The sequence below is a fragment of the Brevibacillus sp. MS2.2 genome (genome assembly GCF_013284345.1).
GTDB classification, from domain to species: Bacteria; Bacillota; Bacilli; order Brevibacillales; family Brevibacillaceae; genus Brevibacillus; species Brevibacillus brevis_C.
This window is the reverse complement of sequence record NZ_JABSUZ010000016.1, coordinates 57,672-115,342: the sequence shown is the minus strand read 5'-3', so window position 1 is coordinate 115,342 and position 57,671 is coordinate 57,672. Positions and strand designations below refer to the sequence as shown.

53 protein-coding genes (2 of these 53 cut by a window edge) are annotated in these 57,671 nt (G+C 48.6%); 40 read left to right on the top strand and 13 right to left on the bottom strand.

Annotated features, from left to right (window positions below; all coding sequences use genetic code 11):
- The 13 genes in view from HP568_RS16260 to HP568_RS16200 are tightly spaced (at most 22 nt apart) and all read left to right on the top strand, a layout consistent with a single transcriptional unit that may run on beyond the window.
- On the top strand, nt 1-672 hold the 3' portion of the coding sequence (locus HP568_RS16260; protein ID WP_173629627.1) for a sirohydrochlorin chelatase. The gene continues 297 nt to the left of window position 1, outside the view; the window shows 672 of its 969 coding nt (coding positions 298-969); its start codon lies beyond the left edge, outside the window; it ends in the stop codon at nt 670-672.
- A gap of 12 nt (nt 673-684) precedes the next feature.
- Nucleotides 685-1,458 carry a precorrin-6A reductase gene (cobK, locus tag HP568_RS16255; protein ID WP_048031596.1) on the top strand — a complete coding sequence of 258 codons (774 nt, stop codon included), beginning with the start codon at nt 685-687 and terminating at the stop codon, nt 1,456-1,458.
- A 2-nt stretch (nt 1,459-1,460) separates the two neighbouring features.
- Nucleotides 1,461-2,111 (top strand): precorrin-8X methylmutase, encoded by a 651-nt coding sequence (locus tag HP568_RS16250; RefSeq protein WP_048031597.1) that lies wholly within the window; start codon nt 1,461-1,463, stop codon nt 2,109-2,111.
- 4 nt (nt 2,112-2,115) lie between these two features.
- Nucleotides 2,116-3,252, top strand: a complete 1,137-nt coding sequence (locus HP568_RS16245) for a cobalt-precorrin-5B (C(1))-methyltransferase (protein ID WP_173629643.1) — start codon at nt 2,116-2,118, stop codon at nt 3,250-3,252.
- A complete protein-coding gene (gene cbiE, locus HP568_RS16240) occupies nt 3,215-4,444 on the top strand; it encodes a precorrin-6y C5,15-methyltransferase (decarboxylating) subunit CbiE (RefSeq protein WP_173629626.1) in 1,230 nt (409 codons plus the stop codon). The genes HP568_RS16245 and cbiE overlap by 38 nt, the downstream gene beginning before the upstream one ends.
- Nucleotides 4,441-5,151 carry a precorrin-2 C(20)-methyltransferase gene (cobI, locus tag HP568_RS16235; protein WP_047070510.1) on the top strand — a complete coding sequence of 237 codons (711 nt, stop codon included), beginning with the start codon at nt 4,441-4,443 and terminating at the stop codon, nt 5,149-5,151. The genes cbiE and cobI overlap by 4 nt, the downstream gene beginning before the upstream one ends.
- Nucleotides 5,151-5,930 carry a precorrin-4 C(11)-methyltransferase gene (cobM, locus tag HP568_RS16230; protein WP_048031600.1) on the top strand — a complete coding sequence of 260 codons (780 nt, stop codon included), beginning with the start codon at nt 5,151-5,153 and terminating at the stop codon, nt 5,928-5,930. Before cobI ends, cobM begins: the two co-directional genes overlap by 1 nt.
- Complete coding sequence (locus HP568_RS16225; protein WP_048031601.1) at nt 5,930-7,075, top strand: cobalt-precorrin 5A hydrolase; 1,146 nt, start codon at nt 5,930-5,932, stop codon at nt 7,073-7,075. The genes cobM and HP568_RS16225 overlap by 1 nt, the downstream gene beginning before the upstream one ends.
- On the top strand, nt 7,072-8,448 hold the full coding sequence (locus tag HP568_RS16220) for a cobyrinic acid a,c-diamide synthase CobB (protein ID WP_048031602.1): 1,377 nt from the start codon (nt 7,072-7,074) through the stop codon (nt 8,446-8,448). The genes HP568_RS16225 and HP568_RS16220 overlap by 4 nt, the downstream gene beginning before the upstream one ends.
- The gene (locus HP568_RS16215; protein ID WP_173629625.1) at nt 8,441-9,982 is read left to right on the top strand and encodes a cobyric acid synthase; all 1,542 of its coding nucleotides are present in this window, start codon (nt 8,441-8,443) and stop codon (nt 9,980-9,982) included. Before HP568_RS16220 ends, HP568_RS16215 begins: the two co-directional genes overlap by 8 nt.
- The gene (cobT, locus tag HP568_RS16210) at nt 9,957-10,997 is read left to right on the top strand and encodes a nicotinate-nucleotide--dimethylbenzimidazole phosphoribosyltransferase (protein ID WP_173629624.1); all 1,041 of its coding nucleotides are present in this window, start codon (nt 9,957-9,959) and stop codon (nt 10,995-10,997) included. The genes HP568_RS16215 and cobT overlap by 26 nt, the downstream gene beginning before the upstream one ends.
- Complete coding sequence (cobA, locus tag HP568_RS16205) at nt 10,994-11,782, top strand: uroporphyrinogen-III C-methyltransferase (protein WP_056496977.1); 789 nt, start codon at nt 10,994-10,996, stop codon at nt 11,780-11,782. The genes cobT and cobA overlap by 4 nt, the downstream gene beginning before the upstream one ends.
- A 22-nt stretch (nt 11,783-11,804) precedes the next feature.
- On the top strand, nt 11,805-12,452 hold the full coding sequence (locus HP568_RS16200) for a precorrin-2 dehydrogenase/sirohydrochlorin ferrochelatase family protein (protein ID WP_173629623.1): 648 nt from the start codon (nt 11,805-11,807) through the stop codon (nt 12,450-12,452).
- A 37-nt stretch (nt 12,453-12,489) separates the two neighbouring features.
- Here the strand turns inward: HP568_RS16200 and HP568_RS16195 are convergent, their stop codons facing one another.
- Nucleotides 12,490-13,284, bottom strand: coding sequence for a GNAT family N-acetyltransferase (locus HP568_RS16195; protein WP_254551273.1), 795 nt, complete (start codon nt 13,282-13,284; stop codon nt 12,490-12,492).
- A 74-nt stretch (nt 13,285-13,358) separates the two neighbouring features.
- Here HP568_RS16195 and HP568_RS16190 point away from each other — a divergent pair, with 74 nt between their 5' ends.
- Both HP568_RS16190 and HP568_RS16185 read left to right on the top strand, forming a co-directional pair.
- Nucleotides 13,359-14,054, top strand: coding sequence for a hypothetical protein (locus HP568_RS16190; protein WP_173629622.1), 696 nt, complete (start codon nt 13,359-13,361; stop codon nt 14,052-14,054).
- The gene (locus tag HP568_RS16185) at nt 14,038-14,598 is read left to right on the top strand and encodes a peroxiredoxin family protein (protein WP_173629621.1); all 561 of its coding nucleotides are present in this window, start codon (nt 14,038-14,040) and stop codon (nt 14,596-14,598) included. Before HP568_RS16190 ends, HP568_RS16185 begins: the two co-directional genes overlap by 17 nt.
- A 49-nt stretch (nt 14,599-14,647) precedes the next feature.
- Here the strand turns inward: HP568_RS16185 and HP568_RS16180 are convergent, their stop codons facing one another.
- Both HP568_RS16180 and HP568_RS16175 read right to left on the bottom strand, forming a co-directional pair.
- A complete protein-coding gene (locus HP568_RS16180) occupies nt 14,648-15,880 on the bottom strand; it encodes a cation:proton antiporter (RefSeq protein WP_048031609.1) in 1,233 nt (410 codons plus the stop codon).
- Between the two features lie 2 nt (nt 15,881-15,882).
- Nucleotides 15,883-16,380, bottom strand: a complete 498-nt coding sequence (locus HP568_RS16175) for a cation:proton antiporter regulatory subunit (RefSeq protein ID WP_048031610.1) — start codon at nt 16,378-16,380, stop codon at nt 15,883-15,885.
- Between the two features lie 326 nt (nt 16,381-16,706).
- Here HP568_RS16175 and HP568_RS16170 point away from each other — a divergent pair, with 326 nt between their 5' ends.
- On the top strand, nt 16,707-16,961 hold the full coding sequence (locus HP568_RS16170) for a hypothetical protein (protein ID WP_048031611.1): 255 nt from the start codon (nt 16,707-16,709) through the stop codon (nt 16,959-16,961).
- A 47-nt stretch (nt 16,962-17,008) separates the two neighbouring features.
- Here HP568_RS16170 and HP568_RS16165 read toward each other — a convergent pair whose 3' ends face one another.
- A complete protein-coding gene (locus HP568_RS16165) occupies nt 17,009-18,301 on the bottom strand; it encodes a dicarboxylate/amino acid:cation symporter (RefSeq protein WP_173629620.1) in 1,293 nt (430 codons plus the stop codon).
- A gap of 247 nt (nt 18,302-18,548) precedes the next feature.
- Here HP568_RS16165 and HP568_RS16160 point away from each other — a divergent pair, with 247 nt between their 5' ends.
- From HP568_RS16160 to HP568_RS16150, 3 genes are all read left to right on the top strand, one after another.
- Nucleotides 18,549-19,286, top strand: a complete 738-nt coding sequence (locus HP568_RS16160) for a stalk domain-containing protein (RefSeq protein ID WP_173629619.1) — start codon at nt 18,549-18,551, stop codon at nt 19,284-19,286.
- Nucleotides 19,287-19,501: 215 nt separating this feature from the next.
- Nucleotides 19,502-20,191 carry a response regulator transcription factor gene (locus tag HP568_RS16155; protein WP_173629618.1) on the top strand — a complete coding sequence of 230 codons (690 nt, stop codon included), beginning with the start codon at nt 19,502-19,504 and terminating at the stop codon, nt 20,189-20,191.
- Complete coding sequence (locus HP568_RS16150; RefSeq protein ID WP_173629641.1) at nt 20,157-21,611, top strand: HAMP domain-containing sensor histidine kinase; 1,455 nt, start codon at nt 20,157-20,159, stop codon at nt 21,609-21,611. The genes HP568_RS16155 and HP568_RS16150 overlap by 35 nt, the downstream gene beginning before the upstream one ends.
- 5 nt (nt 21,612-21,616) lie before the next feature.
- On the opposite strand, the gene HP568_RS16145 is transcribed toward HP568_RS16150, so the two are convergent.
- Entirely contained in the window at nt 21,617-22,666 is a 1,050-nt protein-coding gene (locus tag HP568_RS16145) for a DctP family TRAP transporter solute-binding subunit (protein ID WP_048031616.1), read from the bottom strand.
- 23 nt (nt 22,667-22,689) lie between these two features.
- Here HP568_RS16145 and HP568_RS16140 point away from each other — a divergent pair, with 23 nt between their 5' ends.
- The 4 genes from HP568_RS16140 to HP568_RS16125 are packed head-to-tail and all read left to right on the top strand — an operon-like array spanning nt 22,690 to nt 27,417.
- A complete protein-coding gene (locus HP568_RS16140) occupies nt 22,690-24,336 on the top strand; it encodes an ATP-binding protein (RefSeq protein WP_483862130.1) in 1,647 nt (548 codons plus the stop codon).
- Nucleotides 24,323-25,084, top strand: a complete 762-nt coding sequence (locus HP568_RS16135) for a response regulator (protein WP_173629617.1) — start codon at nt 24,323-24,325, stop codon at nt 25,082-25,084. Before HP568_RS16140 ends, HP568_RS16135 begins: the two co-directional genes overlap by 14 nt.
- On the top strand, nt 25,071-26,438 hold the full coding sequence (locus HP568_RS16130; RefSeq protein WP_173629616.1) for a sigma-54 interaction domain-containing protein: 1,368 nt from the start codon (nt 25,071-25,073) through the stop codon (nt 26,436-26,438). Before HP568_RS16135 ends, HP568_RS16130 begins: the two co-directional genes overlap by 14 nt.
- Nucleotides 26,439-26,487: 49 nt before the next feature.
- Nucleotides 26,488-27,417, top strand: coding sequence for a S66 peptidase family protein (locus HP568_RS16125; RefSeq protein WP_173629615.1), 930 nt, complete (start codon nt 26,488-26,490; stop codon nt 27,415-27,417).
- A gap of 125 nt (nt 27,418-27,542) precedes the next feature.
- Here HP568_RS16125 and HP568_RS16120 read toward each other — a convergent pair whose 3' ends face one another.
- A complete protein-coding gene (locus HP568_RS16120; protein ID WP_173629614.1) occupies nt 27,543-27,695 on the bottom strand; it encodes a hypothetical protein in 153 nt (50 codons plus the stop codon).
- Between the two features lie 74 nt (nt 27,696-27,769).
- Complete coding sequence (locus HP568_RS16115; protein ID WP_173629613.1) at nt 27,770-29,758, bottom strand: serine hydrolase domain-containing protein; 1,989 nt, start codon at nt 29,756-29,758, stop codon at nt 27,770-27,772.
- 272 nt (nt 29,759-30,030) lie between these two features.
- Here HP568_RS16115 and HP568_RS16110 point away from each other — a divergent pair, with 272 nt between their 5' ends.
- The 8 genes from HP568_RS16110 (at nt 30,031) to HP568_RS16075 (ending at nt 40,225) form a co-directional block, all read left to right on the top strand.
- Nucleotides 30,031-30,618 (top strand): sensor domain-containing protein, encoded by a 588-nt coding sequence (locus tag HP568_RS16110; protein ID WP_048031622.1) that lies wholly within the window; start codon nt 30,031-30,033, stop codon nt 30,616-30,618.
- A 4-nt stretch (nt 30,619-30,622) separates the two neighbouring features.
- Entirely contained in the window at nt 30,623-32,431 is a 1,809-nt protein-coding gene (locus HP568_RS16105) for a helix-turn-helix transcriptional regulator (protein WP_173629612.1), read from the top strand.
- 150 nt (nt 32,432-32,581) lie between these two features.
- A complete protein-coding gene (locus HP568_RS16100; RefSeq protein ID WP_173629611.1) occupies nt 32,582-35,299 on the top strand; it encodes an S-layer homology domain-containing protein in 2,718 nt (905 codons plus the stop codon).
- A gap of 99 nt (nt 35,300-35,398) precedes the next feature.
- Nucleotides 35,399-35,563 carry a hypothetical protein gene (locus tag HP568_RS29825; RefSeq protein WP_254551271.1) on the top strand — a complete coding sequence of 55 codons (165 nt, stop codon included), beginning with the start codon at nt 35,399-35,401 and terminating at the stop codon, nt 35,561-35,563.
- Nucleotides 35,564-35,905: 342 nt separating this feature from the next.
- A complete protein-coding gene (locus tag HP568_RS16090) occupies nt 35,906-36,529 on the top strand; it encodes a hypothetical protein (protein ID WP_048031627.1) in 624 nt (207 codons plus the stop codon).
- Nucleotides 36,530-36,932: 403 nt separating this feature from the next.
- Nucleotides 36,933-37,517 (top strand): hypothetical protein, encoded by a 585-nt coding sequence (locus HP568_RS16085; protein ID WP_173629610.1) that lies wholly within the window; start codon nt 36,933-36,935, stop codon nt 37,515-37,517.
- A gap of 19 nt (nt 37,518-37,536) precedes the next feature.
- Nucleotides 37,537-38,427 carry a nucleotidyl transferase AbiEii/AbiGii toxin family protein gene (locus HP568_RS16080; RefSeq protein ID WP_173629609.1) on the top strand — a complete coding sequence of 297 codons (891 nt, stop codon included), beginning with the start codon at nt 37,537-37,539 and terminating at the stop codon, nt 38,425-38,427.
- Between the two features lie 181 nt (nt 38,428-38,608).
- Nucleotides 38,609-40,225 carry a GMC family oxidoreductase gene (locus HP568_RS16075; protein WP_173629608.1) on the top strand — a complete coding sequence of 539 codons (1,617 nt, stop codon included), beginning with the start codon at nt 38,609-38,611 and terminating at the stop codon, nt 40,223-40,225.
- Nucleotides 40,226-40,364: 139 nt separating this feature from the next.
- On the opposite strand, the gene HP568_RS16070 is transcribed toward HP568_RS16075, so the two are convergent.
- On the bottom strand, nt 40,365-40,796 hold the full coding sequence (locus HP568_RS16070) for a DUF1259 domain-containing protein (RefSeq protein WP_173629607.1): 432 nt from the start codon (nt 40,794-40,796) through the stop codon (nt 40,365-40,367).
- A gap of 52 nt (nt 40,797-40,848) precedes the next feature.
- On the bottom strand, nt 40,849-41,274 hold the full coding sequence (locus HP568_RS16065) for a DUF1259 domain-containing protein (RefSeq protein WP_173629606.1): 426 nt from the start codon (nt 41,272-41,274) through the stop codon (nt 40,849-40,851).
- Between the two features lie 239 nt (nt 41,275-41,513).
- Between HP568_RS16065 and HP568_RS16060 the strand changes: the two genes are divergently transcribed.
- From HP568_RS16060 to HP568_RS16050, 3 genes are all read left to right on the top strand, one after another.
- Complete coding sequence (locus HP568_RS16060) at nt 41,514-41,966, top strand: Dps family protein (protein ID WP_007726053.1); 453 nt, start codon at nt 41,514-41,516, stop codon at nt 41,964-41,966.
- Between the two features lie 191 nt (nt 41,967-42,157).
- Nucleotides 42,158-43,096, top strand: a complete 939-nt coding sequence (gene coaA / locus HP568_RS16055) for a type I pantothenate kinase (RefSeq protein ID WP_235617632.1) — start codon at nt 42,158-42,160, stop codon at nt 43,094-43,096.
- 24 nt (nt 43,097-43,120) lie between these two features.
- Nucleotides 43,121-43,573: a 2-thiouracil desulfurase family protein gene (locus HP568_RS16050; protein WP_173629605.1), complete on the top strand. Its 453-nt coding sequence runs from the start codon at nt 43,121-43,123 to the stop codon at nt 43,571-43,573.
- A 33-nt stretch (nt 43,574-43,606) separates the two neighbouring features.
- Here the strand turns inward: HP568_RS16050 and HP568_RS16045 are convergent, their stop codons facing one another.
- Both HP568_RS16045 and HP568_RS16040 read right to left on the bottom strand, forming a co-directional pair.
- Nucleotides 43,607-45,130 carry a glycine betaine uptake BCCT transporter gene (locus HP568_RS16045; RefSeq protein ID WP_173629604.1) on the bottom strand — a complete coding sequence of 508 codons (1,524 nt, stop codon included), beginning with the start codon at nt 45,128-45,130 and terminating at the stop codon, nt 43,607-43,609.
- A gap of 94 nt (nt 45,131-45,224) precedes the next feature.
- Nucleotides 45,225-46,097, bottom strand: a complete 873-nt coding sequence (locus tag HP568_RS16040) for a LysR family transcriptional regulator (RefSeq protein WP_048031637.1) — start codon at nt 46,095-46,097, stop codon at nt 45,225-45,227.
- Nucleotides 46,098-46,264: 167 nt separating this feature from the next.
- Between HP568_RS16040 and HP568_RS16035 the strand changes: the two genes are divergently transcribed.
- Complete coding sequence (locus HP568_RS16035) at nt 46,265-47,545, top strand: NCS2 family permease (protein ID WP_217366623.1); 1,281 nt, start codon at nt 46,265-46,267, stop codon at nt 47,543-47,545.
- A gap of 110 nt (nt 47,546-47,655) precedes the next feature.
- On the top strand, nt 47,656-48,045 hold the full coding sequence (locus HP568_RS16030; protein WP_173629603.1) for a VOC family protein: 390 nt from the start codon (nt 47,656-47,658) through the stop codon (nt 48,043-48,045).
- 83 nt (nt 48,046-48,128) lie between these two features.
- Here the strand turns inward: HP568_RS16030 and HP568_RS16025 are convergent, their stop codons facing one another.
- Together HP568_RS16025 and HP568_RS16020 are read right to left on the bottom strand one after the other, a co-directional pair.
- On the bottom strand, nt 48,129-49,199 hold the full coding sequence (locus HP568_RS16025) for a hypothetical protein (protein WP_048031640.1): 1,071 nt from the start codon (nt 49,197-49,199) through the stop codon (nt 48,129-48,131).
- 161 nt (nt 49,200-49,360) lie between these two features.
- On the bottom strand, nt 49,361-50,317 hold the full coding sequence (locus HP568_RS16020) for a GntR family transcriptional regulator (RefSeq protein WP_173629602.1): 957 nt from the start codon (nt 50,315-50,317) through the stop codon (nt 49,361-49,363).
- A 138-nt stretch (nt 50,318-50,455) separates the two neighbouring features.
- Here HP568_RS16020 and HP568_RS16015 point away from each other — a divergent pair, with 138 nt between their 5' ends.
- The 4 genes from HP568_RS16015 to HP568_RS16000 all read left to right on the top strand — a co-directional run.
- Complete coding sequence (locus HP568_RS16015; protein WP_173629601.1) at nt 50,456-50,983, top strand: HPP family protein; 528 nt, start codon at nt 50,456-50,458, stop codon at nt 50,981-50,983.
- A 141-nt stretch (nt 50,984-51,124) separates the two neighbouring features.
- Nucleotides 51,125-51,760, top strand: coding sequence for a Crp/Fnr family transcriptional regulator (locus tag HP568_RS16010; RefSeq protein ID WP_235617633.1), 636 nt, complete (start codon nt 51,125-51,127; stop codon nt 51,758-51,760).
- Nucleotides 51,761-51,829: 69 nt separating this feature from the next.
- Nucleotides 51,830-52,510, top strand: coding sequence for a queuosine precursor transporter (locus tag HP568_RS16005; RefSeq protein WP_048031643.1), 681 nt, complete (start codon nt 51,830-51,832; stop codon nt 52,508-52,510).
- 171 nt (nt 52,511-52,681) lie between these two features.
- A protein-coding gene (locus HP568_RS16000) for a chitobiase/beta-hexosaminidase C-terminal domain-containing protein (RefSeq protein ID WP_173629600.1) crosses the window boundary here: on the top strand, nt 52,682-57,671 show its 5' portion. It continues 494 nt past the right edge of the window; the window shows 4,990 of its 5,484 coding nt (coding positions 1-4,990); its start codon is at nt 52,682-52,684; the stop codon falls past the right edge of the window.

Sequence of the window (57,671 nt, the reverse complement as noted above, 5' to 3'; positions counted from 1 at the left end):
CGGCCGATCGGCATTCACGACGAAGTCATCAATATCTTGTCCGCACGCATGGAAGAGGCAGGCTTTGCCTCCGGAGAAGAGCATGATGACCTGGCAGTACTCGTTATTGGACGCGGCAGCAGCGATGCAGATGCCAATAGCGATATTTACAAAATGTCCCGACTGTTCTGGGAGCGTTACAAAGCCAAGTGGGTAGAGACTGCCTTTATGGGCGTGACGTACCCCTTGTACGACGAGGGCGTTGAACGTTGCCTGAAGCTGGGTGCGAAGCGCATCGTTCTCTTGCCGTACTTCCTGTTCACGGGTGTGCTGATCAAACGGATGAGCGACCAGCTGGAGAAATTCCGCGAGCAATATCCAGAAGCCCAGTTCGAAATGGCCGAGTATTTTGGCTTCCATCCGTTGTTGAAAGAAGTGCTCAAGGATCGTGTGGTGGAAGCGTTGCACGGTGAAGTGAAGTTGAACTGTGATACCTGTCAGTACAGACTGGCAGCGATGGAGCACATCGACCATCACCATCACCACCATGATGACGAGCATGGACATCACCACCACCATGGTCACCACCATCATCATCATCACGACCACGACCATGATCACGAACATGACCATGACCACGAACATAACCATGACCACAAAAATGATCACAAGCACGACCACGTTACCAAGTAGGAGGAAGACTGCATGATTCTGGTACTGGCTGGAACGAGCGACGCGCGCGAGTTGGCTTTGCAAATCAAGGACAAGGGCTACGAGCTGTTGACGACGGTCGTCACTGACAATGCTGCGAAAAGTATGGAGGAGGAGGGCGTGCCTGTCCAGGTCGGACGCCTGACCGCCGAAGATATTCAGCAGCTGATCCAAGAGAGAGCCGTGCAATGCGTGGTCGACGCGAGTCACCCCTTCGCAGAGGAAGCCTCCAAAAATGCCATGGCAGGTGCACAGGGCGCGGGAGTCCCCTACATTCGCTACGAGCGGGAAAGCCTCTCCTCACCTGGCAGCGAGAAGCTGATTGTAGTAGAAGACTATGTCCAGGCGGCTGAGCTGGCGGCAGATAAGCGCGGCGTCATCATGCTAACGACAGGAAGCAAGACGCTGAAAACCTTCACGGATCGGCTGTTGGGCCTGCCGGAGACGACCCTGGTAGCGCGCATGCTACCGCGTCTTGACAATATGCAGAAATGCGAAGAGCTCGGTGTCGAGCAAAAAAACATCGTCGCGATGCAAGGTCCCTTTTCCAAGGAGCTGAACAAAGCGCTCTACGCTCATTATGGTGTCACGCTGATGATTACCAAGGAGAGCGGCAAGGTAGGTGCTTTTGACGAAAAGGTGGAAGCGGCACTGGAAATGGGCATCGAAACCATCGTCATCGGTCGTCCAAAGATCGATTATGGAACGAAGTTTTCGGATTACGCCAGCGTGCTGGGCGAACTCAAACAAGTGACTGGAGGAAATTAACCATGGATTTCAAAACAGAATTTAAACCGATGACTGTACAACCGCAAGAGATTGAGGATTTGAGCTTTCAAATCATTACAGATGAGCTGGGCGAGCATTCTTTTACAGAAGAACAATATCCGGTAGTACAACGTGTCATCCACGCATCCGCAGACTTTGATCTTGGACGAAGCCTTGTTTTCCACCCGGACGCAGTAAAGGCGGGAATCGAAGCAATCCGCAGCGGCAAAATCGTCGTAGCAGATGTACAGATGGTGCAAGTCGGCATCAGCAAAAACCGCATTGAAAAATTCGGTGGAGAAGTAAAGGTGTACATCTCTGACCGCGATGTGATGGAAGAGGCGAAGCGTCTGAATACGACCCGCGCGATCATTTCCATGCGCAAAGCAATCAAGGAAGCGGATGGCGGTATCTTTTGCATCGGAAACGCACCTACAGCACTCCTGGAGCTGATCCGCATGGTGAAGGAAGGCGAAGCAAAGCCAGGTCTGGTGATCGGGATGCCAGTTGGCTTCGTATCTGCGGCAGAATCCAAGGAAGAGCTGGCGAAGCTCGATATCCCATTCATCACGAACATGGGACGTAAAGGCGGAAGCCCAGTAACCGTAGCAGCATTGAATGCGATTTCGATCATGGCGGAACGGTTGGGTTAAGCAGATGGCAGCCAAAGCAGCAACGGACGAAAAAGAGGCAAAGCCCCTCCGCCACGGATATACGACTGGATCATGTGCAACGGCGACGACTAAGGCTGCTTTGATCTCGCTGATTACTCAGGAAGAGCAAAGCCAAGCGACGATTCGCCTGCCAATTGGCGAGGACGTCTCCTTTCAGATGGAGAGCTGTGAGTTTTCATTGGAGAAGGCGACCGCAAGCACGATCAAAGATGGGGGAGACGACCCAGACGCGACACACGGTGCCCTTATTCTCTCTACCGTGGAATGGTCGGATGAGCCCGGCATTATTTTGGATGGCGGACTCGGTGTGGGACGGGTGACCAAGCCAGGGTTGCCCGTTCCGATTGGCGAGGCTGCGATCAATCCCGTCCCGCGCAAAATGATCAGGGAAACGGCGCAGGCTGTTCTGGATGAGTACGGGACGCAGCGCGGGATCAAAATCGTCATTTCCGTGCCTGCTGGCGAGGAAATCGCCAAAAAAACATTGAATGGACGACTCGGCATACTCGGTGGTATCTCCATTTTGGGGACGCGTGGAATCGTGGTGCCGTTTTCCACTTCTGCCTACAAGGCAAGTGTGGCACAAGCGGTCAATGTCGCCAAGGAAGCCGGCTGCGATCATATTGTGCTGTCGACGGGCGGAAAGAGTGAATCCTACGGGGTCGCTACTTATCCAGAGCTGTCGGAAGAAGCGTTCGTGGAAATGGGCGATTTCGTCGGCTTTTCCCTCAAGCAGTGCAAGAACAAGGGTATGCGCAAAGTGACCTTGGTCGGGATGATGGGCAAGTTTTCCAAGGTTGCGCAGGGTGTCATGATGGTTCATTCCAAAAGTGCACCCGTCGATTTCGCCTTCCTCGCCCAAATGGCAGCAGATGCAGGAGCTTCTCAGGAGCGTATTGACGAAATTTTGGGAGCCAACACCGCTTCGCAGGTAGGCGATATGATGGTGGACACGCCCGCCTTTTTCGAGATCATGTGCGAAAACTGCTGTCGCGCTGCGCTAAAGGAAGTGGGCGGCGGCATCGAGGTCGAAACCATCATCATCACAATGAAAGGGTCCCTGTTGGGAAGGGTGACGATCAATGACACAGGCGATGAAAGTAATTGGAATCGGGGATGATGGACAGCAGAGCCTGCTGCCGTTGTACCGGACGTGGATAGAGGAAAGTGAGCTGTTGGTTGGAGGAGAGCGACACCTCAGTTTCTTCCCGGAGTATTCAGGGGAAAAGCGTGTACTGAAGGGCGGTCTGACTGCCATGGTGGAGGAGCTGCGTACGGAGACGCGCAAGACGGTCATTCTGGCGTCAGGCGATCCGCTCTTTTACGGGATCGGCAGCTTGCTTGCAAAAAAATTGAACGTGGAGATTTACCCGCACCTGAGCTCCATCCAGCTCGCTTTTGCCAAAATGGGGGAAGCATGGCAGGATGCGACACTGGCGAGTGTGCACGGACGCAGTATCAAAGGTCTGGCACAGCGGATCGACGGGAAGGATAAGGTCGCACTGCTGACAGATCGGGAAAACTCGCCAGCAGCGATCGCCCGCTATCTCCTTTCGTTCCAAATGACCGAGTACGATGCGTTCGTGGCGGAGAATCTCGGTAGTGCCGAAGAGCGGACAGGCTGGTATTCCCTCGAGGAAATGGCAGATGGTATCTTCTCTGATCTAAATGTCGTGATTTTGAAAAAACGCCGTCCAAGCCCAGTATGGCCGTTTGGAATCGCAGACGAGGAGTTTTCCCAGCGCAAGCCGGACAAGGGACTCATTACGAAAAAAGAAGTGCGCATTTTAAGCATCGCACAGTTGCAATTGCATGCCAAAAGCATCGTTTGGGACATCGGCACCTGCACAGGCTCTGTCGCCATTGAAGCGGCACGAATTGCACGTGAGGGTGAAGTGTACGGCGTAGAGAAGAATGCGGACGATCTGGAAAACTGCCGCCAGAACATGGCGAAGTTTCGCACGGATTTGACAGTAATGAACGCACGTGCCCCACATGGCTTGGATGAGTTCCCGAACCCGGATGCCGTATTTATCGGCGGCAGTGGCGGAGAATTGCGCGAGCTGTTGAATATCTGCTGCACACGACTGCGCCCGAATGGCCGGATTGTTGTGAACGCAGCGACCATTGAGACATTGTACGAAGCGACACAAGCATTTGCGCAGGAAGGCTTCGAGACATCGGTGACATTGGCGCAGCTATCGCGCAGCAAGCCGATTTTGTCCCTGACGCGCTTTGAAGCATTGAATCCGATCTACATCATTACGGCCTGGGCCAAGCAGACAGAAGAACAAGGAGGAGACAGCAAGTGACTAAGATCGGAACATTGTACGGGCTGGGCGTAGGTCCCGGCGACCCCGAATTGATTACCGTCAAGGCATTTCGTCTATTACAGCAATCGCCAGTGGTTGCCTATCCGAAAAAACGGATGGGCAGCAAAAGCTACGCGCATCAAATCGCAGAGCTGTACGTGCAGTCCCCAGACAAGGAAATGCTTGGACTCGTATTCCCGATGACGCGGGACAAAGAAATTTTGGAGCGCGAGTGGAACAACACAGTGGAGATCGTTTGGGAGCGTCTGTCTGAAGGCAAGGACGTTGCTTTTGTAACGGAAGGCGATCCGATGTTTTACAGCACGTTCATCCACATGATGCGCGTCATGCATGAGGAGCATCCGGAAGTGCCAATCGTGACCGTACCAGGCGTCTCTTCGTTTCTGGGAGCAGCGTCCCGCTTCAATCTGCCACTGGCGGATGGCGACGAGCAGATCGGTATCATCCCGGCAACAGAAGACAAGGAAGCCATGCGCAAAGCGCTTGAGAACCACGATACTGTCGTGTTCCTGAAGGTAGCAAAAGTACTGCCAATGATCATTGGCTTGCTGAAAGAAATGGGGCTGGCTGAAAAGGCAGCAGTAGCGACCAAGGTCACTTCCTCCGAGGAAATGGTTTGGACCGATATGCGTGAACTGGAGCGGGCAGAGCTCAGCTATCTTACACTGATGGTGGTGAAAAAGTAATGAAACTGTACATAGTGGGAGCGGGTCCCGGCGACCCTGATTTGATAACAGTAAAAGGCTTGAAGCTGCTGCAAAAGGCAGACGTCATTATGTATACCGACTCTCTCGTGAACGAGGATTTGGTAGCAATGGGCAATCCCGATGCAGAGGTACTGCAAAGCTCGGGTATGGCATTGGAAGAAATGGTAGAGCTGTTGGTAGACCGGATTAGTAGCGGAAAAACAGTCGTACGCCTGCATACAGGTGATCCCTCCATTTATGGCGCGATCATGGAGCAGATCGCTCTATTAAAAGCAAAAGGCATCGAGGTAGAAATCGTTCCAGGTGTGAGCTCCGTATTTGCGGCAGCGGCAGCAGTAGGAGCCGAGCTGACGATTCCTGATCTGACACAGACGATCATCCTCACCCGCGCAGAAGGTCGCACACCGGTGCCTGAGAGAGAAAAGCTGCGTGCACTTGCTGAGCATCATTGCACGTTGGCTCTGTACCTTAGCGCGACTTTGACGAAAAAAGTAGTCCGCGAGCTGGTCGATGCAGGCTGGAGCGAGGATACGCCTGTCGCAGTCGTACAACGTGCAAGCTGGCCGGATCAATTGATCATTCGCACCACGCTGAAAAATTTGGACGAAGACATGGGCAAAAACGGCATTCGCAAGCACGCGATGATTTTGGCTGGCTGGGCATTGGACCCGAACATCCACGACAAGAGCGAGCAATACCGTTCCAAGCTGTACGATAAAACCTTTACACACGGGTTCAGAAAAGGTGTGAAGGAATAATGAAGATCATCGAACTGATCGAGGGAGAAATCCCTGTTATCGAGCAGCGCGGAGACTATGCTATTGTCGCGATCACGAAGCACGGGGTAGAGATGGCGCGTGATTTGGCGCAAAAATTTCCTGGAACAGACCTGTATTACATGAGCAAATTCGAGCGCGGAGATGAGGATGCGCGCGGCATCCAACTGTTTTCGAACAGTGTACGGATGCTGTTTCCCGCTCTCTGGCCTGCTTATAAAGGTTTAATCATCATTATTTCTCTGGGTGCGGTTATTCGGATGATCGCACCTTTGCTCGAAGACAAAAAGAAAGACCCGGGTGTCGTCGTCGTCGATGACCGTGGGGAGAACGTCATCAGTGTGCTGTCTGGCCATTTGGGCGGTGCCAATGAGCTGGCTCGCGAGGTAGCGGCAGTCATGGGTGCTCGTCCGATTATCACGACAGCGTCTGACGTACAAAAGACGATTCCGGTCGATCTATTCGGTAGACGTTTTGGCTGGGAGTGGGATTCCGCTGAAAAGCTGACCCCTGTCAGTGCTTCTGTCGTAAACGAGGAGCGCGTAGCTGTCATCAATGAATCCGGCGAACGTGACTGGTGGATGCATGACACACCGATGCCACCGTCCATCAAGGAATACGCGACAATCGCTGAGGCAAAAGCCGATCAGCCGCAAGCTGCTCTAGTCGTCTCTCATCGCTTGCTCACACCGGAGGAACAATCGATTTTGGACAACGGCGTCCTTTATCGTCCGAAGGTAATCGTGCTCGGAATGGGCTGCAATCGTGGAACCTCCGCCGAGGAGATCGAGGCAGTCATCAAGGAAACGCTGGATGAACTGCAATTTTCGATCAAAAGTGTAAAAGCACTGGCGACCATCGAGTTGAAAAAGGATGAAGCGGGTCTGATCGCCGTTTGCGAAAAATACGGCTGGCCGTTCGTCTGGTACCCACCTGAAGAGTTGAATCAGGTAGAGATCAGCGATCCGTCTGATACTGTCTTCAAGTTCACCGGAGCGTACGGAGTGAGCGAGCCTGCCGCGAAGCTGTATGCTGGCGTGGGCGAACTCGTTTTGACCAAGAAGAAGTCGGGCAACACCACCATTTCGGTCGGATTGATGCCCTATCATGAGGAGGAGCGCGCATGACGGACAGCCGCCGTATTGTGATTGCCGGAACAGGCAGTGGAGCGGGTAAGACAACCGTTACCATCGGACTGATGGCTGCTCTGAAAAGAAAAGGGCATACCGTACAGGGCTTCAAGTGTGGACCCGACTACATCGATCCCACGTATCATACGGCTGTGACGGGCAGAGCTTCGCGCAATCTGGACAGCTTTATGCTGGAGCACGAGATCGTGAAGGAGATTTTTGTCCGTGGTAGCGAGGGTGCAGACATCTCGATTATCGAGGGTGTCATGGGTATGTACGATGGCAAGGAAGCGACCAGCGATAAAGGCAGCACGGCAGAAATCAGCATCCTGACTGGCTCTCCGGTTTTGCTGGTGGTCAATTGTCAGAGCATGGCACGCAGTGCGGCTGCAATTGTCAAAGGTTTTCAACTGCTCAATCCACAGGCGAGAATCGTCGGTGTCATCGCCAACAAGGTCGGCAGTGAAGGGCATCACAAAATCGTGAAGGCAGCGATCGAGCAGGAGTGCGGGATTCCGGTCGTGGGCTACCTGAAACGGGAGAACGAGCTGGAAATACCGGAACGTCATCTCGGATTGGTGCCATCCGTCGAACGAGGAGAGCTGACACCGCTGTTTGAAAAGCTGGCTGATCTGATTGCAGAGACCGTGGATTTGGAGCAAATCTGGGAGCTGGCAAAGGCAGAGCCGCTGCAAGCGGAGCCTACGCTGTTTGCTCCACGAAAAGCATCTGCCAATGTCACTATTGCTGTAGCGAAAGACCCTGCTTTTCATTTTTACTATCCGGAAAATTTGGAGCTGCTCGAAGCATATGGCGCGAAGCTCGAATTCTTTTCTCCACTGGCGGGTGAGGGAGTGCCTGAGGACGCGGACGGCTTGTACATCGGGGGAGGCTTCCCGGAGGAATTTGCAGCAGAGCTATCGCAAAATGAAACGGTGAAACAATCGATTCGAGCTGCGATCACAAAAGGCTTGCCTACTTTGGCCGAGTGCGGCGGCTACATGTTTTTGACAGAGGCAATCGTGACGACAGAGGGCGACAGCTATCCAATGGTAGGGCTCATCCCAGGCAAGGTGACCATGCAGAAAAAGCTCGCAGCGCTTGGCTATCGCGAAGTGCGCGGCAAGGAAGGCAATTTCTTGCTCGGCACCGAGGAACAGGCGAAAGGGCATGAATTCCACTACTCTACGTATGCTTCGGATCAACAATTGCCAGCAGCCTATGAGACGAAAGGGCTTCGCGGTACGAAACCGGAGGGCTATGCCCAAGATCATCTGGTCGCAGGCTATACTCATTTGCATTTTGGCTCCAATCCCGACCTGGTTGAGCGTTGGCTGAACCGTTGCGCGGAGGTGGCCGCTCGTGCCTAAAGCCCTCCCGTTGATGGTGCAAGGTACCAGCTCGGATGCAGGAAAAAGTGCGATTGCAACAGCGCTGTGTCGGATTTTTGCCCAAGATGGCTACAAGACAGCTCCGTTCAAATCGCAAAATATGGCGTTAAACTCCTATGTGACGCTAGATGGAAAAGAAATTGGCCGGGCACAGGGCGTTCAGGCGGAAGCAGCAGGAATTCTGGCGACGACCGACATGAACCCCATTTTAATCAAGCCGACACGAGACTCCGAATCGCAAATTGTCGTAAACGGTGAACCATACGGCAACATGAAAGCTTTTGCTTATCGGACGGAGTTTTATGACAAGGGCTTGCGGATCATTGAGGAAGCGTATCAACGACTCGCCAGCTCCTATGAGCGGATCGTCATTGAAGGGGCAGGCAGTCCGGCAGAGGTTAATCTGAATGACCGTGAGCTCGTCAATATGCGGGTCGCTCGTCTCACGAATGCGCCCGTCGTTTTGGTGGCAGACATTGAGCGCGGGGGAGTTTTTGCCAGCTTGGTCGGCACCCTCCAACTGCTCGAGCCCGAAGATCGGGACCGCGTGATCGGTGTCATCATCAATCGTTTTCGCGGTGATTTGACACTTTTGCAGCCGGGACTCGACTGGTTCGAGGAGTATACGGGAAAGCCGGTACTTGGTGTCGTGCCATTTATTCCAGACTTGTGGATCGATGCGGAGGATTCGCTGATTTTGCACCGTTATCAAGGGCAGCGTGAGACACCGCGAGAGATTGACATTGCGGTTTTGCGCTACCCGCGAATTTCCAACTTTACAGACGTGGACCCGTTTTTTGTAGAGCCGGATTGCCGGATGCGCTTTGTGACACGTTTGGAAGAGCTGGGTGAACCTGACCTGATTGTCTTGCCGGGCAGCAAGAATACACTCGAGGATTTGAGTTTCTTACGAGAGACAGGTCTTGCCGCGGCGGTCAAAGACCTTCATCATAAAGGGAAGACGTATATCGTCGGCTTGTGCGGCGGCTATCAAATGCTGGGAGAATTCATTCACGATCCGGCTGGGGTCGAGTCTCCGTTGCAGCAGCTTGATGGGCTGGGTCTCATCCCGATGATCACGACGATGGAGCAGAAGAAAACGACCGTGTTGTCCCGCGGAGAAGCGGTATTTGCGAAGGAAAAGCTGACGGTAGAAGGCTACGAGATTCACATGGGACAATCTGCTTATTCAAGCAATGATTTTCCTTTTATCCAGATGGAGGGGCGCACGGAGGGCTATTGTCAGGAGGAGCGGCAGTTGATTGGCACATATTTTCATGGCTTGTTCCACAATGACCACTTCCGCACGCTGTTGCTGAATACCATCCGTGAGAAAAAAGGTCTCCCACCCATCATGGATCGCCCATCCTTTGTCGCTCTGCGAGAGCAGGGGTACGATCTGTTGGCGGAGACCGTTCGTCGCCATGTGAAGCTGGATACGATCGAAGAGTACATGAAGGCTTTTCAAGAAAAAGAGGTGCAAATTAATGTCAGTCATTTATCCGGCGATTGAGCCACGAAATCAGGAAGCAAGTGAGCAAACGAGGCAGCATGTGGATCAGTTGACCAAGCCGCTTGGCAGCCTTGGTCGCTTGGAGCAATTGGCTATTGAGCTGGCTGGGATGACGGGTGAGACAATGCCTGTTGTGACACCACCGGGCGTGCTTGTTTTTGCGGCCGATCACGGTGTTGCACGAGAAGGTGTCTCTGCCTATCCACAGGAAGTGACAGCGCAAATGGTGCTGAATATGGTTCATGGTGGAGCTGGAGTCAACGTCTTCGCCAGACAAATCGGAGCCATTCAAAAAATCGTAGATGTTGGTGTAGCGGTCGAGGTCGAAGCACCGGGTGTTTATAACAAGCGAATCAGAGCAGGCTCGGGCAATATGCTGAAAGAAGCTGCGATGACCGCAGACGAAGCGCAGCGCTCCATCGCAGTTGGCTTTGAAATGGCAGAAGTGATCATTGAAGAAGGCGCCAAAGTCCTGATCGTCGGTGAAGTAGGGATTGGCAACACGACAGCCAGCAGTGCGATCCTGTCAGCCTTAACCGGAGCTGATCCTGAACAAATCGTCGGACGAGGAACGGGGCTGGATGATGCAGGCTGGCAGCGCAAAAAGGCAGTTGTTCGTGACGTGCTTGCGCTGCATCGCCCGGATGCAAACAATCCGTTGGACGTTTTGGCAAAAATCGGCGGACTGGAAATCGGAGCAATGGCAGGGGCGATCATCGGAGCAGCCACTCGCCGTGTCCCTGTGCTGCTGGACGGCTTTATCGCTACGGTAGCGGCTCTGCTTGCTGTTCGAATGGAGCCACTCGTTGCTGATTACTTGATCGCGGGTCACCGTTCTGAGGAGCCGGGGCATGATTTTGTCCTGCAAGCATTAGGCAAGGAGCCATTGCTCAGCCTGAAATTGCGACTGGGTGAAGGAAGCGGAGCAACATTGGCGTTTCCAATCGTGGAAGCAGCGACACGGATGGTTCGTGAGATGGCGACATTTGCATCAGCAGGAGTGAGTGACCGATGAGCGGCGCGGGCAAAGTTTATCTCGTAGGAGCTGGCCCTGGAGATCCAAAGCTGATTACCGTAAAAGGAATGGAATGCCTGCAAAAGGCAGAGGTGGTTGTGTATGATCGTCTGGCAAATCCAGCCCTGCTGGAGTACGCGCCACAGACGGCAGAACGTATCTATTGCGGCAAGCTGCCGGATCATCACACGATGAGACAGGAATCGATTAACGAGCTGTTAGCGGAAAAAGCGCTGGAAGGAAAAGTCGTCGTTCGGCTAAAAGGCGGCGATCCTTGCGTGTTTGGTCGTGCGGGAGAAGAAGCGCAGCATTTGGCCGAGCGAGGAATTGCCTTTGAAATCGTCCCGGGAGTAACTGCTGCAATTGCAGCCTCAGCATACGCGGGTATTCCGGTGACACACCGCGATCACGGCTCGTCATTCGCAGTCGTGACGGGACATTTGCGCGAAGACAAGCCAGAGCTGGCGGTAGAAAAATGGCGTGCTCTCGCGAATGGCATCGACACGCTTGCCTTTTACATGGGAGTAGCCAACCTGCCGTTGATCCGTACCCAATTAATCAAGCACGGACGCGATCCGCATACACCTGTAGCCGTTATCTCTTGGGGAACACTCCCACAGCAAGCGGTACTAACGGGTACCTTGGCTGATATTGAGGAGCGTATGGCGGAAAACAGTCACATCACGAATCCAGCTATCATTCTGGTTGGCGATGTCGTGAAGATGCGTGAGAAAATCAACTGGTTTGAAGCTACGCTTGCGATGGAGCAAGTGCAACAACAATAGGAAGCCGAGGGAGGGAACGCTGGTGACGCACTATGCCATGATGGTCAATCTACAAAGCAAGCGTTGCTTGGTGGTCGGTGGCGGGCAAGTAGCCGAGCGGAAAATCGGCAGTTTGCTTGCTGCTGGTGCGGATGTCACCGTTGTGAGTCCCTCCTGTACGGCAACCATCCTTGAATGGGCACACGATAAAAAGCTAATGGTAGCACTGCGCCCCTTTAACCCACAGGACGTAGAGGAGGCAGTGCTCATCATCGCGGCGACGAGTGATCCCGCCGTCAATCTGACTGTATACGAAGCGTGCCGTCCGCATCAGTGGATCAATATCGTTGATCGCCCAGACCTCTGCTCTTTTACTGTTCCATCCGTCGTTGCACGTGGTGACTTGCAGATTGCGATCTCTACGGGTGGGAACAACCCGGGTCTGGCAAAGAAAATGCGCCGCCAGCTCGAAGAGTGGGTGGGACCGGAATACGAGGACTACACGCTTTTTCTCGGCAGCATGAGAAGACAAGTACTCTCGCTGGCGGTGAGCGAAACGGACAAACGGGCAATCTTGGCAGAGCTTTTGGACGACCGATTTTTACAATGGACCAAAAATGGCGAAACCGACCGAAGAGATCGGGAGGCCGAAGCGCTGCTTATCAAAAGAGTAGATCAACACGGAAAATAGGATGGCTCTCACTAAGCTACTTGGTGGGAGTTTTTTTCTAGTTTTTTAGCCAGATCATTTCCAAATGCCTCGCGACCTCTTGAAAGCCGAGCTTGCTGTACATTTCTTGCGGCGTATCATCTGCATAGGTCGTTAAGTACATATGGGTGGCGCCGAGTTTTTTGGCGTCCTGCATCATGACCCGAATGATTTCCGTGCCGAATCCTCTACGCTGCCAGGCATCCAGTATAAAAAATTCCTCCATACGAACGAGCTCCTTGTAAAGATGCCATTCACATGCACCGACTGGCTCCTGATCGACAAAGCACACATACGGAATAATCTCACTTTGTTCATAAATTTCTCTTTTCCGGTTCGCTTTACGGACAGCAAAATCAGGATTGATCATAACGGAATCAGAAGCAGTAAGGCAGCGTATGCCTGCTTCCATGACTTCGATTGAATCCCCTCGTAATACGGAGCATTGTGGATTCGGCGTCAGTTTATCGGCAACCTCCAGCGGAGCAAGCATGTACAGCATCGTATTTACTTCAAAACCAAGCTGGGTCGCAAAAGACACTAACTCTTCTGAAAAAGGTAGCGACGGGTGCAGTTCCAGCTTCAAGTGGCCAAGCTGCTGCTCTTTGGCATGTCGAAGCTCTTGCTCGATATAAGCTTGTACCCAGTTATGAGTAGGAACCGCCAAAATTTCTGTATAATTATGACTATACATGTCCGGGACCGATTCATCGCGATACACACGCACTTGTGGATGCTCCGTTCGCGTAGAAAAAGCAAGGGCATAGCGCTCCTGCAAAGTAAAAATATTCGTGAGCATTCCTTTATTCCCCATTTCCTGATATGGTGATAGTTGTTTGGATACTTGTCTTCCTAGAGTAAGCCATTTTCCTAAAGGAGGAAACGAAAATGTCGGATGCTTTTCAAATGGGCCCCTTTTTGTTGAAAATGAGCATGCTGGCGGTCATTGCTTCGCTTTCGCTCGGCTTTGTGGCGATATCCGCTCAGCTTACACATAACAGAGAAATGAAATCAGCCGTTATTGAGCTGTTGAGTAATGCAGTGGTGCTGGCATTTCTCGTTTGGAAGTTCAGCTATGTCCTGTTTTATTTTTCGAAAGCGGTGGAGAATCCCTCGTCCATTCTTTATTTTTCCGGGGGGGAAAACGGAGCCATGCTGGCAGGCGTGGCAGTTGTCGTCTACCTCACCAAGACGGTACGCAAAAAAGCGATTCCTGTTCATTTCGTCGCCTTGGGAATGGCGACAGGCTTTCTTGCTGCAACTGGTGTTTACCAGATGCTCACGGTCGTGTTAGAACAGAGCAGCATGTGGTATCACGTACAGCAGGTCGTCATATGCGCCTTGTTTCTTTGGTGGCTGCAACGGGAAAAGGAAGGACTTATTCATCTGGCGGCTTGGCTTGCGCCCGTAATGTGGTTTGCCATTAGCCAAGTCTATGTGCACTTTTTTGTTCCGAATCGAGAAGCTGTGTTTGCAGGACTTTCCGGCGATCAGCTCATGTACTATGCATTCGCTCTCTTGCTGCTCTTTTTGTCCAGACGAGTGAAGCCGATAGGGGGAACGACTGATGAAGAAGCATCATAATGTTTGGGCGATCGTCGTACTCTTGGCGCTTTTGGGATGGGGCATTTTTGATGCGGAATTCATGAATAGGCAGGAACCCATCGCTTCATCTGGAGAGCAAGGCAACGGGCAGATTGGAATTGAAAAAGGAAATACCGCTCCAGATTTTGAACTTCAGCAGATAGGTGGCGGTACGGTCAAGCTGTCCGATTTACGGGGGAAAAAAGTGATTCTCAATCTGTGGGCGACGTGGTGTCCACCTTGCCGCGCGGAAATGCCGGACATGCAGCGTTACTACGAAGAGAACAAGGAAAAAGGCGTAGTAATTCTCGGTGTCAATCTGACCGATACGGAGACGAGCCCGGAAGCTGTGGCAGATTTTGCGAAGTTGTATGGCATTACCTTCCCAATCTTGCTCGATCCTGATAAAGAAGTGGCGAATGTGTACAAAGCCATTTCGATTCCGACCAGCTACATCATTGATTCGAACGGCGTGGTTCAAAATAAATACATTGGCCCGATGAGTGAAGAAATCATGGAAAACATGCTGTCTGCGGTAAAATAGAAAAACCGACAGCAGGCAATATGTGCTGTCGGTAGTGATGTCTCTTCTATTATCCAGCGTCTGCTTTGTTCTCAGGCTCTTTGATTGGTGTCTTTCGATCCAGACGAAACACAGCATTGAGCAATTTGTAAATATGCTTGGATTCCTTGGTCAGCAATGGACCTAAAATGGCGAGAATCAAAACGTAAAGAGCCGCAAATGGTTGCAAAATTTCCATGAGTGCGCCCGCTTTTCCGAGATTAGCCATGATGATGGAGAACTCACCGCGAGATACGATGGTCAGTCCAATATTGGTAGAAGCCTTGGGAGACAATCCGGCACTTCGCCCAGCCAAAAGTCCGGCGACGACGTTACCGAAAAGGGTGAGGGCCACTGCACCAATGGACAACCATACGGCTCCACCTAATGACAATGGATCAATTGTCAAACCGAAGCTGAAGAAGAACATGGCTCCGAAGAAGTCACGAAACGGCAGGATGAGATGCTCGATGCGCTTCATGTGTTGTGTTTCTGCCAAGACGAGACCTACGAGCAATGCTCCGATGGCTTCGGCAACATGGATCGTTTCGGAAAAACCCGCAATCAGAAACAGAGCGGCAAACACCGTAATCATGAACACTTCGTTTGATTTGATGTTCAATGCCCGATTCAGGAAAGGTACGAGCTTGCGGCCTACGATAATCAGGAGAAGCATGTAGCCGAGTGCAATCAATGCGGATGAGAGCACGCCAGCAAGAGAAGTTGCACCGCTTAACACCAAGCCGGACACGATCGAAATATAGACGGCCAAGAATATGTCTTCGAACATGATGATCCCCAAGATCATCTCTGTTTCGCGATTTGCTGTACGTTTGAGATCCACCAGTACTTTTGCCACAATGGCGCTGGAGGAAATAGTGGTAATACCGGCGATAATCAATACCTCTTTGAGAGGGAAGCCAGCGGCCCAACCAAATATGAGGCCGAGGGTAAAGTTGATGACGATGTAAATGGTACCGCCTACGGCAATGGATCGACCAGCCTTGATCAGACGGCCTACCGAAAATTCCAGTCCGAGGTAAAACAACAGGAAGAGTACGCCAAGTCTGCCCATAAATTCGATGAGCGGGGCGCTTTCAATAAAGCGGAGATCAAACAAACCGATGTCGGGAGCGTGTGGACCCACGATCATCCCGACGAGAATGTAGAAGGGGACAATGGAGAATTTTAACTTCATGGAGAGGAACCCCGCAATTGCTATGAGTGCGAGGGCAAGACCAACTTCAAAAACGATGTGCTCCAATATCACTCACCTCCGTTGCTGAGAATAGTCTTGAGAGCCTTCACCTGCTTCCGTTCACCTGCAACGACCAATGTAGATCCTGTACAAAGGACATACTCGGGGCCGGGATTAATCGTTTGTTTATGGTCTTTTTCGATAACAGCGATGATGGTAGCGCCTGTTTCTTGACGAATGTTGAGTTCCCCAATCGTCTTGCCGATGGCAGGAGCGTTCGATTCAATCTTGTACCATTCGATCATGAGTTTGTCTAACGCAACCTCGACTGTTTCCAGTGCAGATGGTTTGTACGTCAAGCCGCCTATGATGGCAGCAATTTGTCTCGCCTCATCATCGTCAAGGGTAACCATGGAGATTGTTTCGTCTATATCATCACGGTCAAAATGATACATTTCACGGCGGCCGTCATCGTGAATGACGATAACCAGCTTGTCGCCACTTCTGGTTTCGACCTGGTACTTCCTGCCGATTCCTGGTAAATCGGATTCTCTAATAGAGAACATGTAAGATCCTCCTTCGCGCAAAACACTGTATTGGCATAGATAGCTGCTCTATTCTCCCAGTGAGCAACAAGTCGTCAATAATTATTTGGAATTATATCCATTCCGGTGATATTTTAGTAATAATCCCCCCTGTTGTGCGGATTATTGTCGACATTCATACCTACATCAACTATTATACACGAAATGACGTCATTTTTCTTCAAAATGAAACATTTTTATTAAAAAATGACACACTTATAAAAGGACATGAATATCAACTTTCCTCTAAAACGTGGTCGCTCCTCATGAGCGGACTTCGATAGAGGTTATTTTAAGGATGATGAAACATGGCGAACAAACAGTATCGATTAACAGAAGCGGAATGGATCTTTATTCAAGACATGCGGTCCATGGATATGGATGAGCTATTGGACATCGTGATCGCATTGCGTAATGAGGTAAGGGAGCTGGAGAAAAAGGCGGAGCTGATCAGAGAGCGCGAAAAAGAGGGCTGGCAGGAGGAGTATCAGGCAGCACAGAAGCGAATTAATCATCTGCGCCAATTCGAGGCTGAGCTTCGTAAAACATGGCCAAATGACTAAAGCAAAAAGAGGTTCTCTTTCAATAGAGGAACCTCTTTTTATATGGACTAGGCCGTGACCGGCTTTGCTTCCGAATCGTTGTCCGACTCATTGTTGGTTTCATCTGCTTGCTGGACTCGTCCAGGATGGAACTCATTTTCATGCTTGGCTATGACCACAGCAGCTACGCCATTTCCGATCAGATTCGTAATGGCACGAGCTTCTGACATGAATCGATCAACGCCGAGCAAGAGGGCAATCCCTTCGACCGGAATGATAGGAAAGGCTGCCAAGGTAGCGGCGAGTGTAATGAAACCAGAACCTGTGACACCAGCAGCCCCTTTTGACGTAATCATCAGGATTCCTAGAAGGGTGACCTGTTCCCAGAAGCTGAGCTCAATGCCATACGCCTGGGCGATAAAAATGGCAGCCATAGATAAATAGATCGAGGTACCGTCCAGGTTAAACGAGTAGCCCGTCGGTACGACCAGACCGACAACGGATTTGGAGCAGCCGTATTTCTCCAGTCGATCCATCATTCTCGGAAGAGCGGACTCTGAGGAGGAAGTACCGAGCACGAGCAGGATTTCCTCCCGAATGTATTTGATAAACGAGAAGATGTTGAATTTGTAGTACCGCGCGATCCCGCCCAATATGAGAATAATGAACAAAAACATCGTGATGTAGACAGCCGTCATCAAAAGACCCAGTCTGGTCAATGAACCGATGCCGAATTTGCCAATCGTGTACGCCATTGCACCAAATGCAGCTATTGGAGAAACCTTCATGATCATGTTGACGACACCAAAAAATCCGTGTGTCAGCTTGTCAAACAGCTTGATGACGGGCTGGGATGCTTGCCCCATGGCAGCGAGTGAGAGACCAAACAGGACAGCGAAGAACAGGATAGGCAACAGCTCGCCTTTTGCCATCGCCCCGACGACGTTTTCCGGGATGATCCCCGCAATAAAATCAATAAAACCGTTGTTACTCTGAGCAGCAGCCTCCGTGTACTTGGAGACGTCCCCACTGGTCAGGCCCGTTTTGTCAAAGCCTACCCCAGGCTTGATCAGGTTGACCACAAGCAGTCCGATTGCCAATGCAATTGTGGTAACGATTTCAAAATAGAGCAGCGCTTTGCCGCCGATCTTACCGACCTTTTTCATGTCTCCCATACTGGCGATTCCATTCACTACAGTGAAGAAGACAATTGGTGGAATGACCATTTTGATCAGTTTGACAAAAATATCGGCCAACACCTTCAGCTCTGCGCCAAATTTGGGTGCAAAATGACCAACTAGAATACCGAGAATGATGGCAATAATGACCTGTACGGTCAGATTTTTAAAGTTGATCCGCATGAAATTCGTTCCTCCTCCAGATTTTGAAAACGCTTTATTCTCTCCTTCGCATTGTATAAATTGTGTGAAAAATTGAAAATGATACGGTCATATTGGTTGTTTTGGTCCTTTTGGTCATGGAAATCCCCTCAAATTGGAAAGGAAAAAATCGATTGTTGACATACTCTCGACACGAACGATAGGTAAAGTAAGAGATGTACATAGTGACACGAAAGAAATAGACAACCGGGAGAATGGAGGATTTTCTATGTTCAAGAAGCAATATCTGGCGATTGCCTCAGCGTTGATTCTGACTACCACACTTATTCCGACGAGCTCTCAAGCAGCGACTGGAACGAAGAATCTGCAAGCTAAGTACAACAACATTAAAGTTATTTATAACGGCGCAGCTGTTCCAACTACAATCGAACCATTCATCGTAAACGGAACGACGTACATTCCACTTCGCATGATGGCAGACGTGTTCAGCAAGGATGTAGCATGGGATGGCACGAAGTACACCATCACGGTAAAAGACAAGCCGAACTCCCAGCACGCATCAGAGTTGGCTGCACGTGATGCTCAAATCAGAACCTTGCAAGGCACAATTGACAGCCTGAACAAACAGATTACTGATTTGAAAAACAGCAAGAGCAGCAGAGATGATGACGATGATGTCCAAGATGACCTGGACGACCTGGAAGATCAACTCGACGAGGACTACGATGACTTCAAAGATATCGAGTGGAAGTTCAAGCTGAGTGGCGATGAAGATGATATCGATGTAGAAATTGAGGTTGACCTGGATGATTACCAAGACGAGTACGATGATATGGATGATTCCGATTTCGAAGACCTCGTTGAAAGTGTAGTAAAAGACATTTGGGATGAGTTCGAAGATGCAGACATTGATGGTGAAATCGTTGACGAGGATGGCGACAACCTGCACGATTTCTCCGCTGATGCCAGCGATGAAGAAATCTTTTTCGAAGATGACGAAATCTAATTAACTTCCCGCAAAGTGGGGACGTTTCTCACAAAAAAAGCCTTGCTCCTTTACATGGGATGCAAGGCTTTTTTCCTATTTTCCAAAAACATCAAAGGCAAATTTTAATACAAGGTTGTAAACTGATAGAATAGAAGTACGTAGAGTATAGAGGGGACCATGCGAGAATTCGCGAATAGGAATGATTATATGTCTGTAAATCAGGTAGGGAAGATATGAAAAGCATTTTATTGGTAGAAGATGAACTGGTGATATCGCGCGTGCTGAAGGCTTACTTGCAAAAGGCAGGATATGAGGTCTGGCAAGCGAATGACGGGATCGAGGCCATGCAGCTTTTTGATGAAAAGAAGCCGGATTTGGTTCTATTGGATGTCATGCTCCCTGAACGCAATGGCTGGGAAATCCTCCAGTATATTCGCGAAAAGAGCTCCTGTCCGGTCATTATCATGACAGCGCTCGGCCAAACAGACCAAAAGCTCAAGGGACTGAATCAAGGAGCAGATGACTACATAACGAAGCCTTTTGTCGCGGACGAAGTAGTTGCGCGAGTCAATGCGGTGCTGCGCCGCTCTGTTATTTTGGTGAAAGATCAAGAGACTCGACTATTCGGAAGCTTGAAAATAAACTTTCAGTCCCATCAAGTAACGCTGCACGGTCTCGAACTGACGTTTCACCCGCGTGATCTGTCCTTGTTGCTTTTTCTGGCACAAAATCCGAATCAGACCTTTACCCGTGAGCAGTTGATTGAACAAGTATGGGGAATCGACTACGGGGGGAGTGATCGTGCCGTAGACCTGGCGATCAAGCGGGTCAGAAAGACGCTGGAGAATTGGCCGGTTCATGAGGGCGAGATCAAGACGCAAAGAGGGGTTGGGTATCAATTCTGTGTTTATTATAAAAAATGAGCCCGTATCGCTGCTGCGCTATTGGACCACACGCTATCTGCTCACCCTCGTGATTGGGTTGCTCATCATTGGGGCTGTCTCTGCTTATTGGATCAAGTACGCTGCGATTGAAAAGCAGATCGAGGTCACGCGACTGTTTGCAGAGGAAGTGGCTGATCGAGTCGTCGATGATGTTGGAAACATTTTGGTAGGGGAAAAGCTTCATCAGGTATTGGACAATCGGCGCAAGTTTATGGGTGTTGATCGCAACCTGATTTTGTTCATTGAAGATGTAAAAGGAGAGGTCGTTTACAATCGGCCAACCAAGCTGCCACCTCCTTTGCAGCAGGCGGCACCTGAGTTGTTGGATCAGGCGAATATATGGGATAAAGTGAGGCATCCGTCAGGTGAGACACTGTATGTAGTGCGGAAAAATTTGGAATACAATGATCAAGTCATTGGCAAAGTGATCTTGCTTTTCCCAGAAACAGATATCAAGGTAGGCAAAGAGGAAATCCAGTATTTGGTCATCATGCTAGGCAGTTTGGGTGTGCTTGGCTGGGCGGTGATTTATTTTCATGCGAGGAAGCTGTCTGAGCCAATTCAAAATGTGGTGATGTCCGCTCGCCAGATCGTTGAAGGAAACTACGACGTCTTGATCAATAAAACGATCAAGGAAAAAGAAATTCACGAGCTGGTGCATACGTTTGCGGAAATGGCAGACCGTCTTCGCCAGTTGGAAAGCATGCGAACAGAGCTTTTGGCTGGAGTGACACACGAGCTGAAAACCCCCGTAACGTCAATTAGCGGACTAATCCAGGCAATTAACGACGAGGTGGTGTCCGGTGAGGAGCAGAAGGAGTTTTTGGAAATCTGCTTGAAGGAAACGAAGCGCCTGCAAAAAATGGTAGAGGATTTGCTAGACTTCAATTCATTTGCCGTAGGAGCGATCACGGTTTGTCAGGAAGAGCAAAACGTGAACAAGCTGATCCGCGAGATCGCCTCACAATGGCAGATTGTCCACGACCTCGGTCATGTCACATTTACCGTTGGGGTTCTGGAAAAGCAAACGATGATCTATGTCGATCCGGGCCGTGTTCAGCAAATCTTGATTAACCTTTTGAACAACGCGAAACAGGCTGTCGGTGAGGCTGGAAACATAGCGCTTACTCTCTACAAAACGGACACCGATTTACGAATCGACGTCAAAGACGATGGGCCAGGAATACCCGCAAAGGAACAGCCTCTTGTGTTCGAGCGTTTCTTTCGGGGAAGCAATAAAAAAGATAAAGTACGTGGACTCGGTTTGGGGCTGTCCTATTCTCGCATGATGGCGAAGGCTCTTGGCGGAGATCTCCTCCTCGCCAAAAGCACGTCAGAGGGATCTGTATTTACGCTGATTTTGCCCATGCGCAAGGAGCAGACCGAGGAGATTGCTTGAGAGCTTCACCTGCGTTGGTGGAGCTCTCTGATTTTCTGCATCAAGGGTTCTCCGATACTCGGAGCGAATTGATCATAGACTGGTTGCAATGCTGCTATCCAGGCCGCACGTTCTTCTGCTGTCTGAATGTGGATGTGCATTCCCCCATTTTCTTGGAGCAAGCGCAGTTGTTTGTCATTCATCGAAACAGCCAATTGATTATTGTAAGCTGTCGCTTCCTGCATGGCTTCCGATATGGCTTGCTGAATATCGGCGGGGAGGTTGTTCCAAAACGTTTTATTAATTACGACGGCGTAGCCCAGATAGCTGTGATTGCTGATCGTCATGTGCTTTTGTACTTGGTAGAGCCGTTTGGTGTAGACATTGGAGATCGTATTTTCTTCGCCGTCTACTTTTCCGGCAGCCAGCATGCTGTATAATTCATTGAAGGAAGAGCCTACAGGGATTGCCTGGAGCGTGCGAAACTGAGCTTCGATTACGTTGCCTGGAATAATGCGCAAACGTTGACCGACAAAATCGGAAGGCATGATCAACGGGCGGTTAGCTGTCACTTGCTTAAAGCCGCTTGCCCAGAAGGCCAGCCCTTTCATGTCGGAATCTTCAAGCTTATCGAATAGTATTTGACCGATTTCCCCATTGAATACGGTTTCGACATCCTCTTGCGATCGAAACAGATAAGGCAGATCAAGCACAGCCCACTCGGGAATGCTGTTGGAGAGATAGGAGAATGCAGGTGCGATCATCTGGATTTCGCCGTTTTGCAAAGCAGTCATCTCGGTTTTCTCGGTGTGAAGGATACTGTTGGGAAAGACTTGTACCTCTACACGTCCGTTTGTCTTTTCCTTCACTAGTTGGGAAAAGCGTTCGATAGTCAGACCCTTTGGCGTGTTTTCTGCGATAACGTGGCTGAACTTGATGATAATTTGATTGGACAGCCCTACCTGTTCTTCGTCGTATCCTCTGTTTTCCATCAGGAAATCTTGTCCGAAGCCAATGATGACAGCGCTCACAAGTCCGAGGAGGACAATGAATGTACTGGTTACCAACGATTTCATTTTCAAACACCTGCTTACGTTGAATGAATTTGAGTTGCAAACCCAATGGAAAGGAAAGAACGAACCTGTTCGAACGCTTAACAATCAAATGGAAGATTATGCTACTCTCCGTCGGAATCGTTCTTTTTTCCTTGATCATCGGAAACTTGATCATGGCCGGAGGGATTATTCGGATTACGGAAACCCAACTGGGACAACGGCTGATGACCACAGCGCGCACGGTTGCGACGATTCCAAATGTACAAAAAAGCATTCAGGAACCAGACGGATGGAAGGTGATCCAACCGACAGCAAACAACCTGCGCGTCGTCAATGATGTGACGTATATCGTCGTGCTGAATAAGGAGCGTGTGCGTTACTCAGACCCGCTAGATGAGCGGATTGGTACGGTGTTTATGGACCCTGCGGTTGATGAGGCCTATGCCGAGCACTCCTATTTTCAAAAAGTGAAAGGAGAGATGGGAACGGCTCTGCGGGCCTACGTGCCGATCATGGATGACCAGCATCAGCAGGTGGGCGTCGTTCTGGTCGGACGTGTAATGCCTGATGTCTGGGGGATCTTGTACAGCGAGCGAAACAATATCGCGCTGACCTTTTTCTTCTCCCTATTGTTCGGGGTGTGGGGCTCCTATCAGTTGGCCCGTCACATGAAAAAGCAGATGCTCGACCTGGAGCCGGACGAAATCGCGCGAATCCTGGTAGAGAGAACCGCAACCTTCCATGCCATGCATGAGGGAGTCATCGCCATCGACAATCGGGAGCGAATCACGATCTTTAACGACAGGGCGAAGCAAATTTTTGGCATAGAGGGAGAGGTGCTGGGCATGCACATACGGTCTGTCCTGCACGACACCAGATTACCAGAAGTGCTGGAGCTTCGCCAGAATTTTACCAACACCGAAATTCACGTCGGCAATACGCTGCTCTGGTCGAACCGTTTTCTGATCAAGGTCGAGGAAAAGATCGTCGGCGCAATTGCGATTTTTCAGGATAGAACAGAAGTGGCGAGAATGGCGGAGGAGCTGACGGGCGTAAAAGAATTCGTTGGTGCGCTGCGGGTACAAAATCACGAGCACATGAATCATTTGCATACCATCGCAGGTTTACTCCAGCTCCATCAGCATGAAAAGGCACTCGCGTATTTGTTCGAGGTCAACGAGCAGCAGGAGGAGCTCACCTCCTTTTTAACAACACGGATCATGGATGAGAATTTATCTGGGCTCTTGATTGGAAAAGTAAGTCGCGGAAGAGAGCTGGGCATCCGTGTTGTCATTGATCGCAGGAGTCATCTGGAACATTTTCCGCCGTATATGGATCATCACAATTTCGTGCTCATTTTGGGAAATCTGATCGAAAATGCCTTTGATTCACTCGAGCGAATCGAACGCGAGGAGAAGGAGATCATGATCAGTATCGAGCAAGACGAGGAGATTTGCTCCATCCTGGTGGAGGACAACGGAATCGGTATGGACGAAGAGACGCGCCGACACATGCTGGAACGGGGATTTTCTACGAAAGAACGAGCGCACCGTGGACTTGGTCTGCATCTGGTGCATCAGTTGGTCAATAAAGGGAGGGGCGAGCTGGTTTGCCATTCGGAACCCGGAGAAGGGGCCAGTTTTCTCATAACGTTTCCGATGGAGGAGGTGGAGAGTCATGGAGAAGGATAATGATAATGTGCGCGTACTGATTATGGAAGACGATCCGATGGTACAGGAAATCAACAAGCAGTTCATTGAGCGCGTCCCTGGCTTCGTCGTGGTCGGAATTGCAGCCAATGGGGCAGATGGACTCAAGCTAGTGAATGAGCTTACTCCTGAATTGGTGATCATTGATATTTTCATGCCGATCCAGGACGGGGTGAAGGCTCTGATGGAGCTGCGTGCCGCCAAACATGCTGTGGACGTCATCGTCGTGACAGCAGCAAAGGACAAGACCACGATCCAATCCATGCTGCGCAACGGTGCCATGGACTATATTATCAAGCCGTTTCAATTCGAACGGATCAAGCAGTCGTTGGAAAACTATCGGGAATTTCGCCGACGGATTGATTGGGAGGGCACCGCATCCCAGGATGAGGTCGACCAGCTACTATTCCGCAAAAGTCCAGAAAAAGAACAATCCGATACGAATCCAGGCAGGGCAGTGCTGCCGAAGGGACTGCACGCTGTCACCATGGAGCAAATCATGCGTCAAATCGAGAAAGAGAGTCAGCCACTATCGGCAGACGATGTGGCCGAACGCGTTGGGATCGCGAGAGTGACGGCCAGAAGGTATTTGGACTATCTGGAGAAGAGCGGGAGTGTCAGAATGGATGTCAGCTATGGTGGGGTAGGCAGACCGACGAATCGTTATGTACGTGTCACTCCACAAGATACGGGGGGCACGGGAGGTAGAGAGCGCCATGATCGATTATGAAGTGTTATTAGGCTCGCTGTTTGATATCGTGCACGTAACAGACGCAGAAGGCAGAACCTTATTTTGCTCAGGACGATATGAGGAATTTTTCGGAATCGATCCCAAGGAAATGATGCGCAAGCCGGTTGAGGAGTTTTATCATCTTGGTTATTTTGCCCCAACGATCACGAGGCGGGTCATTCGTGACAAGAAAAAGATACATACGATTCAAACCACCCGCAAAAATCGGAAGCTTTTTGTGGAAGGCACACCGATTTGGGATCAGGACGGGAATTTTAGCGGAGTGATCCATACGTTCATTGATATAACGAGCCAGGAGCAATTGCAGCAGGAATTAAACGAAGTCAAGTACGTCGGGACGGTCTTGCAGAGTGAAATGACCAAGGAGAACAACAGACAAAAAGGAGAGACTAGCTTGATCTACCGCAGTCAGTCCATGGAGCAGGTCGCCCTGTTGGCCAAAAAACTGTCGCAGGTAGAATCATCCATGATCCTGTTGGGAGAATCAGGCGTCGGAAAAGGCGTGCTGGCAAAATACATCCACGAGTGCAGTCCACGGGTGGACAAGCCATTTGTGCACATCAACTGTGGAGCCATTCCTGAGACATTGCTGGAGTCAGAGCTGTTTGGCTATGAAAAGGGTGCTTTTACAGGAGCGTTCAAAGATGGGAAGGCAGGTTTGATTGAGAAGGCAAACGGCGGCACGCTGTTTTTGGACGAGATCGGGGAGATGTCACTCTCCTTGCAAGTGAAGCTGTTGAATGTGTTGCAAGAAAAAACGATTACGCCCGTGGGCAGCTCTGTTTCGCGAAAAGTTGATGTAAAGCTGATCACAGCCACGAATAAAAACCTGCGGCAAATGGTCAAGGAAGGCAAGTTTCGCGAGGATTTGTACTATCGCATTCACGTCGTCCCGTTGGAAATTCCACCGCTGCGCGAACGGCAGGAAGAGATACCCGTGCTCGTTCATTACTTTCTCAATGTCTTTTCGCAAAAGTACTGTTTGGAAAGACAGCTCGCAGATACCTGCTATCGCATCCTCAGTGAATACGATTGGCCTGGCAATGTACGAGAGTTGGAAAATGTGGTGGAACGGCTCGTCGTCACGTCTCACGATGTCCTCATTACACCCGCGCAAATTCCGCGTTACATTCATAACCAAGAGTTCAGTGAACACAAAGGGATCAAGGTCGATCGTGTGATGGCGATGCAGGATGCAATGGACGAGGTGGAGCGCCAGCTCGTGCACCGGGCCTATGAGCAGCATAAGACGACGACAAAGGTAGCGGAAGCGCTCGGAATCAGCCAGCCGTCTGCAAGTCGCAAGCTGCGAAAATGGCTATGCACCATTTGACACAGATGTACGATAATGGGGAGAGAAACCGGAGGAGGAGACTGCACAGATGAACAAAGGGAAAGCATTGCGAGCGGGAGATACAATCGGAGTAGTGGCAACCTCTAGCCCTGCTACAGAAGAAGTGCTGAACAAAGCAATGGCAGAGCTGCAAGGTATGGGATACAAGGTGAAAATATCGGATACGTGCCGGGAATCGTACGGTGGGTATTTGGCGGGAACTCCTGAGCAACGGGCGGCTGAGCTGAATGCCATGTTCGTCGACGAGGAAGTGGACGGGATCATGTGCATGCGCGGCGGTTATGGTTCCCCACAAATTCTGTCCTTGCTCGATTATGACCTCATCGCCCAAAACCCGAAGCTGTTTATCGGCTACAGTGACATTACGGCGCTGCATACCGTTTTCGGACAGCGGGCGAATCTGGCTACCCTTCACGGACCGATGGCTACCTCGGACATCGCGCATGGACTGGATGACTGGTCCAAGCAATATTTGCTGCGCGCCATGACTCGCCCAGAGCCATTGGGAGCAATCATCAATCCGCCTGGAGAAGAAATCGTCTGTCTCGTCGAAGGTCAGGTAGCTGGACCCGTAGTCGGCGGGAATCTCGCCCTCGTCTCCGCGTTGATGGGGACGCCTTACCAGCTCGATACGAGAGGCAAGCTGTTGTTTCTGGAGGATATAGACGAGGAGCCGTACCGGATTGACCGCATGCTGACACAGCTTGCTCAGGGCGGCTTGTTTGATGATTGTGCAGGCGTCGTCATCGGGACATGGACCGATTGTGAGCCGAAAAAGCGCGAGGGCTTCTCTGTCTGGGATGTGTTTCAAAATATCGTCGTCCCGTACGGAAAACCGACTATCTGGAACATTCAGATCGGACATGGCGCGTGCAACATCGCTCTCCCACTGGGCGTAGAGGCTAGTCTCGATGCGACAAACGGTAAACTGGTGATCGAAGAGAGTGTAACGATATAGTGAGAATGAGAGTGTGTTTTAAATGGTACTGGCGAGAATCCGTCTTCTATAAGCGGATTCTTTTTTTGTGGACGAAGAAAGGCTGCCGAGTTTCTCGACAGCCTTAAAGTGGGAGACAGTAGTTATTAATCTTTCAGCTCAGTAATCACGTTCGAAGCGTGTTTTTCATCAGGGGTAGGGAACATTTGAAATTGATGCTGAAGCTCGATTTCCTTCTCATTCAAGTCACTTGAATCTTTTTGTTCAGCTTGTCCCCTGTGTTTATCGCTAGTTTCCACGACCAGTCACCTCCCTCAAAGGAGTAGGGTATACAACAAGTCCCTACTTTATCCCAAAAAGAGGAAAAGGATGCTTATCGTTTAATCGGCAATGAATAGTAACCAAATGCTAAGTCAAGTAAGGCACTGGCTTCTTGACGCTTCAGTAAATCTTTTGCGCGGAATGTGAAGGAGCCATCTGGTTTTACCTTCGTGTCAGGATCGACGATGCCTTGTGAAACAAGAGCAGTGATCGCATCTTTTGCCCATGCGTCGGCTGTGTCTTGCAGCGTCACTTTGCTGGTTGCCACAGGTTCAAGCTGCTTTAAATTTTGGATCATGGCAGCAGCGACTTGTCTTGTGATTGGTGCCGATGGGTTCAAATTAGGGATGCCCGCGGCTAATTGCTGTCTAAGTACGTCTTCCATCCCGGCCATTACGTAATGGCCTTCTGCTTTGATCAGGGCGTCAGCAAATTCGCCTTGTGTCATGGTCCCTGTAGGATCAAATTTACTTCCTGATTTCGCTCCCATAATGGAAAGGGCGCTAAGGTTGTTGATATGGGTCTTATAGCTGCTAGTGTTAGGAACGTCTGAGTAGGTATTTTCCATTTCCATTTTTTGCGAATGGGCAACAAGGCTTAAGCCATTCATCGTTGTATAATAGAAGTATTTGATGTTACCGTTTTTGTCTTCCTTGAACGCGACTTTTTCTCCTGCCTCATCTACAAATAGCAATGGGCGAATCATTCGCAGCTTTTGTTTTCCGGTGGCCTCACTCTCGAGCACGAGTGATCCATTCTCATAGGTAATAGAAGTACGTGTCCAATAGGCACGCGTATTTCGATACAGCCCGAAATATTTTTGTGCATCCGCTTCACTCAAGGGCAAGTAATCAGGCTCAGCTTTTTTTTCTGTTTCTGGGAAATAATGATCCATGAATTCTTTGTAAATATCAGCGCTAACCATTGAATCATTGTTGTAGGACATGAAAAAGCCGGTTTTATGTTCCGGGATCAATACCATCAGGGAAGAATGGCCTGGCATGTTTCCGCCCTTCAAAACAACGTGCTGACCATTTGTATACTCTGGAAAATAGTTTTCAAAGCCTACGGTTGTGATCGGGATGTCATCCGCGAAAACCTGGTGCGTATGCATCAAATCCAAGCTTTTCTGACTGACGATTTCCTTGCCGTCAAATTTTCCGTTTTGCAGGTGCATGATCATGTACTTTGCCATGTCTTCTGCGGTTGATATAATGCTTCCCTGCGGACCATCAGTTGGAGCGTGTCCTTCTAGCGGACGTTGCTCGCCATTAAGATCGTAATTGGCAGCCATTCTCTTCATGAGCTCAGGCTTCAAACGTACACTGGTCGAGGCCATTCCGAGAGGCTTGAACACTTTTTCATCCATATACTGGGCAAAGGGGATTCCACTTGCTTTTTCCACGGCGTAGCCAGCGAGTAAGAATCCTGTATTATCATACGTATAGACTTCGCCAGGTGGTCGGATGATGGTCGGCATGTGCTTTGGAAGGAATTCATCCATAGAGATGTCTTGCCCGATGTATTGTGGACCGGTAAAAGTAGTTTCATCCGGCAATTCGAAGCCAGGTGTGTAGGTGAGCAAGTCGTACATGGTGACTGGTTTTCCTGTCTTATTCGGAATTTTTAGCCCACCGAGATATTCCTCTATATTGCCATGCAGGTCAATTTTACCCGCATCGACTTGCTGCATGGCAGCCAAGGCGGTAAAGGTTTTCGATACTGAGCCAATTTGGAACACCGTGTCTTTATCAACAGGGATTTTCTTTTCCTTGTCAGCGAAGCCGTAGCCTTTGTTCACGATGACTTTGCCATCACGGACGACAACAAAGCTGGAACCAGCCACATTATGTTCTTTCATTTTTTCTGCAAACAGTGGATCGGCAAACGCTTCTATTTCTTTGGCATCCACCGGCCCTTGGGTAGCAATGGAAGCAGTCTGAGTGGATTCCACAGCACCGAGCGACTGCGTGCATGCGGAAATCAAGGTTGTGGAGAGAAGAAAAACGACGAGACTCATTTTTTGTATCACTTTTTTCATGTGCGATTCTCCTTTTTGTGCTGGCAACACGGTTTGACGCACCGACTCTGAGAGTGAGCGCTTGAGCACAGTATGACAAAGCTCGTGTCATGCTCGGTAGTTACTTCCTGTCATCACTTTTCCGACTGACAAAATGATTTTGATGAAATGACATAACTTAGCCTGTCATATGACATTTTGATACTGGCTCATATGACGCGCAGTGGATTACGGTAAGGGCATACCGTCATCAGTGTGTCGGAAAAGGTATAGATGGGAGAGAATTAGCTTAGATGAAAAGAGCGATCATGCGTAACGTTCAAAATGTTATCTTTTTGCTGTATACATTTGTCTCGGGAGTATTTTATTTATGTTTTTACTTGGTAAGTATCGTGCTTGGCTTGGCCTTGTCATTTACCGTAGTCGGAATTCCGTTGCTCACCAATGTGTTGCGTACAACTCAAACCTTTGTCCAGCATGAACGTATTCAGACGAAGATTTATACGGATATTTCCATAGAATCGTTGGCGATGAGACAAAGAGCAGAGGGAAATCAATGGATGCAGGCAAAGGCGGAATTAATGGATGTGAGAAACTGGATATCCGTTTATTGGCTGATGCAAAAATTTGTCCTAGGCTGTATCTGCCTTGTGGTCGGAGTACTCATCTACATTGCACCCGTATGTTTTGCGTTCATACCATTGCTCTATCCTTTCGTGGAGCTACATTTTTTTGGGAGCGTAGTGGATTCAGAGCTGAAGGCATTGCAAATTATGAGTTTAGGATTCATACTCATGATCGGATGCTCCAAGCTAGGGAACGGTCTGGTACAATTAGTTGGTGGGTACACGCGCTTGATGTTCAAAGCAATTAGGGGATGATGGTTTGTTAGAAATCGTGAAACAATGGGCCTGGTATGACTGGGTGATGTTTTTTTTACGTCTGATCGGTTGCTTTTCACTAACCGTTACGACCGTAAAATTTGGAGATTATCTCACGCTACCCTTATGGATGGTTATACTTTGGGAAATGATGGTGTTTTCCGTCCCGTGGATTTGTTTAATGCTGAGCTATCGTTATTATCTGATAGCAGAAATGCTCTTGTTTGGCGGATTATCGATTTATCTCACGTCTATGTTTCCAGAGGCGTACCTTACTTTATTGATGCCAGCTTTTTTGATTGCCGCCAATAGTGCGGAGAAATCGTTTCGCTGGTCGGCTCCCATTACGATTGTTTTTATCCCACTGGTGATTATGTTTTTTTCTCGTGCATTTGATGTCTTCGTGATTTTTTCGCAAGTCGGGCTTGCTTATGCGATAGGGTTTGCTTTTCATTTGCTCATCGTCAACCATCGGCAAAATGAAATTATTCGCAAGCAAAACAGTGTGCTGGAGCAATACCTCACCCAAATCGAGAGAGTGACTTTGCTGGAGGAGCGGGACCGCCTCTCCAAGGACCTGCATGATACGATGGGGCATTCCTATGTCTCGATCATCATGGGGCTGGAAACCTTACGTCAGGATATAGCGTCGCAGGAAGGGACGCAAAAGCTCGAATCCCTCTTGCAGCTTGCGCGAAAAGGCATGAAGGAAGTGAGAGGGTACTTGCATCAGATGGGGTCACCGCAAGAGACGCTTCCCTTGGGTCATTCGTTGAGGCAGCTTGCGGAGGAGTTTCAGACACATGCAAAGGTAAATGTGCGGTTTCGTGCGATCGGAGAAGAGTATCCTGTTGGTAAGCAGGTGAAAATGACGTTGTTTCGCTGCTTGCAGGAATCTTTGACGAATGCCGTACGCCACGGGCACGCTACGGACATCGTCGTTTCCTTGCATTTTGAGCAGCAACAGACGAGGCTGGAAGTACAGGATAACGGTCACGGGGTGGAAAATTGGGAGGACGGCTTCGGGATCACGACGATGAAAGAGAGAGCTGCTCATTTGCAAGGAAGAGTATCCGTATACTCAGAGCGGGGAGAAGGAACGCTCGTTACTTGTTTGGTGCCGAGGATGGTAGAGAGTGCCGACGAAATCATTCGTTTGTTTATCGTCGATGATCACTCGTTTATTCGGGAAAGCTTGCGCTCCATACTCGAGGGACAGCGGGACCTGCGAGTAGTCGGAGTAGCCGAGGATGGGGCGCAGGCTGTGGAGCTGTGCGAGGAGCTAGTACCAGACCTGGTGCTGATGGACTTGGAAATGCCGAATATGGACGGGATTACTGCCACAAAACGAATAAAGGAAAAATGGCCAGGTATTCGTGTCCTTGTACTGTCTACTTTTCAGGATACTGAAAAAGCCAAGGAAATCATGCGCAGTGGTGCAGACGGGTATCTCTTGAAATCGATTGAATCACGCGAGCTTGCGGAAACGATTCGCCTCGTCCATCGCGGTGGTACGATGATTGCACAGGACCTGTTTCATAAAATGCTGGATGCACAGCCAGTAAACGAACAGGAAGATTTGCTCGGTGCACCGAAACTAAGCGAAAAAGACGAGAATGCTTATGGTTTAACGAAACGGGAGCAGGAGATTTTGCAGATGCTTTCCCAAGGCATGCGCTATAAAACGATTGCTTCCAAGCTGTATTTGTCAGACGGGACCGTGCGTAACTATGCGTCTGCTCTGTATGACAAGCTCGGAGTGCGGAATCGGGATGACGCGGTACAAAAAGGGAAAAAGGAAGGACTTCTGTAACGTATGACAGCCAGGGAAAGTAGGCCCTGGCTTTTTTTCTTTTTTATTCTGACTAAAATAGCTTGTTTATTGTAAATATTTCTTGTTCTGTTAATATAAAGTTTAGCCCAGATTATGGTATACAGAAGACAGAGCAAGGAGATTGCGACAATGAAACGATTCATGGCAGCATTGCTAAGCGTTATGTTAATCCTAACGGCCCACCCTAATACGCTCCAAGCCAAAGGGGACGACACAACAACCGTATACGGAGAGCAATATACACGTATCGGGGAGGATTACCATATCCTGAACGATAATGTGCTACTCTCGAAAAAAGATGGAACTGTATGGACGTGGTACATCCACGACTATCCGCTTAGTTCTTCCGATCCCTTCTATAAAGCGAAGATGGTGCAAATTCCGGGCTTGCAGAATGTGAAGGAGATGACGGTAAGAAGGAAGACGGCCACCGGAAACCATGTTGGTAACTATGTGGCGCTCAAGAAAGACGGAACTGTGTGGTATTGGGACGCCGATCCTAGCGCCACCCTTGCAACTAGTCCTGCCAGTATTCCGCGACAGATCAAAGACTTGAAAAATGTAACATCACTAGACGCCCACTATAGCGGTTCCTACAAGGTCTTCTTCGTATTGAAATCAGATGGTTCTGTTTGGAGCTTGGGAAGTGAAGTAGGCACGACTAAGGGTGTCTCACCGATTCCAGTCCGAACAAAGCTGCTGGATGATGTCGCATCTATAGGAATGGCTAGAGGCTTCGGCTTCGCTGTCAAAAAAGACGGTTCAGTATGGAGATGGAATGCAAATTTGTATCTTCCGAATAACCGCTCTAAAAACAAAAGTCCAGAGAAGATGAACGGATTTGATAATATCGTCAAGATAGAGCCAGGCATGTCTACCAGCTATGCCTATAAGAAGGATGGCAATGTCTTGTCTTGGTCAACAACTGACGCTAAAAAGTTTCCCTTGTATTTACATGCTGCAAAAGACGCGCGAACGATGGTTCATTTCAACTCCATTCGTGATCGGAAAATCGACGAAGCTTATGCCTTCCGAGAGGACGATCAGCTTTGGTCTGTGGAAAACAATAAAGTTTTCCCAGAGCTTACGGAAATCGCTTCTATCCACCATAGGGACTTTTCTTCCAAAGAAAGATTTTACTATGTATTAAAAAAGGACCAGACTTTGTGGGCATGGGCAGATGCAATTGCCTTACCGAAGCTGGTTGTTTTCACGGAAGAAACGGTAGCTCGTAATCGCCCTGGGACAGCAGCTAAACCGACTGGCGATCGTTCTGGGATAACAGACAAACCAACTAGCACTCGCCCTGGGACAGCAGCCCAGGCTGTGATACGAACTTCGCCGGAAATCAGTCTCTATCCGTATATCACGATGCTGCAACCTGGCGGAAAACAGTCAATTATGGTAAATAATTTGCTTCCCGGGGCAAAAATGACGTACACCATTGACGATCCGAGCATAGGAACCTTATCGAATGTGAATGGCACACAGGTCGTAAAAGCGAACAAACCCGGGCAGACCATTGTACGGGCTACTGCAAGCAGAGCAGGTTATCCGGACGTGACCGCTTACTTTTTGTTGTACGTCGTCGATAGCAACATGCTGTCCGAGACGTATTACACTGCCGTCCGATCTGTTCCTGTTGCTGACAGTCAGCGTCCGTTTATTGTGGAGGGACTGACCCAAGCAGGAGAGCTTGTTATTACAGCAGCAAGCAGCGAAAAGCCGGAGCTTGTTAATGGCCAATTCGTCATCACTCCCGAGTTGGTTGATCGCGTAGCTGACAATGCACGAAAGACTAAGACTGCGGTAGAACAGACGCTGTCGGATAACAAGATTGTTCTTGCGAGAGAGTTAGTCGTGAATGGGGAAATTTTGTCTTCGCCTGATCAAAATGGTTATACATTCAAGCTGGACAAGAATAGCTTCATTAATCGTAAGGATGTCGACTATCTTACCCTGCGTGCGGGGGATGCAAAGCTGGTGGTTAATTTTGCGACCGTAAATCAACTGTTCCATTCGTTCCCCGTTATCGTTATTCGCCTGGTAGAAAGCAGTAACGGCAAATATCATGTGCAATTTTTAGATGAACATGGCCAGGAGCTTTCGAACGTATCTAGCAACATCCGGCTCATTCTGCCTGCCAATCAGGCGGACGCGACCCATAATAGCGTGTTCTATACGAATGGGAAAATAACGCAGCCGATCGGAGGAAAGTTCAATCCGTACAATAACGGCATGGAAGCCGAAATAAACCGTTCTGGAACGTATTTCTTGGACGATAATACCAAAACGTTCCCTGATGTTGACAATCGGGATCCTGAGCTACAGCAAGCCGTACAGTTTCTGGGATCGAAAGGAATCGTAACCGGGAAAGAAGATGGCAGCTTTGAGCCCGATTCACCGCTTACCCGTGCAGAGTTTACGGCGATGCTTGTAAGAGCTTTTTACGCTTTGGACGAAACGGCGACGGAGAGCTTTTCAGACGTGAATCCGCCGCAATGGCATGTTCCCTTTATCGCTTCATCCGAAAAAAAGGATATCGTCAAAGGTTATCCAGATGGTACATTTAGGCCGGACCATACGATATCCCGGGAAGAAATGGCTGCGATCGGCGCGAGAGCATTGCATGAAAAGAAAAATTATTATTACCCTGCGAATACGGAGGACTATCTGAGTCAATTCACTGACCAACAAACGATTTCCGATTGGGCGAAACCAACGATGGCTTTGGCTGTGAAACAGCGTTTGATCGATATTCCTGCTGATAAACAGATTAGAGCTGGCGAGGCTGTTACTCGCGGGGAAGCTGCCCGCATGCTATATCGACTATATTTGCAGCTTTGATACTGTTAATAACGAGATAAACTTTCCAAAGCTCATTTCAACCTGACTATAGGGAGGAATGAGCTTTTTAAAATAATGGAGAACGGGAGAAGTGAGAGCATGGACTTTGATATTGAAGAGATCCGCGATTATTATGACTCTGAATTACAGGCCTACGATTACATTAAAATAGTCAGTCTGGGCATAAGCCATAATAATGCTGACTTTATGATTAGTATTGGAGTACCGGCGGAATTTGATGACTTCGTATTCTTTATGTGTTGAATAAAAGTTTGGAAACATTTTTCTTGTTTCATCTAATTAAGAACGAAGTGGCAATGAAGATGAGAGAACAAGGTGAATTTACTTCATAATAAATATGCGTGTGAGCTGCGTAGGCTATTTGAACAAATCGATCCTGCACCAATGAAGGATGCTGAAAGTTACTGGTCACATCTGGTAGAAGATTATGAAACTGGGTTATGAAACAGTGCGAATGGTCTAGGGTGATTTCATAGAAACTAGTTTGACAGCCATTTACATATAGTTGTATATTAAACTACCAAATGTACCCCCTATATACATAAACAATTCTTCTATCAAAACTCCACGAGGAGGAATGACACGATGGAAATGTCTATCACAAGAGGACTCTCAGAATTAAAATTACTCGATAAAAGAATTCAAAAAGGCATCAATGAAACGACTTTTATGACTTCGGCAATTGGGCATAAACCAGTGTCTGGCTATACATCCACTGAGCTATATGAGGAAACGACAGAGCGCAACTACCAATCAGTCGTTGATTTAATAAAAAGAAGACAAAAAATTAAGTCCCTGATCGTCGAGTCCAACGCAAAGACGATGGTAACGATTAGCGGCAAGAGCATGACAGTCGCCGAAGCAATCGAGCGAAAAACGTCCATTCAATATGAGAAATCACTGCTGGAAAAAATGAGAAGAGATTACAACCACGCTGTTACGCAGGTAGAATCAAAAAATGAAGAAGTACAGATGCGATTAGAAAAGCTGCTCGAAGCGAACTTTGGCAAAGACTCCAAGGTGAAGGATACGGAAATGGAGGCAATCTCCAAACCGTTTAAAGAGCAAAATGAAGCGAAGCTCGTAGATCCATTGAAATTGAAAGAGAAAATGGATACGCTTAGTAAAGAAATTGACGAGTTTGAGTGTGAAGTCGATTTTATTTTAAGCGAATCCAATACGATTACCAAAATTAATCTTGTGGATTAATAGTGTGATTTGCTAATCATTTGAATAGCTGATAAACGAGAGTCCCTTGCCTAGTGGGTTAACCAGGCCATCCTAAAACTATTTGGTAAATATGAGGATGAAAGCTCAAAGATGAGAGCTCAGCTTTCAAATCTTACGTATCAAAGCTCTTTAGGCTCAAAGCTCAGAACTTAGGCTTTAAGACTCGATGAAATCTTGGGGCATTGGTCCATAAAAGTACACTCTCTGGACTTTTCAGCAACCACCAAGCTAAATGGTTAGCAATTAGCACTCATACAAAGTAGAGATAGGTTGAAGAAATAATTTTCAACGTACCTCTACTTTTTTTATTTGATGAAAAGCCAATAGGTGATAGGATTCAGGTATAATATGACAAGGAAAGAAATGGTTAGGGAGTGTGGCAATGGAATTTGAATTTCACATTACACTTAATGATATGAGTTTGGATGAAAAAGAAGCGTTTATCGATATTTGCAAGGCGGAACAAGTGAAACCGGTCATGATCGTCTTGTATCAGGGAAATTACATCAATCAACCGATGATAACAGGAGTAATCCAACGCCCAGATTTTCATGAAGCCAATAAAGAGATGGAAAAGATTGCGGCTACGTTTCAAAACAACGGTTTTAGCATCGTCCGAAAAAAAGTAGAGATTTCTCCAAAGGAAGAAAAGTTCTTTTACCAGCCCATCCTAAAAAACTCGAAGCCTTACTTCGAATGGCATGGCAAAGTAGCGGTCGATGATGTCGCCGCATTACGAAATTTATGTGAAGGTCATGGCGGGCATATTTCGAGAAACTCTTTGAATGCGAATGGAAAAGTGAGATTTATTACCGTCCGAGAATATGAGAGTCCAAAACAGTTTTACGATCGAGTAGAAATGATACATATCATTTTGCAAGCAAATCAGATCGAGCTAATCAAAGAACAATATGAACTATGTATTTATGACAGCCGCGAAGAACTGGACAGCGGCTGGATTTCCTAATTTGTAGAGGGGGCTCATGATGATTACGTATGAGGATGTAGCAGAGTTGGAATATGAGGCGAGAGAGCTCGTTGTTTTGGAAGCACTATTGAGAAGAATTGCTCTAGTGAATATGCCCTTTGTATTAAAAGGTAGCCTTCTAACCAGACAATATTTGGACAACCGAGAGATTCGGGACGCGGATGATATCGACTTATTGTATGCGGGGAAAATCAGGGACGTCGAACATGCACATGAAGTATTTACACAATGGATGATCCAAGTAACGGAAATGGATCTAAACGACGGCGTGGTGTTTAGAAGTTTTCGAAAAAATGCCTTTTGGAGATATATCGATTACGCAATGGCAGATGATTTTCCGACAATCAATACGGATATTGCCTATTATTTCACAGGTCAAACAAGGGAAGCGAATGACTATAACGAGCTGAATCTGGATATTTCGTTTAACTTGGAAATGGATGCAGACCCGGTTCCGCTAGAGTACCAACCTGTCTTTGGGGAAAGCTTTTTGGTTCCGTACACGGTACCTCTGTCCATCCAGGTTGCTTGGAAGCTGCATCAAACGATTGTCAGACCGAGGTTTAAAGACTTGTACGATTTGAAATTTTTACTCTCTCACCCGTCCTTTGACAACGATGCGCTCAAGGAAACATTACAGGCGCTCGTGAACGAATGCAGTATCGATCCGTCTATTAAAAAGGCGGATATGAAAAAGGTGCTGGTTGATGATTTACATCACATATACGATTCATTATCCTACGATTACGACTTGAGAAAATATGCGGGCAGCATGGATCGTGGCCTCTATTTTACGCAGTTTGTCAGTGATTTGCGTAAAAAGATGGATTTTGCCGGGATTAATGGGTATGCGTTTGAAAGTTTGCCGAGCCCGACACCGAAAAAATGATAACAGCATAGTAAGTGAAGTAGGCTTGTTCCGTCTGTCGTGGTAGACGGAATGAGCTTTTTTTATAACATTCACCATCATCATTCATGAATAATACCCTACATTAACCCAATTTCTTTCGAACACAGGTGTCTTACGAGTCAATGGGATGATCCAAACTGTACATGTAGGGGAGTAGCGAATGAGCGAAAGCAAACAAAAAGATGGGAAGATCATTTTTGATTACATTGTTGTAGGCACTGGTCCAGCAGGTTCTGTTATTGCAAAGAAACTAACGGACGATAAAAAAACATCCGTCCTCGTATTAGAAGCAGGAGAAAATAATGATAGGGACACGCCAATTAGCAACTCAACGTTTGCCTTAGAACTGGAGGAGCTGTATCTTCCTCAATATTTTTGGCAAGGAGAAGGAGTACCTCAGGAAAAAGTAAATGAACGAAGTTTTGAATGGACGACGGGGCGATTATTGGGTGGAGGCACTTCTATTAACACACAGCAGTATGTAAGACCTACGACAGCAGTTTTTCAACAATGGGAGAAGCTGCTGGGACCTCTTTGGTCACCAAAGAATGCAACTCGCAGATTCCGAACAATGGAAAATTACAATGGAAAAACAAACAATAAAGAGGTTCATGGTTATAAGGGATTGATCGACATTCGGCAAGCACCTGAAAATCCAACACCCATGTCCAAAAAGTTAGTGTCGGCCATTGAGAAAGCAACGGGATTTCGAAAAATTCTCGATTACAATGACCCGAAAACTCCCCTTGGACCCTTTACCCGTTGGCAATTATTTCAGCAGCCCAATGGACGGCGTGAAAGTGCCTCCACCGCTTTTCTATCATCAGATATCATGACTACTGCTGGTCAAGGAGTCAATGGTCGAAAGCTGCAAGTTTTCTTTAAATCAACAGCTCTTCGGGTATTATTTAAAAATAAGCGAGCAATTGGCGTAGAATTTCTCAAAGAGGGTAAACGCGTGAGAGCCTACTCACGGAAAAAAGTAATCATCTCAGCAGGCATCAATAGCTCTCAGCTTTTAATGCTTTCCGGAATCGGTCCCGCCAAAATGCTTAAGGACGCAGGAATCCCTGTTGTTTTCGCCAACCCCCACGTAGGCAAAGGCCTTAGAAACCACACGCTCAACTTTGCTGAGTTTAGTGCCAATCCGAAAGATAACCCATTGCCTGATGATGATCCCAATGCGCTTTTTACAGGTGGGGCCTTCTTGCCAGATCCCACCCCAGGCTCAAACAAAGCTCGTCGTGCAGTCCAACTAATTGGAATCGGCTCAAAAGGGAAACTGATAATAGCTATCCTTTTCCTAAAACCAAAAAGCCGTGGTTCCATAAAAATACAAAGCAATGATCCGTTGAAAATTGTGCTGGCTGATGAAGGATATCTCCATAATCCCGCAGATCTTGAAGCCGTTAAAAACTGTTACAAGGTATATATCAAGAAGATTGCCGCACAATTAACCGCGATCGATCGATCATACCGGCTTATTTCTCCAACGCTAGACATCATCAATAATAATCGCAAGCTTGAAGAGTTCATCAAAAATAATTTTGACCATAATCATCATGAACAAGGTGCGCTTCGCATGGCGCCTCTTAGCAAGGCGGGAGTGGTGGATAGCTATGGTCAAGTCCACGGAGTAAAAGACTTAATTGTTGCTGATGATTCGATTATTCCATTTACGGTGGATGGCAACACGTCTGCACCAGCCTACCTTATTGGAAATACAATTGCACAGCAGCTCTTGAAACAAAACTCGCGACATAATAAGAAAAGGTAAAAGTAGTAATGAAAATGGTAATATCCCGTGAATCCGCAATTGTACGGAAATTCAAGGGATACTGTTTGAAGCTGAGCGGCAGCCTAGGACGATATTACCACGTCATACTGCCGCCGTTTTCTGTTATCAATACCAATGATTAGCCCAAAAAAGCAATAGAACGCTTCACTTTCCTGGCGAATGCAATGGGATTATCAATCGACTCCCAATGAATATACATAAGACGCGGGTTGTCAAAGAGCCAGTGATTATGGACTGCTGTTACCTTTATCCCGTTTTTACGAAGGTTTGACAGCAAACGGTTTACTTGGTTTTGGAAGAGAGCCGTTTCCCCTAAACATAGTGCACGTCCCGAACTGTTCAAGGATTCGAATGAGAACAATTGATAGCGGACCAATGGGGATGTCGTTTTTCTGCCTAATATGGACGCATTGAATATTCTATTTCTGGAGACGAAACAAACGGGACCTCTTGTAATTTCATGCTCTGTTCCACCTAAAATGGCTGAAAATCGGTTACACAGTCTTCTAAACTGGGGACTTGCCTTTGCTTTTGCCTTTACTTTGCCCATATCCGTCATCCTTTCGATTATGATGAAATGAAAACTTCATGGCTCCACCATGTTATCCCAGGAATGCGATGGACTCTTTGGTTTTCCTGGCGAATACGATAGGATTCTCTATCGCTTCCCAATGCATATACATTAAGCGCGGGTTTTCTTTTAGCCAGTGGTTGTGAAGTGCCGTCACTTTAATCCCACGTTTGCGGAGATTCGACATCAAACGGTTCACCTGATTTTGGTGAACGGCAGTCTCGCCCAAACAAAGGGCACGACCCGACTTATCAAGGGATTCAAACGAAAACATTTGAGCGCGAACTAAAGGGGAAAGCGTTCGTCTTCCCAAGATTGTTTCTCGAAGATTTGCAAGCCGCATGACAAAACAAACCGGCCCATTTTCAACTTCCGACTCGCCCCCTAATATTCTTCCAAATCGGTCACAGAGCCTTTTAAATTGGGGGCTAACCTTCGTTTTCGCTTTATGCGCCATAGTAATCCTCCTTTTGTCAATCTAGAAATATCTTATGAATGACAGTAAAAAGGGAAATGAGTAAATAGTGGTTTTTTCACATGAAAAAGACACAGATTTCACTCTAGTTTAGTAGCGTTAGATGCGCTCTGTTTCGTCCGGCCCGTAGAAAAGATGGACTGACGTGAAAAGAATAGGAACGCCCGATTCACCACATACTACAAACGCTATATCTATACCATGAGAGGTGGAGCGTCCGGATGAGTATGACAATGAGTCGGCCCGTGACCGACGTACTTAATAAACAGGTTGCCAACTGGTCTGTGCTGTATATGAAGCTGCATCATTATCACTGGTTTGTCAAAGGCCCGAATTTTTTTACCCTGCATGAAAAATTTGAGGAGCTATACAACGAGGCAGCCAAAAATGTAGATGAGCTGGCAGAGCGGCTGTTAACGGTTGGAGGTAAGCCTGTTTCGACGTTAAAGGCCTGTATGGAGCAGGCTTCTATTAAGGAAGCGACAGGTGGAGAATCTGCGGATCAGATGGTAGAGGCAGTCGTGAGCGATTTTACACTCCTGATCAAAGAGCTCAAAGAAGGGATTACAGCCGCGGAAGCAGGGGACGATGAAGCGACTGGCGATATGTTCTTGGGGATCATGGACAGCTTGCAAAAGCATGTGTGGATGCTGCAAGCTCACTTGGGAAAATAACGAGAAATTCTTTTGCAAGCAAAGCTGATGCCATGGGGTGTCGGCTTTTTTCCTATGTACTCATGAAGGCAAAGTGCAGAGCTGGTCTGATTTGGGGCAACGCCCTTGTTCCCAAGAAAGACATGCTGGTGTAAACTAACCTTGTGTGAAATAAAGAAAGCACTTTCATGATGGAAAGGATGTACATTCCCATGGCATCACCCTATGCTACATTTAATCGCGAGCAGTGGAGTGCTCTGCGGGCTTCCACGCCGTTGACCATATCTGATAACGAGCTTTCCCTTTTGCAGGGCTTGAACGAGAAAATGTCCATGACCGAAGTCTCTGACATTTACCTCCCGTTGTCCCGTCTGCTGAATTTGTATGTCGGAGGCACGCAGGAGCTGTACCAGGCAACTCACACTTTTTTAGGGAACCAGGATGGCAAGGTTCCATTCATTATCGGAATCGCAGGTAGTGTGGCTGTAGGCAAAAGCACAACGGCTCGCATTTTGCAGACGCTGTTGTCCCGCTGGCCGAATCATCCGAAGGTCGATTTGGTAACGACAGATGGATTCCTGTATCCGAACAAGGTTCTAGAAGACAGAGGAATCATGAAGCGCAAGGGATTCCCCGAGAGCTATGACTTGCGCCGTTTTATCAATTTTTTATCCGATGTAAAATCGGGCTTGCCTGAAGTGAAAGCGCCAGTTTATTCCCATCTTGTGTATGACATCGTACCAGATGAATGGCAGACCGTCAGACAGCCTGACATTTTGATTGTCGAAGGCTTGAATGTGCTGCAACCACCTAGAGGTGACGACAATGATGCTCGTATTTCCGAGGTGATTGTTTCCGATTTCTTTGACTTCACGATCTACGTGCATGCGGAAGAGAAGCACATCCTGCAATGGTATGTAGAGCGGTTCAAGCTGCTGCGCCAGACCGCGTTCTCCGATCCATCCTCGTATTTCAAGCGATATGCGAGTCTGTCTGACGAGGAGGCGACTGAGGTAGCCACGGGTATCTGGACGGAGATCAACGGAGCTAACCTGCGCCAAAACATATTGCCGACGCGTGTTCGCGCACAATTGATTTTGGACAAAGGGCAGGATCATATGATACAAAGCGTGAAGCTGCGCAAGCTGTAGATAAAAAGGTGGGGGACGGTTGTCATGAAAGTGATTAGTGCCTGTTTGATCGGCTGTGAATGCCGTTACGATCAGAAGTCATGCTTGGACCAAGAGCTGGAGCAATTGCTCCGGGAAGGAAAGGCTATCCCCGTCTGTCCTGAACAGCTGGGAGGTTTGCCAACACCACGACCGCCAGCAGAAATCATCGGGGGGACGGGAGAAGATGTTTTGGATGGCAAAGCACGCATCATAGACAACACAGGCCAAGACGTCACCGAAGAATTTTTGATGGGGGCGAACCAAGCGCTGAAGCTGGCGAAAACGGTTGGAGCCACATCTGCCATTTTAAAAGAAAACAGCCCGTCCTGTGGAAGCTCCTTTGTTTACGATGGCAGCTTTTCCGGGAAAAAAGTGCCGGGTGTCGGGCTGACGGCGGCGCTGTTTCGCAGAAACGGGATTGAGGTAACATCTGAGTCTATAGTATCCAAGGAATAACAAGGGGGGACGCGATGGATAGCGTCCCTCTTTTTACAACTCCTTCAACAACCTCTCCAGCTTCTTCTGTTGATCCTTCCGTTTCTTTTTCGCGATCCGGTCTTCTTCTTGCAGGGCCTTGACAAGAGAGAAGCACATCAGGACCATGATGACGGTAAAAGGCAGCGCTGCCACAATGGAGGCTGTCTGTAGGCCTTCTAAGCCGCCGCTTAACAAGAGAACGATTGCGATTGCGGATTGGAGGATGCCCCACGTGATTTTTACCCGATTTGACGGGTCCAGATTGCCATCAGAAGACAGCATGCCAAGCACGAAAATAGCTGAATCTGCCGATGTGATAAAAAACGTGATGATCAACAGAATCGCAACGACAGCGAGAATGTACCCCATGGGCAACTGCTCCAGTGCGAGGAACAATGCAGTCGAGATGTCACGTTGCACCGCTGCCCCTATAGCCGCTTGATCAAAAATCTCGAGGTGAAGCGCTGTCCCGCCAAACACCGAAAACCAAATAAAGCTCAACAAACTCGGTACGAGCATCACGCAAATGACGAATTCCTTGATCGTGCGACCTTTGGAGACGCGTGCGATAAACATGCCGACGAACGGCGCCCAGGCAATCCACCACGACCAGTAAAACAGTGTCCAGTTAGCTACCCATGTGCCTTGTGTAAACGGGGTCAGCCGCAAGCTCATCGAGATGAGATTGTTCAAATAACTCCCCAGTGTACTGGTGAAGGCGTCAAATATAAACGAGGTTGGTCCCAATGTGAGCGTCAGCAGGAGGAGCAACAAGGCCAAAACCAGATTCGTATTGCTCAAATACTTGATTCCCCGATCCAGTCCAGTCGTAGCCGAGAGTAAAAATAGGACCGTAATAATGGAAATGATCACGATTTGCACGGTGGTGTTGGTCGGCAATCCAAAGAGGTGAGACAAGCCTCCGTTTATTTGTAGAGTTCCAAGACCAAGTGAGGTTGCGACACCGAATGCCGTGGCGATGACAGCTAGAATATCAATCCCTTTTCCAAGCGGTCCGTGTATGCGTTCACCGAGCAGCGGGCCAAAGGTGGAGGAGATCAAGCCCTTTGTTCCTTTGCGAAATTGAAAATACGCGAGAGCGAGAGCGATGAGAGCGTAGATCCCCCAAGGATGTAGACCCCAGTGAAAAAATGCATACCGCAGAGCAGTTTGTGCGGCTTCGGTCGTTTGTCCAGTCACGCCTGCTGGCGGAGAGAAGTAATGAGAGACGGGCTCCGCCACTCCCCAAAAGACAAGACCAATCCCCATCCCGGCAGAAAACAACATAGCAAACCAGGTAGGCAGTGAATACTCCGGCTCGTCATCGTCGCTCCCCAAGGGGATTTGTCCGTATCTGCTAAAGGCAAGGAAGATGCAGAAGATCAGAAAACCGAAAGTTACGATTAAATAAAACCAGCCAAAATTCGTCGTGGTCACTTTTAGTACTTGGGAAGCCGCTGAGGCGAAAAGCTCAGGAGAAATCGCGCCGAACAGCACAATGACAAATACAATGACCAAGGATATCAGGAAAGTCATCTCTATCCTCCCGGGAATCTACAAGAAATGGTAATAGTTTATCATCCCGCGGGATTTCCAAGATTATTCCGGATGTGACCGCCCTTAAATGGAGTTACGATGAAAACGTCTCGATAAACCGATTCGCTGCTTTGGACAGATGACGTCCAGACTGCCAAACGACAGCAGCGGAAGAATAAATGGAAGTCCCGGAGAGTCGAATCCCGCGAATTTGTTCGCTCTGATGAGTCTCCCATGCCGAGATGGGGACGATAGAAGAACCGACCGAGGAGGCGACCATGCTGACAATGAGAGAGATGTCCGGGCACTCGCAGATGACGTGCGGTTCCACACCTAGACGGGAGAATTCCTTGATAATCAAGTCGTAGATGCCCAATCCTGGCGTGCTCGGCATGATGAGCGGAAGCTCCGCGATCTCGCGCATTTCGATTTCCTTGCGATCGGCATAGGGGGAGGTGGCAGGAACGATGAGCACAAAATCCTCTTCCTCCAACGGAATCATGGTGCAGTTGTTCAACGAGTGGGGAAGGCGTACGATAGCGACTTCTATGGTTCTGCGCTCCAGCCACTGATTGAGGAGCTGCGTATCGCCTTTCCAGATTTTATACGTAATGAGCGGATACTTTTGCTGAAACACACGAATTTGTTCTGGCAGGCGATAGGCCGACAGTGCACTGACACCGATGGACAGCGTCCCACGAATGCCTTCGCCTGTTTCTTTGACCTCGGAGAGAGCTTCCTCCATTTGATGAACGATATTGAGTGCCTGTTTATAGAGAGTGACGCCTGCTTCCGTCAGGACCATTTGTTTTCCGGAGCGCTCAATGAGCATGATCCCGAGCTCCTCCTCCATTTGCTTCAGTTGCTGACTCAACGGCGGCTGAGCCATGTTCAGCCTTTTAGCCGCCCCCGTTATTTGACCTTCCTCTGCTATGGCGATAAAGTAACGCAGTTGCCGAATATCCACACACAATGCCTTCTTTCCTTACGAGAATAGTTCCATATGAAAACGATATGAAAATTAGATTATATGGATATTTTTCATATTGATGAAGCTATGATAGCATGTTTCCTGTGAATCTTCACTTCATGGAAAAGACATAAAAGAAAGAAGGGAAATCCGTGCGTACGTGGATGGAAAAGCTATTTCACTTGCGCGCTTACGACACGACGTTTCAAAGGGAACTCATCGCCGGATTTATTGGCTTTGTCACCATTGTCTACATTGTTGCCGTAAACGCTTCGATTTTAAATGATGCTGGAATACCGATGGAAGCAGGCATTCTGGCGACTGTATTGACGGCATTTATCGGGTCACTTCTTATGGCCTTTTGGGCAAATGCTCCGATTATTCTGGTTCCCGGCATGGGGATCAACGCCCTGTTTACGTTCACGTTATGCCAATCGATGGGCCTCACTTGGCAGGAAGCGTTGGCTGCTGTTTTTGTTTCGGGTCTGATCTTTACTGTGATTGCCTTTACCAAGGCCGCGACGATATTGTCCAATGCGATTCCCGCTTCGCTAAAAGAAGCGATTACCGTAGGGATTGGGTTGTTCTTGACCTTCATCGGTCTGCAAAAGGGCGGGTTGATCGTCATGAATCCGTCTACATTTGTCGCGCTGGGTGACTTGTCCAGCCCGCATGTGATCGTCACGCTGATTACTTTGATTGTTACGTTGATTTTGTTTGTTCGCAATGTGCCGGGCAACTTCTTGATCGGAATTGCGATTGGTACAGGACTTGGCTTTTTGTTCGGGATTGTCGAGCCAGGAGGGGGAGGAACGTTTTCGTTCGCGGATTACGGAAGTGTTTTTGCGGGTCTTTCCTTTTCTGCCATTTGGGCGTTGCCATTTTGGATCGCGACCTTCTCATTGGCGATGGTCATCGTCTTTGAAAATATTGGCTTGATTCATGGACATACCTCGATGCTTGGACAGCCGCAGAAGTTCGGCCGCTCGCTGCAAGCGAACGCGTTGTCGGCTGCCATTTCTGGCATTTTGGGAACGAGTCCGACAGTTTCAACGGTGGAGACCGCGGCAGGAATCGCAGCAGGAGGACGGACGGGATTGACCGCACTTGTAACAGGCACCTTGTTCCTGCTCTCGCTCGGTTTGCTTCCTGTCATCAAAATGATTCCGGATGGAGCCATTGCTCCGGTGCTTATCATCATTGGCGCACTGATGCTGCAAAACGTACAGAATATCAATCTGAAGGACTTCTCGGAAGGCTTCCCGGCCTTTTTGATCATCGCGATTATCCCGCTGTCCTACAGCATTGTAGATGGAATTGCGTTTGGATTCGTGGCGTATCCGCTCATGAAGCTGGCATTGGGCAAACGTCGCGAAGTGCCTGCGCTGATGTACGTCATCGCGGGATTGTTCTTGCTGAATCTGATGCTGCCGATTTTCGCATAACGAGTAGTCTTCCCTCGGCTTGGGTCGGGGGTTTTTTGTTCTGTTCTCTAGAAAGTGGCGCAAGGATTGTGAAATAATGGATGGAAAGTCGAAGGACAGGAGGCTTTTCCATGATCCATGAGATGACGTTTCAATTGCGTACTTCAAATTTCGCCAAAGGACAAGCCTGGTACCAGAGCTTCCTACAGAGAGAGCCGGATTTTGTTCCGCATGAAGGTTTTGCTGAATGGGAAGTCTTGCCTGGGTGTTGGTTGCAGTTGGCAGAGGGGACACCAGCGGAAGGAAGCGGTCCCGTGCGTTTTGCTGTGGTCGATATCGAGATGGAAAGAGAAAGACTGATCCACGAGCTGCAAATCGAGCGGTTTGAGATTTTTCAACGGGAAGAGGTCCCGGTCAAGTGGGGGACGTTTGCCGATCCATGGGGGAATCGTCTGGGGTTGTTCGAGTACCTGGATGCGGTTGAAAAAGAGGAGAAGCAAAAAAGACTTGCAAAGCTGTAGTCGGAAAACCTCAATAACAACGAAAAAAGTCCCTTTGCCAATGAGAGTGGCAAAGGGATTATTTGTGGAGAGATGCTTAAGAATTATCGATTTACCAGCGTAAACGCTTGTTTTACTTGGTCAAGAGACATCATCAGAGGGATGAATTTCTTTCCTTCTTTGCTTGCTGGATCAAATACCGAGTCTTGAGGCAAGCTTGCTACATATACCGTGTTGGTTGCTTGGTTACGTGCAATTTCAGTGCCGACTGGCGGCTCGTCCGGGTTGTTCAGTTTTTTCCAGTCATTCAGATCAAACGCAGTGATAACCACAACAGGTGTACGATCTTCCGCTTTGTCAGCATTGAAGATGAAGCGGGTTACACTCTTAGCTTCTGGCAAGTATTCGTCTGCATTTGGTCCGGTTTTTTCCTCAACAAGGATGTTGCCGTTCCAAGATTTTGGACCTTTAAAAGCAAAGGCAGAGTCTTGGCTTTTGAACGTATCATGATAGACTTCGAGTGGTTTTACGGCTGGTTCGAAGTTGGCACTCATCAATTCCCATTTGGTTTGGTTCCACTTCCATTTGGATTTGAGGTAGCCGCGAACATCTGCATTGTAATCACCAGTCAGACGCTCTGTGCCTTCCAGTACGTAGAGACCATTTTTGTTTAGATCGATTGGCTTCAGTTCCACGAAGTCCGCTCCGACTACACCTGCTTTGTTTTTATCCAGACCTGGCAGGCTGAGCTCTTTCGCTTTTCCATCCTTGATGGTGTAGATGTGATTGGTTGTGTAGCCACCGCTTCCGCCAGTGCTTGCAGTAACCATGATCTCGCCTTTTTTATCGTAAGTGAAATCTTGAACGGAGAGCTTCGGCTCGTAGCCGTCGTCCTTCACGTCGATGTTAAAAGATTTCTTCGTTTTGCCATCTGTTACTTTGATAGTGAGATCCTTAACGTATGGGCTGTTTTTCTCTTTTTTCCCGTACAGAACGACTGTGTCTGCGGCCTTGTCACCCGTTACGTCTGCTGTTTTTTTCGTAATCTCTTGCAAGCCTTTTGTTGTAGCAGTTGTGTTGCTTGCATCTGCTGTAATGGCATACCCACCAGTGAAAAGTACGGAAGTAAGTACTGTTCCTGTTACGAGTTTGTTCAAGTGTTTCATGTGTTTCATGTGATGAATCTCCTCCCCAGTCTTGTTGACTGATCATGATGAAATGTGTAGTGTGCTGTATTTTGTGCTTGTCCTTGCTACACGTTCATTATGTACGATAGGGTGGATGCGTTGGTTACAGACTGTCGACATAAAACCTACAAATCGGTAACAGGTAAATGTTAGTGTGCGAGGAGGTTGCTCGCTTCTTTTAGTAGTGCCTCGCTGCTTTGCTCCAACAGCATCGGGTAGAGACGTGTTTTGTCCGGAGCTAACGCGAGGAGCTGATCATATACCGCAGCGGAGGCATAGAGCAGGTCAGAATCGTGAATAATCTGCTGCAAGGAGCGTTCATCAGCGAATCCCGCGGTCATATGTTGAATCTGTTCGATACCTGCCTCTTGTACACGGCCCGCCATCCATTCCCCGCCCTTTTTTCCGAGACAAACAAACCCAACTGTACGGCCTGCCTCCAAGCGAGCGATCTCCAGAAGCGTGCTCGTCTGGGCATTTGCTCCAATAATGAGAACTGATTTATGATAACGAGCAGCTAATTCTTTTACTTCCTCTGCATGGTTGACGGTGGTGACAATTTGGTCGGCATCTTGTAAGGCAGGGAGGACATCTGAATGGTTTTCAAGATAGGCAACCTGAATGGGCTGACCGATGATCTCTTCTATTTTCCTACGATAAAAAGGATGATCATGCTCGTGACATTCCACCAAGAGCCATCGAGCTTCTTTTTTGGAGCGGGAAAGAAACAAATGTCCGTAAGCAATCGAAGCAAGCATAAGCTCATCCAGCGAAAACGGAAGCTGCTGTGCCTCGGTCATGATTGTTTTGGCGTGATCATAAAGCGATTGCTGACGCATGCGAAAGGCAGTAATCGCAGGTTGGTCTGCGATAGAAGTACCGCGACCCTTTTGCATATGGACGAGCCCTTCATCCCGTAGCTGTGTGTATACAGCATTAATGGTGTTGCGGTTGACTTGCAACTGATCGGCTAATTGGGCAGCAGGTGGAAGCATTTCCCCCGGTTGAAGGTGGCCTAGGCCAATGAGAAGCTTCAATTGTTCTTTGATTTGCACATGGATCGGGATTGGAAAGTCCGCATTTAGCCGCACAAGTGATTGAGTCATGGATATTCGCCTCACAGTTTGGTGTTTGTATTCATTTTACTAAATATCTAGGTAACTAGCTATTATTTGTGTTTTTGTAAGATACCTTACAGAACAAGAAAGGGCCACTTGCTACGATGTGAGTAGGAGGTGGCTGTGATGAGTGGTGGATGGAGCATAAAAGAATTTGTAGGTAAAATGAAGGGGAGAAGCAGAACGCCCTTGAAAATATCTGGCTCGGTTGCTTTGATTGGGGGCCTTGGCGGATTAGTGACGATAGGGGTACTGGGCATGCTGACGGAATTAACTACCGCTGTCTGGTTGATGGCTTCCTTTGGGGCCAGTTGTGTGCTTGCTTTTGTGGCCTGGGATTCGCCGTTATCTCAGCCTCGCAATATTATCGGGGGGCATTTTTTCACCAGCTTGGTTGGCGTGCTGCTCTATCAAATAGGCGGATCGCAGCTGTGGGTCGTAGCAGTTAGTGTCGGTCTTGCGATTGTCGCCATGCATGTGACGAAAACGACGCATCCTCCTGCGGGTGCCAATCCGATCGTCATTGTCATGGATGGCAAGGGGTGGGAGTTTTTATTGTCTCCGGTACTCATAGGGGCAGTAGTGGTGGTGCTGATTGCTCTGTTCGTCAATAACATGCATAAGAAACGTGCGTATCCTGTGTTTTGGGTATAGCAGTATCACGGTAAAGAATGGCCGCCTTTTAGTAGGTGGTCATTTTTTCATGTGGAAGGAAGAGGGGAGGGTAATTGACAAATGAATTTAAATGCATAAAAGTATAGGTAACTAGGTATTTAAAATAACGAGGGATGTATCATGAGTGAGCCGATCAAGCATGAGGGAATGGGGGAGCAAATCGTTCTTGCCAAGAAAACGGTGTTTCAGACACCGGCTGACACGCGAATGGGCATTTTCTTCATTCAAAAGGGACTCCTGCGTTTCTCTCGGCTGAACGAGGATGGAAAATCCTTTACTGTGGGATTGCTGGGACCTGGAGCTGTATTTGGCGAGATTGAGGAAATGGTGCTAGGGTCACGCGCTGTCTACATTGAAGCGATGCAAAAAACGACCCTTACTCATTGGAGTGCGACTCGGATGGTAGAAATGCTGCAAGCATGTCCACCAGACTTGAAAGAAATGATGTTCCAGTTGTCCAAACGATTGGGCGAACAAGAGGAGCGGATGGAAAAGCTCGCTTTGGAATCGGTTAGGGATCGCGTACTCCATCTGTTGGTTCAGTTGTGTCAGCGATTTGGAAAAGTAGAAGAGCCATTTTGGAAATTGACCGTATCTCTCTCCCATCAGGAAATTGCCAATATGGTGGGGGCGACCAGAGAAACCGTTTCATTAGCTTTAGCCAGTTTGGTCGATGAGGGAATGGTGTTGGTGTCCCGCATGTCGATTGCTGTGCATGCATCGAGAATGGTTGATAAAATAAAAGAATGCAAGTAAAATGATTGAATGCTCAAAACGGGCCGCGGTTCGTAAACTCCCGCGTTATCAAAACTAGGAGGAAATCATATGTTTAATTTTTGGATCGGAGTTCTTTTTGCTCTGGTGAACTTCGGGTTGTTCCTGCTCTGCTACCGATTATTCGGCAGAATGGGACTGTACGCGTGGATCGGGATGGCTACCGTACTGGCCAACATTCAGGTGGTCAAAACAATCGAGATGTTCGGTTTGGTCATGACGCTCGGCAATACGATCTATGCTTCTATTTATTTGGTAAGCGATCTATTGAATGAGAAGTATGGGGAAAGAGAAGCGAAAAAAGCCGTGTGGTTCGGCTTCTTTACCTTAATTGCGGCAACGATCATCATGCAGCTCGTATTGGTGTTTGAACCACAGGAAACAGATATCGCCCAAGGTTCCTTAGAGACGATTTTTGGCTTGATGCCAAGAGTGGCATTGGGTAGCTTGTGTGCGTATTTTGTCAGCCAATTTGTCGACGTGAAAATCTATTCGTGGTTGAAGAAAAAATGCCCAGGCCCAAATCAGCTCTGGATTCGGAATAATGGAAGCACGCTCTTCAGTCAACTGCTCGACTCCGTTACCTTTTGTACGATTGCCTTTTTGGGAGAATTCCCGATGGACGTATGGTGGCAAATCCTGTTGACTACCTACCTGATCAAGTTTATCGTATCGGCAGCTTCGACGCCGGTTCTTTATATTGCACGCAGTATGAAAGTAGACGAAAGCTAATTGACAAAAACAGAGAAAAACCGCCAAGAACGATGGAGCTTGGCGGTTTTTGTTTTTACAAGTTTAGAAGGATTATACAAACTTTACATCAAATTTACATAAGGTTCAGGTTATACGTTTACCATCTTATAGTAGTTACTTCCGAATGATGTGAGGAGGAATGATGCAAGAATGTTGAAAAAAAGAGGGAATACTTCCCGATGGCCGAAGCTGGCGTTAATAGCCGCGGTCATGATGGGAACTGTTTTACCGACCGGGTGGATGCCACAGGCAAAGGCCGCGCGGGCTGATCATGTGGTGATCAGTGAGGTGTATGGGGGTGGTGGGAACTCCGGTGCTCTGTACAAGAATGACTTCATTGAACTGTATAACCCGACAGACACGGCTGTTTCGGTTGGAGGCTGGTCCGTGCAGTATGCTTCTGCTACGGGAACGAATTGGGCCAAGACAGACCTGACAGGAAGCATTGCCCCTTACGGCTTTTATTTGGTACGGCTAGCATCATCGGGTGCAACAGGGGGTGAACTGCCTACTCCTGACGATAGCGGGACACTGAACTTGTCAGGGTCGAATGGGAAGGTTGCGCTGGTCAAGGATGCTGTCCCGTTAACAGGTACGGATGTCACCTCCCAGGCAATTGTCGTGGATATGGTCGGCTTTGGTACTGCGAATTCATCTGAGGGCAACTCACCAGCACCAGCTCCCTCGAATACGACCAGCACCCAACGCATTAGCGACGCCAGCGGCATGGTGCCGAACGGAGGAAATGGCTGGGATACGAATAACAACAGTAACGATTTTATCACAGGGACACCTACCCCGAAAAACACGCAAAGCCCGGTAGAACCGCCGCTACCAACAGACGTGACCGAAAAGCTGAATGCCACAGAACTTATTTTTGATCATACTGATCCTATCCAAGTAACAATTCGCGGCTATGTCGGTCAAGGGCGGACGATTAAGGTTTATGTGAGTCAGCCTACAGGAACAGGTAGCGACACTCCTTTAGCACAGCAAGATTCGGATGCTTCCGGACTAATCGAGCTGACTTTTGCCAATCCCGATCCAAATGCGCAGGGAGTCTATCTCACGGCAACGGAAGGGAGCAAGAAGGAGAGCGCAAGTATTGAGCTGAGGCCAGCGGTAGCCAGCCCAGCTTTGATCCAGGAAAAAGTCAGCCTGCAAGCATTGAACGGTGTGGGCGAGCTGCGAGGAGAAGCAGGAGCGGCAGCAGGGAATGCGATACTGCGCGCTTACGATCCGCAAAAACAACCGCTGATGCTTAGTAACAAAGAAACAGGAACGGCACAGGCAAACGGGTCATTTTCTTTTACGATTCCAAACATCGATCAGTTGGATCATATTCTCGTAACGCAGCAAACAGTTGGGGAATATGGCAAGTCGTTTGAGAGCTCAGAAGTTAGCGTCACCAAGTCAGCCGTAGGTTCGACGACGATTGCTGAAGCAAGAAGCACCCCGGTAGGAACGAACGTGATTGTCGTCGGAACAGTGACGGCGATGTTTGAAGCGGGCGGACAAAACAACGTGTATTTCCAGGATGATACGGCAGGCCTCGTACTTCGTGCGCCAGGGCTGACTGGCAAAATTGAAGTGGGAGACAAGATCCGAGCAACCGGAAAAATGAATGATTATTATGGACTGGCTCAACTTGAGGCGCTCACCAATAACGTGGAAATCGTGCAAAAGCAAGCAGGTGTGCCTAACCCGCAAGTTGTGACTTCCACTGATTTTGCGGCTGCTACAGGAGAGGCTTTGGAAGGCAAGCTGGTGACGGTAAAGGTAGTTACAATCAAATCGGTATCAAGCGGCAACTACACGCTGGAGGATCAGCACGGTGCGTTTGTGTCTCGACCGGATGCTTCTCTTCCGCTTCCAGTGAACAAGAGCTATGCAGCTATTACAGGCGTGGTGAACTACGACCGCAATGTATACAAGCTGGTGCCGCGCACTGTCGCTGATCTCGTAGAGGACGAGAATAAAGTCCCCATGGTCACAGCGAGTCCGGCAGGTCCTATGGTGACAAAAGGAACAAATGTAACGCTCTCAACGGCGATGGCTGACGCTACGATCTTCTATACGATAGATAGTTCAATGCCAAGCAGAGGAAGCATCAAGTATACGGGACCGATCCAGATTGACGCGGATACAATCCTTTCAGCCATAGCCGTCAAGGATGGCTACACAGACAGTAATGTAGCGACCTTCCGCTACGTGATTCAAAAAGAAAACGTTCGGATTCATGATATCCAAGGAACGTCCCACCGATCAGCGATGGCGGATGGAACGGTGAATAATGTTCCGGGAATCGTAACGGCTATCGTCAGAAGCGGCAGCAATGTGCAAGGCTTTTATATGCAAGACCCGCAACCGGACGCAGACCCATTTACCTCCGAAGGCATTTACGTTTACGAGCCAAAAGCAGTGGTCAACCCTGGCGATGAAGTAACCGTCAGCGGAACCGTCAAGGAATACGTGCCATCGAACAGAGCGGGTACAGACCTTACCCAGACGCAAATTGATGCGACCTCATACGCCGTTGTCAAGCCAGGCCAATCACTCCCAGAACCACTCATCCTGGGCAAAGATAACTATGAATATCCAAAAGGGATCATCGACAACGACAGCCTTGGCAAATTCGATCCGAATCAAGACGGCATCGACTTCTGGGAAAGTCTCGAAGGCATGCTGGTACAGATCGACAATCCAGTCGTCGTTGGCGAAACCAAGACGTTTACGAATCCACGTGCAACGGAATTTGTCGTTATCGATGATCGGGCCCATCCGAGTCAGCCACGTACGCCAGCTGGCGGTGTGGTACTGGAAGCCAATGATTTTCACCCAGAGCGCATCACGGTATCAGACAAACTCGAAAAGATTACTGGAGAGGTAAAAGTCGGCGACAAATTTGATGGACCACTGGTAGGCATCATTGACTACAGCTTCGCGAACTACAAGCTGTTCCATACACGCGAATTTACGGTACAGGCAAGCCATTATGAGCCGCCAGTGACAAGTATTTCCCCAAAAGAGGACAAGCTGACAATCGCTACGTACAACATCGAGAATTTCTCGGCTAAAACTGATTCTGCCAAAATCAATCGCATCGCCGAGACGATCGTGGACAACATGAAGGGGCCGGATATTATCGGTGTGGTGGAAATGCAGGACGACAATGGGCCGACGGACAATGGGCAAACAGATGCTACACAGTCTGCGGACGCATTGATCAAAGCGATTGAAAACAAAAACGGCCCGACTTACCGATACACCGATATCGCGCCACAGAACAATCAGGATGGTGGACAGCCAGGAGGGAATATCCGTGTTGGGTTCTTCTACAACCCAGAACGGGTACAACTGGCAGATGGAACGCCAGGAGGTGCGACAGATGCAGTGCAAATCGAGACAAGAGATGGCGTGGCGCATCTTTCCGTCAATCCAGGGCGGGTAGATCCGACCAACGAGGCGTTTGCTTCGAGCCGTAAGCCACTGGCAGCGGAATTCATTTTCCAAGGCGAGCCTGTCATTGTCATCGCCAACCATTTCAACTCCAAGGGTGGCGATCAAGCACTGTTTGGAAAAGATCAGCCGCCACTGCTGGTGAGTGAAGTACAACGCATGAAAATCGCCCGTGTGTTAAATAACTTTGTAAAAGAAATCCATGCGGCGGAAGCGAAAGCAAATGTTGTGGTGCTGGGCGATCTCAACGATTTCCCGTTTTCGAATCCGGTGCAGGAATTGGCAGATGGCGTTTTGACCAATATGGTGGAGAAACTGCCGAAGGGTAAGCAGTATACGTACGTGTACCAAGGGAACTCCCAAGTCTTGGATCAAATTTTGGTCAGCAACCATTTGGAGGATGACACGAAGGTTGATATCGTTCACATCAACGCTGGTTTGACGGAGAGCGAGGGACGTGTGAGTGATCATAATCCTGTCCTTGTACAGCTGGACTTGAAGGATCGAGGCACGCCGGAAAAATCAGCACAAGAAGTGGCAGAAAGCATCACGCAGCTTACACAGCCAGCAGCGGGTGAGAAGCGCTTGAAGCTGCCAGAAGTACCTACAGGCTTTACCATTGCGATCAAGTCGTCTAGTGATCCAGCGATTATTGCGCTAGACGGTAAAATTACGCCGCCAAATCGCCAGACGAATGTAGAACTGATTTTGGAGGTCACACGATTATCCGATCAATCGACAGCAGTTACTAAAGCATTGACAGTAAAGGTTCCAGCCAAGCCGGACTCACCACCGCCAGTTACACCGCCGGACAGAACACCGACACCGGACTCACAGCGAGAGTTGAACAAGCAAGCCGCTCAGGTCATCTCCGCAAGTAACGAGGAGAACAGCATTTTGGGACAGGTGGATCAAGTTCTCAGTCATCTGGAAAAACTTCTGGATGCTGAGCAATGGACGCCGACTGAGAAATGGGAGACAGTCACCGATACGATCACGACTGTACTCGAGGCAGTGGCCGAGCAGGCCGAGTTAGGAATTATTAGTGAAGAGACACTCCAAGATGTGACGAAGAGCTTTTTGGACAAAGCATTTGACCCGCTCACAGAAGATGGCATTGAGGATGAAGAGATTGCCCGGCTGGCACTTGCCTCCTTGACGAGCTTGGCGAAAACAGCGCTGGAGCCGCTCGATGAAAAGGATATTTCCAAAGAGGTAGCCAAGCATGTCCGTACGCTGGCGGAAGAGCTTTTGAAAAAGCTTGGCACTGTCGTCATTGAAGATGGGGATGAGATCAAGGCAGATGACGAACAAGTAGATGAGCTTCTAGACGTACTTGGGGAATTCATGAAAGCAATCGAGTCCGTGAAAGACAAGATCGGCTTTGCTCCGGTACTGTTCGTTCAGGTGGGAGAAAGCGATGACGATTCGATCGATACGCGTTCTCGCAAGGAAGAATTAAACGAACCGACGGTAACCTTGGAGCAGAAGCTGGTTGAGCAATTGAAGGAAAAAGAGGTAGGAATCCGAGTCACCTTGGACAGTGAAGCATGGGTAGAAGTGCCGGGCGCATACTTTGCTGCTGAGCGTGCACGAGAGTTTGCTCTCTCCCTGACAGAAGCAGATGGAACCGGCTGGAAGGGCGTGCCAAACCCGGGCGAAGCTTATCAATTGCAAGCGT

Excerpts from the sequence above, each read along its gene's own strand:
- cobK (WP_048031596.1), top strand. The coding sequence starts at position 685 with ATGATTCTGGTACTGGCTGGAACGAGCGACGCGCGCGAGTTGGCTTTG.
- HP568_RS16250 (WP_048031597.1), top strand. The coding sequence starts at position 1,461 with ATGGATTTCAAAACAGAATTTAAACCGATGACTGTACAACCGCAAGAG.
- HP568_RS16245 (WP_173629643.1), top strand. The coding sequence starts at position 2,116 with ATGGCAGCCAAAGCAGCAACGGACGAAAAAGAGGCAAAGCCCCTCCGC.
- cbiE (WP_173629626.1), top strand. The coding sequence starts at position 3,215 with ATGACACAGGCGATGAAAGTAATTGGAATCGGGGATGATGGACAGCAG.
- cobM (WP_048031600.1), top strand. The coding sequence starts at position 5,151 with ATGAAACTGTACATAGTGGGAGCGGGTCCCGGCGACCCTGATTTGATA.
- HP568_RS16225 (WP_048031601.1), top strand. The coding sequence starts at position 5,930 with ATGAAGATCATCGAACTGATCGAGGGAGAAATCCCTGTTATCGAGCAG.
- HP568_RS16220 (WP_048031602.1), top strand. The coding sequence starts at position 7,072 with ATGACGGACAGCCGCCGTATTGTGATTGCCGGAACAGGCAGTGGAGCG.
- cobT (WP_173629624.1), top strand. The coding sequence starts at position 9,957 with ATGTCAGTCATTTATCCGGCGATTGAGCCACGAAATCAGGAAGCAAGT.
- cobA (WP_056496977.1), top strand. The coding sequence starts at position 10,994 with ATGAGCGGCGCGGGCAAAGTTTATCTCGTAGGAGCTGGCCCTGGAGAT.
- HP568_RS16195 (WP_254551273.1), bottom strand. The coding sequence starts at position 13,284 with ATGGGGAATAAAGGAATGCTCACGAATATTTTTACTTTGCAGGAGCGC.
- HP568_RS16190 (WP_173629622.1), top strand. The coding sequence starts at position 13,359 with ATGTCGGATGCTTTTCAAATGGGCCCCTTTTTGTTGAAAATGAGCATG.
- HP568_RS16185 (WP_173629621.1), top strand. The coding sequence starts at position 14,038 with ATGAAGAAGCATCATAATGTTTGGGCGATCGTCGTACTCTTGGCGCTT.
- HP568_RS16175 (WP_048031610.1), bottom strand. The coding sequence starts at position 16,380 with ATGTTCTCTATTAGAGAATCCGATTTACCAGGAATCGGCAGGAAGTAC.
- HP568_RS16170 (WP_048031611.1), top strand. The coding sequence starts at position 16,707 with ATGGCGAACAAACAGTATCGATTAACAGAAGCGGAATGGATCTTTATT.
- HP568_RS16165 (WP_173629620.1), bottom strand. The coding sequence starts at position 18,301 with ATGCGGATCAACTTTAAAAATCTGACCGTACAGGTCATTATTGCCATC.
- HP568_RS16160 (WP_173629619.1), top strand. The coding sequence starts at position 18,549 with ATGTTCAAGAAGCAATATCTGGCGATTGCCTCAGCGTTGATTCTGACT.
- HP568_RS16155 (WP_173629618.1), top strand. The coding sequence starts at position 19,502 with ATGAAAAGCATTTTATTGGTAGAAGATGAACTGGTGATATCGCGCGTG.
- HP568_RS16145 (WP_048031616.1), bottom strand. The coding sequence starts at position 22,666 with ATGAAATCGTTGGTAACCAGTACATTCATTGTCCTCCTCGGACTTGTG.
- HP568_RS16140 (WP_483862130.1), top strand. The coding sequence starts at position 22,690 with ATGAATTTGAGTTGCAAACCCAATGGAAAGGAAAGAACGAACCTGTTC.
- HP568_RS16135 (WP_173629617.1), top strand. The coding sequence starts at position 24,323 with ATGGAGAAGGATAATGATAATGTGCGCGTACTGATTATGGAAGACGAT.
- HP568_RS16130 (WP_173629616.1), top strand. The coding sequence starts at position 25,071 with ATGATCGATTATGAAGTGTTATTAGGCTCGCTGTTTGATATCGTGCAC.
- HP568_RS16125 (WP_173629615.1), top strand. The coding sequence starts at position 26,488 with ATGAACAAAGGGAAAGCATTGCGAGCGGGAGATACAATCGGAGTAGTG.
- HP568_RS16115 (WP_173629613.1), bottom strand. The coding sequence starts at position 29,758 with ATGAAAAAAGTGATACAAAAAATGAGTCTCGTCGTTTTTCTTCTCTCC.
- HP568_RS16110 (WP_048031622.1), top strand. The coding sequence starts at position 30,031 with ATGAAAAGAGCGATCATGCGTAACGTTCAAAATGTTATCTTTTTGCTG.
- HP568_RS16100 (WP_173629611.1), top strand. The coding sequence starts at position 32,582 with ATGAAACGATTCATGGCAGCATTGCTAAGCGTTATGTTAATCCTAACG.
- HP568_RS29825 (WP_254551271.1), top strand. The coding sequence starts at position 35,399 with ATGGACTTTGATATTGAAGAGATCCGCGATTATTATGACTCTGAATTA.
- HP568_RS16090 (WP_048031627.1), top strand. The coding sequence starts at position 35,906 with ATGGAAATGTCTATCACAAGAGGACTCTCAGAATTAAAATTACTCGAT.
- HP568_RS16085 (WP_173629610.1), top strand. The coding sequence starts at position 36,933 with ATGGAATTTGAATTTCACATTACACTTAATGATATGAGTTTGGATGAA.
- HP568_RS16080 (WP_173629609.1), top strand. The coding sequence starts at position 37,537 with ATGATTACGTATGAGGATGTAGCAGAGTTGGAATATGAGGCGAGAGAG.
- HP568_RS16075 (WP_173629608.1), top strand. The coding sequence starts at position 38,609 with ATGAGCGAAAGCAAACAAAAAGATGGGAAGATCATTTTTGATTACATT.
- HP568_RS16070 (WP_173629607.1), bottom strand. The coding sequence starts at position 40,796 with ATGGGCAAAGTAAAGGCAAAAGCAAAGGCAAGTCCCCAGTTTAGAAGA.
- HP568_RS16065 (WP_173629606.1), bottom strand. The coding sequence starts at position 41,274 with ATGGCGCATAAAGCGAAAACGAAGGTTAGCCCCCAATTTAAAAGGCTC.
- HP568_RS16060 (WP_007726053.1), top strand. The coding sequence starts at position 41,514 with ATGAGTATGACAATGAGTCGGCCCGTGACCGACGTACTTAATAAACAG.
- coaA (WP_235617632.1), top strand. The coding sequence starts at position 42,158 with ATGGCATCACCCTATGCTACATTTAATCGCGAGCAGTGGAGTGCTCTG.
- HP568_RS16050 (WP_173629605.1), top strand. The coding sequence starts at position 43,121 with ATGAAAGTGATTAGTGCCTGTTTGATCGGCTGTGAATGCCGTTACGAT.
- HP568_RS16045 (WP_173629604.1), bottom strand. The coding sequence starts at position 45,130 with ATGACTTTCCTGATATCCTTGGTCATTGTATTTGTCATTGTGCTGTTC.
- HP568_RS16035 (WP_217366623.1), top strand. The coding sequence starts at position 46,265 with ATGGAAAAGCTATTTCACTTGCGCGCTTACGACACGACGTTTCAAAGG.
- HP568_RS16030 (WP_173629603.1), top strand. The coding sequence starts at position 47,656 with ATGATCCATGAGATGACGTTTCAATTGCGTACTTCAAATTTCGCCAAA.
- HP568_RS16025 (WP_048031640.1), bottom strand. The coding sequence starts at position 49,199 with ATGAAACACATGAAACACTTGAACAAACTCGTAACAGGAACAGTACTT.
- HP568_RS16020 (WP_173629602.1), bottom strand. The coding sequence starts at position 50,317 with ATGACTCAATCACTTGTGCGGCTAAATGCGGACTTTCCAATCCCGATC.
- HP568_RS16015 (WP_173629601.1), top strand. The coding sequence starts at position 50,456 with ATGAGTGGTGGATGGAGCATAAAAGAATTTGTAGGTAAAATGAAGGGG.
- HP568_RS16010 (WP_235617633.1), top strand. The coding sequence starts at position 51,125 with ATGAGTGAGCCGATCAAGCATGAGGGAATGGGGGAGCAAATCGTTCTT.
- HP568_RS16005 (WP_048031643.1), top strand. The coding sequence starts at position 51,830 with ATGTTTAATTTTTGGATCGGAGTTCTTTTTGCTCTGGTGAACTTCGGG.